This is a genomic window from Ensifer sp. GW823-FHT05D09 (assembly GCF_058795755.1).
This window is the reverse complement of the sequence record NZ_JBXAIA010000007.1, coordinates 171,270-227,312: the sequence shown is the minus strand read 5'-3', so window position 1 is coordinate 227,312 and position 56,043 is coordinate 171,270. Positions and strand designations below refer to the sequence as shown.

At 62.1% G+C, this 56,043-nt stretch carries 53 protein-coding genes (1 of these 53 cut by a window edge); 18 read left to right on the top strand and 35 right to left on the bottom strand.

The genetic code is table 11. The features are described from left to right. From AC1Q80_RS20595 to AC1Q80_RS20570, 6 genes are all read right to left on the bottom strand, one after another. Window positions 1-538 carry the 5' end (the start) of an alanine racemase gene (locus tag AC1Q80_RS20595; RefSeq protein WP_492361640.1) on the bottom strand. Its footprint begins 662 nt before the window's first position, so 538 of the gene's 1,200 nt are visible here — the first part of the coding sequence; its start codon is at window positions 536-538; its stop codon lies beyond the left edge, outside the window. 13 nt (window positions 539-551) lie between these two features. Continuing rightward, the gene (locus tag AC1Q80_RS20590; RefSeq protein WP_173421341.1) at window positions 552-1,529 is read right to left on the bottom strand and encodes an ABC transporter permease; all 978 of its coding nucleotides are present in this window, start codon (window positions 1,527-1,529) and stop codon (window positions 552-554) included. Between the two features lie 51 nt (window positions 1,530-1,580). Continuing rightward, entirely contained in the window at window positions 1,581-2,645 is a 1,065-nt protein-coding gene (locus AC1Q80_RS20585) for a substrate-binding domain-containing protein (protein WP_492361639.1), read from the bottom strand. Between the two features lie 65 nt (window positions 2,646-2,710). Continuing rightward, on the bottom strand, window positions 2,711-3,769 hold the full coding sequence (locus AC1Q80_RS20580; protein WP_492361638.1) for a substrate-binding domain-containing protein: 1,059 nt from the start codon (window positions 3,767-3,769) through the stop codon (window positions 2,711-2,713). A gap of 35 nt (window positions 3,770-3,804) precedes the next feature. Further along, the gene (locus tag AC1Q80_RS20575; RefSeq protein WP_492361637.1) at window positions 3,805-5,064 is read right to left on the bottom strand and encodes a M20 family metallopeptidase; all 1,260 of its coding nucleotides are present in this window, start codon (window positions 5,062-5,064) and stop codon (window positions 3,805-3,807) included. After that, window positions 5,061-6,275 carry an ROK family protein gene (locus AC1Q80_RS20570; RefSeq protein ID WP_173421339.1) on the bottom strand — a complete coding sequence of 405 codons (1,215 nt, stop codon included), beginning with the start codon at window positions 6,273-6,275 and terminating at the stop codon, window positions 5,061-5,063. Before AC1Q80_RS20570 ends, AC1Q80_RS20575 begins: the two co-directional genes overlap by 4 nt. A 334-nt stretch (window positions 6,276-6,609) precedes the next feature. Here AC1Q80_RS20570 and AC1Q80_RS20565 point away from each other — a divergent pair, with 334 nt between their 5' ends. Further along, a complete protein-coding gene (locus AC1Q80_RS20565) occupies window positions 6,610-7,461 on the top strand; it encodes an alpha/beta fold hydrolase (RefSeq protein ID WP_492361636.1) in 852 nt (283 codons plus the stop codon). A gap of 128 nt (window positions 7,462-7,589) precedes the next feature. Here the strand turns inward: AC1Q80_RS20565 and AC1Q80_RS20560 are convergent, their stop codons facing one another. The 4 genes from AC1Q80_RS20560 to AC1Q80_RS20545 form a co-directional block, all read right to left on the bottom strand. After that, complete coding sequence (locus AC1Q80_RS20560; protein WP_158556168.1) at window positions 7,590-7,763, bottom strand: hypothetical protein; 174 nt, start codon at window positions 7,761-7,763, stop codon at window positions 7,590-7,592. 114 nt (window positions 7,764-7,877) lie between these two features. Further along, window positions 7,878-9,143: a glycerate kinase type-2 family protein gene (locus AC1Q80_RS20555; RefSeq protein ID WP_492361728.1), complete on the bottom strand. Its 1,266-nt coding sequence runs from the start codon at window positions 9,141-9,143 to the stop codon at window positions 7,878-7,880. 194 nt (window positions 9,144-9,337) lie between these two features. After that, a complete protein-coding gene (locus AC1Q80_RS20550; RefSeq protein ID WP_492361635.1) occupies window positions 9,338-10,660 on the bottom strand; it encodes an MFS transporter in 1,323 nt (440 codons plus the stop codon). A gap of 147 nt (window positions 10,661-10,807) precedes the next feature. Continuing rightward, a complete protein-coding gene (locus tag AC1Q80_RS20545; protein ID WP_492361634.1) occupies window positions 10,808-11,734 on the bottom strand; it encodes a LysR family transcriptional regulator in 927 nt (308 codons plus the stop codon). Window positions 11,735-12,165: 431 nt separating this feature from the next. Between AC1Q80_RS20545 and AC1Q80_RS20540 the strand changes: the two genes are divergently transcribed. The 3 genes from AC1Q80_RS20540 to AC1Q80_RS20530 all read left to right on the top strand — a co-directional run bounded on the left by AC1Q80_RS20540 (window position 12,166) and on the right by AC1Q80_RS20530 (window position 15,467). After that, a complete protein-coding gene (locus AC1Q80_RS20540) occupies window positions 12,166-13,956 on the top strand; it encodes a methyl-accepting chemotaxis protein (RefSeq protein WP_492361633.1) in 1,791 nt (596 codons plus the stop codon). Between the two features lie 61 nt (window positions 13,957-14,017). After that, the gene (locus AC1Q80_RS20535; RefSeq protein WP_492361632.1) at window positions 14,018-14,977 is read left to right on the top strand and encodes an HD-GYP domain-containing protein; all 960 of its coding nucleotides are present in this window, start codon (window positions 14,018-14,020) and stop codon (window positions 14,975-14,977) included. A 103-nt stretch (window positions 14,978-15,080) separates the two neighbouring features. Continuing rightward, window positions 15,081-15,467, top strand: a complete 387-nt coding sequence (locus AC1Q80_RS20530) for a YciI family protein (protein ID WP_492361631.1) — start codon at window positions 15,081-15,083, stop codon at window positions 15,465-15,467. Window positions 15,468-15,538: 71 nt separating this feature from the next. On the opposite strand, the gene AC1Q80_RS20525 is transcribed toward AC1Q80_RS20530, so the two are convergent. Together AC1Q80_RS20525 and AC1Q80_RS20520 are read right to left on the bottom strand one after the other, a co-directional pair. After that, window positions 15,539-16,249 (bottom strand): YczE/YyaS/YitT family protein, encoded by a 711-nt coding sequence (locus tag AC1Q80_RS20525; RefSeq protein WP_492361630.1) that lies wholly within the window; start codon window positions 16,247-16,249, stop codon window positions 15,539-15,541. Between the two features lie 167 nt (window positions 16,250-16,416). Then, window positions 16,417-18,144, bottom strand: coding sequence for an amidohydrolase family protein (locus AC1Q80_RS20520; protein ID WP_492361629.1), 1,728 nt, complete (start codon window positions 18,142-18,144; stop codon window positions 16,417-16,419). A 192-nt stretch (window positions 18,145-18,336) separates the two neighbouring features. On the opposite strand from AC1Q80_RS20520, the gene AC1Q80_RS20515 reads away from it, so the two are divergent. Beyond that, window positions 18,337-19,239, top strand: a complete 903-nt coding sequence (locus AC1Q80_RS20515) for a LysR family transcriptional regulator (RefSeq protein ID WP_173421329.1) — start codon at window positions 18,337-18,339, stop codon at window positions 19,237-19,239. 21 nt (window positions 19,240-19,260) lie between these two features. On the opposite strand, the gene AC1Q80_RS20510 is transcribed toward AC1Q80_RS20515, so the two are convergent. The 4 genes from AC1Q80_RS20510 to AC1Q80_RS20495 all read right to left on the bottom strand — a co-directional run bounded on the left by AC1Q80_RS20510 (window position 19,261) and on the right by AC1Q80_RS20495 (window position 22,224). Further along, window positions 19,261-19,719 carry a MarR family winged helix-turn-helix transcriptional regulator gene (locus AC1Q80_RS20510; protein ID WP_492361628.1) on the bottom strand — a complete coding sequence of 153 codons (459 nt, stop codon included), beginning with the start codon at window positions 19,717-19,719 and terminating at the stop codon, window positions 19,261-19,263. Between the two features lie 20 nt (window positions 19,720-19,739). Next, window positions 19,740-20,882, bottom strand: a complete 1,143-nt coding sequence (locus AC1Q80_RS20505; protein WP_492361627.1) for an Acg family FMN-binding oxidoreductase — start codon at window positions 20,880-20,882, stop codon at window positions 19,740-19,742. A gap of 130 nt (window positions 20,883-21,012) precedes the next feature. Next, on the bottom strand, window positions 21,013-21,576 hold the full coding sequence (locus tag AC1Q80_RS20500) for a GNAT family N-acetyltransferase (RefSeq protein WP_492361626.1): 564 nt from the start codon (window positions 21,574-21,576) through the stop codon (window positions 21,013-21,015). Window positions 21,577-21,585: 9 nt separating this feature from the next. Then, complete coding sequence (locus AC1Q80_RS20495) at window positions 21,586-22,224, bottom strand: FMN-binding negative transcriptional regulator (protein WP_492361625.1); 639 nt, start codon at window positions 22,222-22,224, stop codon at window positions 21,586-21,588. Window positions 22,225-22,307: 83 nt separating this feature from the next. On the opposite strand from AC1Q80_RS20495, the gene pdxR reads away from it, so the two are divergent. After that, window positions 22,308-23,777: a MocR-like pyridoxine biosynthesis transcription factor PdxR gene (pdxR, locus tag AC1Q80_RS20490; protein WP_492361727.1), complete on the top strand. Its 1,470-nt coding sequence runs from the start codon at window positions 22,308-22,310 to the stop codon at window positions 23,775-23,777. A gap of 14 nt (window positions 23,778-23,791) precedes the next feature. On the opposite strand, the gene AC1Q80_RS20485 is transcribed toward pdxR, so the two are convergent. The 4 genes from AC1Q80_RS20485 to minC all read right to left on the bottom strand — a co-directional run bounded on the left by AC1Q80_RS20485 (window position 23,792) and on the right by minC (window position 26,822). Continuing rightward, on the bottom strand, window positions 23,792-24,892 hold the full coding sequence (locus AC1Q80_RS20485) for an NAD(P)/FAD-dependent oxidoreductase (RefSeq protein ID WP_492361624.1): 1,101 nt from the start codon (window positions 24,890-24,892) through the stop codon (window positions 23,792-23,794). 79 nt (window positions 24,893-24,971) lie between these two features. Continuing rightward, entirely contained in the window at window positions 24,972-25,235 is a 264-nt protein-coding gene (minE, locus tag AC1Q80_RS20480) for a cell division topological specificity factor MinE (RefSeq protein WP_077501524.1), read from the bottom strand. After that, window positions 25,232-26,047, bottom strand: coding sequence for a septum site-determining protein MinD (gene minD, locus AC1Q80_RS20475; RefSeq protein WP_492361623.1), 816 nt, complete (start codon window positions 26,045-26,047; stop codon window positions 25,232-25,234). Before minD ends, minE begins: the two co-directional genes overlap by 4 nt. 31 nt (window positions 26,048-26,078) lie before the next feature. Next, the gene (minC, locus tag AC1Q80_RS20470) at window positions 26,079-26,822 is read right to left on the bottom strand and encodes a septum site-determining protein MinC (RefSeq protein ID WP_492361726.1); all 744 of its coding nucleotides are present in this window, start codon (window positions 26,820-26,822) and stop codon (window positions 26,079-26,081) included. A gap of 353 nt (window positions 26,823-27,175) precedes the next feature. On the opposite strand from minC, the gene AC1Q80_RS20465 reads away from it, so the two are divergent. Together AC1Q80_RS20465 and AC1Q80_RS20460 are read left to right on the top strand one after the other, a co-directional pair. Next, complete coding sequence (locus AC1Q80_RS20465; RefSeq protein ID WP_173421321.1) at window positions 27,176-27,514, top strand: hypothetical protein; 339 nt, start codon at window positions 27,176-27,178, stop codon at window positions 27,512-27,514. Between the two features lie 575 nt (window positions 27,515-28,089). Next, entirely contained in the window at window positions 28,090-28,440 is a 351-nt protein-coding gene (locus AC1Q80_RS20460) for a hypothetical protein (protein WP_173421320.1), read from the top strand. Window positions 28,441-28,732: 292 nt separating this feature from the next. On the opposite strand, the gene AC1Q80_RS20455 is transcribed toward AC1Q80_RS20460, so the two are convergent. Next, complete coding sequence (locus tag AC1Q80_RS20455; protein ID WP_492361622.1) at window positions 28,733-29,449, bottom strand: SDR family NAD(P)-dependent oxidoreductase; 717 nt, start codon at window positions 29,447-29,449, stop codon at window positions 28,733-28,735. Between the two features lie 51 nt (window positions 29,450-29,500). Here AC1Q80_RS20455 and AC1Q80_RS20450 point away from each other — a divergent pair, with 51 nt between their 5' ends. Continuing rightward, a complete protein-coding gene (locus AC1Q80_RS20450) occupies window positions 29,501-30,112 on the top strand; it encodes a Crp/Fnr family transcriptional regulator (protein ID WP_492361621.1) in 612 nt (203 codons plus the stop codon). A gap of 72 nt (window positions 30,113-30,184) precedes the next feature. Further along, window positions 30,185-30,754 (top strand): class I SAM-dependent methyltransferase, encoded by a 570-nt coding sequence (locus tag AC1Q80_RS20445; RefSeq protein ID WP_492361620.1) that lies wholly within the window; start codon window positions 30,185-30,187, stop codon window positions 30,752-30,754. Window positions 30,755-30,797: 43 nt separating this feature from the next. Here AC1Q80_RS20445 and AC1Q80_RS20440 read toward each other — a convergent pair whose 3' ends face one another. The 5 genes from AC1Q80_RS20440 to cyoA are packed head-to-tail and all read right to left on the bottom strand — an operon-like array spanning window position 30,798 to window position 35,809. Next, on the bottom strand, window positions 30,798-31,538 hold the full coding sequence (locus AC1Q80_RS20440; protein WP_492361619.1) for an SURF1 family protein: 741 nt from the start codon (window positions 31,536-31,538) through the stop codon (window positions 30,798-30,800). A 22-nt stretch (window positions 31,539-31,560) separates the two neighbouring features. Then, window positions 31,561-31,968: a cytochrome o ubiquinol oxidase subunit IV gene (gene cyoD / locus AC1Q80_RS20435; protein ID WP_173421315.1), complete on the bottom strand. Its 408-nt coding sequence runs from the start codon at window positions 31,966-31,968 to the stop codon at window positions 31,561-31,563. Then, the gene (cyoC, locus tag AC1Q80_RS20430; RefSeq protein ID WP_173421314.1) at window positions 31,965-32,579 is read right to left on the bottom strand and encodes a cytochrome o ubiquinol oxidase subunit III; all 615 of its coding nucleotides are present in this window, start codon (window positions 32,577-32,579) and stop codon (window positions 31,965-31,967) included. Before cyoC ends, cyoD begins: the two co-directional genes overlap by 4 nt. Before the next feature lies 1 nt (window position 32,580). After that, the gene (gene cyoB / locus AC1Q80_RS20425) at window positions 32,581-34,584 is read right to left on the bottom strand and encodes a cytochrome o ubiquinol oxidase subunit I (RefSeq protein WP_492361618.1); all 2,004 of its coding nucleotides are present in this window, start codon (window positions 34,582-34,584) and stop codon (window positions 32,581-32,583) included. Window positions 34,585-34,615: 31 nt separating this feature from the next. Continuing rightward, window positions 34,616-35,809 (bottom strand): ubiquinol oxidase subunit II, encoded by a 1,194-nt coding sequence (gene cyoA / locus AC1Q80_RS20420; protein ID WP_492361617.1) that lies wholly within the window; start codon window positions 35,807-35,809, stop codon window positions 34,616-34,618. Between the two features lie 264 nt (window positions 35,810-36,073). Here cyoA and AC1Q80_RS20415 point away from each other — a divergent pair, with 264 nt between their 5' ends. The 6 genes from AC1Q80_RS20415 to AC1Q80_RS20390 all read left to right on the top strand — a co-directional run bounded on the left by AC1Q80_RS20415 (window position 36,074) and on the right by AC1Q80_RS20390 (window position 40,919). Next, window positions 36,074-37,396, top strand: a complete 1,323-nt coding sequence (locus tag AC1Q80_RS20415) for an MFS transporter (RefSeq protein ID WP_173421311.1) — start codon at window positions 36,074-36,076, stop codon at window positions 37,394-37,396. A 142-nt stretch (window positions 37,397-37,538) separates the two neighbouring features. Next, window positions 37,539-38,471 carry a LysR family transcriptional regulator gene (locus tag AC1Q80_RS20410; protein ID WP_173421310.1) on the top strand — a complete coding sequence of 311 codons (933 nt, stop codon included), beginning with the start codon at window positions 37,539-37,541 and terminating at the stop codon, window positions 38,469-38,471. A gap of 140 nt (window positions 38,472-38,611) precedes the next feature. Continuing rightward, on the top strand, window positions 38,612-39,325 hold the full coding sequence (locus tag AC1Q80_RS20405; RefSeq protein WP_492361616.1) for an SDR family NAD(P)-dependent oxidoreductase: 714 nt from the start codon (window positions 38,612-38,614) through the stop codon (window positions 39,323-39,325). Between the two features lie 75 nt (window positions 39,326-39,400). Then, complete coding sequence (locus AC1Q80_RS20400) at window positions 39,401-39,640, top strand: tautomerase family protein (protein WP_492361615.1); 240 nt, start codon at window positions 39,401-39,403, stop codon at window positions 39,638-39,640. A gap of 129 nt (window positions 39,641-39,769) precedes the next feature. Beyond that, window positions 39,770-40,483, top strand: a complete 714-nt coding sequence (locus AC1Q80_RS20395; RefSeq protein ID WP_492361614.1) for a DUF6065 family protein — start codon at window positions 39,770-39,772, stop codon at window positions 40,481-40,483. A gap of 142 nt (window positions 40,484-40,625) precedes the next feature. Beyond that, window positions 40,626-40,919 (top strand): hypothetical protein, encoded by a 294-nt coding sequence (locus tag AC1Q80_RS20390; protein ID WP_492361613.1) that lies wholly within the window; start codon window positions 40,626-40,628, stop codon window positions 40,917-40,919. Between the two features lie 114 nt (window positions 40,920-41,033). Here the strand turns inward: AC1Q80_RS20390 and AC1Q80_RS20385 are convergent, their stop codons facing one another. Then, the gene (locus AC1Q80_RS20385; RefSeq protein ID WP_492361612.1) at window positions 41,034-42,227 is read right to left on the bottom strand and encodes an MFS transporter; all 1,194 of its coding nucleotides are present in this window, start codon (window positions 42,225-42,227) and stop codon (window positions 41,034-41,036) included. A 132-nt stretch (window positions 42,228-42,359) separates the two neighbouring features. Between AC1Q80_RS20385 and AC1Q80_RS20380 the strand changes: the two genes are divergently transcribed. Beyond that, window positions 42,360-42,947 (top strand): TetR-like C-terminal domain-containing protein, encoded by a 588-nt coding sequence (locus AC1Q80_RS20380; RefSeq protein WP_492361611.1) that lies wholly within the window; start codon window positions 42,360-42,362, stop codon window positions 42,945-42,947. Here AC1Q80_RS20380 and AC1Q80_RS20375 read toward each other — a convergent pair whose 3' ends face one another. The 7 genes from AC1Q80_RS20375 to ilvD form a co-directional block, all read right to left on the bottom strand. Next, window positions 42,948-43,406: a ribosomal maturation YjgA family protein gene (locus AC1Q80_RS20375; RefSeq protein WP_492361610.1), complete on the bottom strand. Its 459-nt coding sequence runs from the start codon at window positions 43,404-43,406 to the stop codon at window positions 42,948-42,950. A gap of 79 nt (window positions 43,407-43,485) precedes the next feature. Continuing rightward, window positions 43,486-44,781 carry a hypothetical protein gene (locus tag AC1Q80_RS20370; protein WP_492361609.1) on the bottom strand — a complete coding sequence of 432 codons (1,296 nt, stop codon included), beginning with the start codon at window positions 44,779-44,781 and terminating at the stop codon, window positions 43,486-43,488. After that, window positions 44,774-45,532 carry an ABC transporter ATP-binding protein gene (locus AC1Q80_RS20365; RefSeq protein ID WP_492361608.1) on the bottom strand — a complete coding sequence of 253 codons (759 nt, stop codon included), beginning with the start codon at window positions 45,530-45,532 and terminating at the stop codon, window positions 44,774-44,776. Before AC1Q80_RS20365 ends, AC1Q80_RS20370 begins: the two co-directional genes overlap by 8 nt. Continuing rightward, window positions 45,525-46,595 (bottom strand): FecCD family ABC transporter permease, encoded by a 1,071-nt coding sequence (locus AC1Q80_RS20360; protein WP_492361607.1) that lies wholly within the window; start codon window positions 46,593-46,595, stop codon window positions 45,525-45,527. Before AC1Q80_RS20360 ends, AC1Q80_RS20365 begins: the two co-directional genes overlap by 8 nt. After that, window positions 46,576-47,643 carry an ABC transporter substrate-binding protein gene (locus tag AC1Q80_RS20355; protein ID WP_492361606.1) on the bottom strand — a complete coding sequence of 356 codons (1,068 nt, stop codon included), beginning with the start codon at window positions 47,641-47,643 and terminating at the stop codon, window positions 46,576-46,578. Before AC1Q80_RS20355 ends, AC1Q80_RS20360 begins: the two co-directional genes overlap by 20 nt. Before the next feature lie 386 nt (window positions 47,644-48,029). Beyond that, a complete protein-coding gene (locus AC1Q80_RS20350) occupies window positions 48,030-52,265 on the bottom strand; it encodes a cadherin-like beta sandwich domain-containing protein (protein ID WP_492361605.1) in 4,236 nt (1,411 codons plus the stop codon). A 488-nt stretch (window positions 52,266-52,753) separates the two neighbouring features. After that, complete coding sequence (gene ilvD, locus AC1Q80_RS20345) at window positions 52,754-54,427, bottom strand: dihydroxy-acid dehydratase (protein ID WP_492361604.1); 1,674 nt, start codon at window positions 54,425-54,427, stop codon at window positions 52,754-52,756. Window positions 54,428-54,537: 110 nt separating this feature from the next. Here ilvD and AC1Q80_RS20340 point away from each other — a divergent pair, with 110 nt between their 5' ends. Beyond that, entirely contained in the window at window positions 54,538-55,446 is a 909-nt protein-coding gene (locus AC1Q80_RS20340; RefSeq protein ID WP_173421298.1) for a LysR family transcriptional regulator, read from the top strand. Between the two features lie 60 nt (window positions 55,447-55,506). Here the strand turns inward: AC1Q80_RS20340 and AC1Q80_RS20335 are convergent, their stop codons facing one another. Next, on the bottom strand, window positions 55,507-55,992 hold the full coding sequence (locus AC1Q80_RS20335; protein ID WP_412728341.1) for an Lrp/AsnC family transcriptional regulator: 486 nt from the start codon (window positions 55,990-55,992) through the stop codon (window positions 55,507-55,509). Window positions 55,993-56,043 lie beyond the last annotated feature (51 nt).

Below are 56,043 nucleotides of genomic sequence, written 5' to 3'. Positions count from 1 at the left end.
GCCGGTCGGCAACGGCCGCGACCTCGCTGGCATCGTATCCGCCTTCGTGGCCGCGATAGAACGTATCGCCCTCGGCGCGAATGCGCGCGAGCAGGCCCTGCGTTCGCCCTGCCGCCTTCGCACCCGCCGACGCTTCTTCGGCCTTGGTGTCGTTGAAAACCGTCCAGTATTCAGGTTCGAAGCGCTTGGCGGCCGCTGCCGCTTCATGGCGCGCGACCTGCTGCAGATGGCCGAGGTGGGCAAGCTTCAGGCCGGCATTGTGGGTTGCCCGCGCGCAAGCCATATCCACCGCCACGGCGCGTTCGATGCCGCCGCGCTTGACCGCACGGCAGAAGGAGCTGGAGCGTCCGACCTGCTTCGTCATCGCGAAGGTCTTGAGGCCCAATCGAGCCGCTTCGTCACTGAGAACGCGGGCATTGCGTTCGACCGCGTCCAGGTCGAGCACGTAGGCGTTGGCAGGGATCTTACCCTGCTGATGCAGGGCCATTGCAGCCTCGATGAAGGCAGGGTTGCGGCGGCGCAAAACGTCGAGAAACATGGTGGATCTTCCTTCAGCGGGATTTTTCGCGCAGCGATACCGCGACCGCCGCAAGAATGATGAGACCACGAACGATCATCTGGTCGGAGACGGACAGGCCCATCAGGATCAGTCCATTGTTCAACATGCCCATCATCAGCGAGCCGACCAATGCCCCGATGATCGAGCCCTTGCCGCCATTGAGCAGCGTGCCGCCGACGATTACGGCTGCGATGACCGTCATGAGATCGGTCTCGCCGAGCGTGTATTTCGCCGCCTGCAGACGGCCGGCGTAGAGCAGACCGGCAAGGCCGGCGAGGCCGCCGCTGATCATCAACACGGTGAGCCGGATGCGCGGCACGCTGATGCCGGACACACCCGCTGCGCGGCTGTTGTCGCCGACGGCAAGCACATGCGCGCCGAAACGGGTTTCACGGTAGATCAGATGACCGACAGCGACGGCGATCGCCGTCCACCAGATCAGCGAGGGAATGCCGAGGAATGCACCCGAGCCGAAAAAGCCGGTGAAGGTGCCATTCGTGACCGGAATCGACCGAAGATCGGTCATCGACCTCGAGACGCCGGCGAAAAGACCAAGCGTCGCCAGGGTGACAAGAAACGAGGGCAGCTTCACGTAGGCGACCAGCGCGCCATTCAACAACCCGACCAGCAAACCGGCGCCGAGCCCAGCGAGCACGCCGGCGACCAGCCCGTAGTCGTTCATCGTCACGGCCGCGGCAAGCGCCGAGACCGCGACGGTCGAACCGATCGACAGGTCGATTTCTCCAGCAGACATGACGAAAACCAGGCCAATCGCCATGATTGTCGCCGGTGCGGTCTGCAGCACGATGTTCGACAGGTTGCGGACGGTCAGAAAGCCGCTGTCTTTCAAGACGATGGCGAAGAACAGGAAAATCGCCAGAAAGCCGAAATAGACGACGTATTGTTGCAGGTTTATGCGGTTGGCAAAGCCATTCGGCCTGCCTGACGCAGCGGTATTGGCACTGGGCATCCTATTTCCTCCAGAAGGCAGCAGGGAGACAGGCGCTCCCTGCGGCAGGCATCACTTCAACGCATCGGCGATGGTCGCGGGTACGTCCTTGTTGAGGGACCTCTTCCAACCGTCGGCAACGGTGTCCTTGGTCACGGCCAGCGAATCGACCACCAGGAACGGTTGCGACGGCTTGCCCACCAGAGAACCGGCAGCGGCGCGGGCGACTGTCACGCCAATAGTGTAGGCCTCGTCGGCGACGAGCGCGGCGACATTGCCGCCCTTGACCATGTCGAGAGCCGCGGGTTCATTGAGATCCAGGGTGACGATTTTCGTATGTGTGTTCCCGGCACCCCGCAGGCTCGACAGAACACTGAGCGCGGGCTCCGCCCAAGTGACGTAGATGCCGTCAAGATCCGGGTTCTGCGTGATCATGCCCTGCGCGATCTCCTCGCTGCGGGCCGGGTCAGCCATGCCGGCTTCGGCGACGATCTTCATCTCGGGATAGTCCTGCCCGATCGTCGCCTTGAACGCGCCATCGCGCTGATTGGTGACGTAGAAATCGGCGTCGTGATAGATGTAGCCGATCTTGCCCTTGTTGCCGAGCGCCTGGGCCATGGCAATCGCAGCCTTGTTGCCCATCTGGAACAGGTCGTCCGAGACGATCGTCACATAGTCCTTGCCATGCACGTAACCGGCCGGAGAGTTGTCGACAAAGGCGAGTTTGGTGCCGGCAGTGCGCGCAGGGTCGTAGACGACGGCTGCGGTTGCCGGATCCACGGGCAATGAGACGATGATCGAAGGTTTTTTTGCAAGAACCGTCTCGACATCAGCCTTCTGTCGGGCGGCATCGAAGCCCGCGTCGGTCTGCGCAACGACCTCGATGCCAAGACGCTTGAACTCGTCCTGCGCACCGTTGTTGACGGCGTTGGTGTATTCGCTCATCTCGTGCCAGACGAGCGCAGCCGTAAATTTTCCATCCCTGATCTGGGCTTCTTCCGCCGCGGTCAGTGACACGCTTGCAGCCGGTGTCGGCTTTTCACCGTGCGGACCAGTGGTGACGCCATCCGCGGCGTAGGCACTAGTCGTCGCCCACATCGTCGCTAGCAGGGCCAGCCTTGTAACTTCCTTACGCATCGATCTTCCTCCCTTAAGACAGATCCAGCGACCCCGGCGGCGGCAAGCGACGCCGGGGTCGAGAGTTATTTTGCAGCGTCGAGCACGGACTGCGGCGCATCGCGATTGAGCGACTGCTTCCAGCCGTCCGAGACGTTGTCCTTGGTGACGGTGAGAGCCGGAGCGACGACAAAGGCAGGCGTCGGCTGACCGAGCAGCGACTTCAACCCTGCGGCAGCCATGGCGCGGCCGAGTTCATAGGCCTTGTCGGCCACGAGCGCGGTTACGCTGCCGCCCTTGACCATGTCGAGCGCAACCGGTTCGGCCAGGTCAAGCGTGACGATCTTAGTCTTGGTATTGCCGTTGGCACGCAGCGCCGACAGGACACCGTCTGCAGGCTCTGCCCAGGTGACGTAGATACCGTCGAGATCCGGGTTCTGCAGCAGCATCGCGCTTGCGAGCTCCTCAGCCCGCGCCGGATCGGATATGCCTTGCTCGGCAACGATCTTGATATCGGGATAGTCCTTCTCGATCGTCGACTTGAAAGCCTGATCCCGCTGGTTCGTCACATAATAGCTCGCGTCATGAAAGATGTAGCCGACCTTGCCCTTGCCGCCGATCCCCTTGGCGAGCGCATCGGCCGCCTGTTTGCCCATCTGGAAAAGGTCGTCCGTGACGATCGAGGCATAGTCGGTTCCGTGGCTGTAACCGCTTGGCACGTTGGACAGGAAGACCAGCTTGGTGCCATCCTTGACGGCCTGGCGGAACGCTTCGGCTGACGTGACCGGATCGAGCGGCAGGGCGAGGATGACATTCGGCTTGGCAGCCAGCGCCGTTTCGATATCGCTGCGCTGACGGGCTGCGTCAAAGCCGGCGTCGGTGGTTACAGCCACCTCGACACCCGCGCGCGTGAACTCGTCTTTTGCGCCGGCTGAGACGGCATTGGTGAAATCGGACGATGTGTGCCACAGGAGCGCTGCCTTGTAGCCTTTGCCGGTCAATGCGGCGATGTCGGCGTCCGACAGCGTCACGTCCGCGCTCGGCGTCGCGGCTTCACCGGATGGCCCGACCGTCTGGGCATTGGACGGGCTGGCGGCGAACATCAGCCCTCCGGCAATCGCCGCCGCAATGATCTTGTTCAGCATGCTCTTTCTCCCTTTTCTCCTCTAGGGGTGGCAGTTCAAACGGTCACGCCGCAGTAGCGGGCGATGAACGCGGCAAACCCGACGACGCCGGCGAGGTATTCCTCCACCTCGACCCGCTCCTCGTACGTATGGCAATTGCGGATATCGCCCGGCGCGCAATAGACCGCCGGCACCCCGAGACGATTGACGAAGAACGGGGACTCCGACCAGAACGGCGCGCCCTCGATCACACCTCGCCCACTCAGTGCCTCGGCCATCGACGCCGACAGCAAACCGACCTCGGCACGGCCTTCATCGATCTCGGCCGCCGTCCCGCCGAGCGCGTGGTCGCGGCCCGCCGGATAGGCGAACTCGACCTTGATTTCCGGATCGGTGATTGCGGAACGGACGGCCGCTTCGATTTCGGCTGCGGCCGTATCCAGGGATTCGCCCGGCAGAAGCTTGCGGATCAGCGACAGCGTGCAGCGCTCGGGCACGGCGATATATCCGCCGCCGGCCAAACCGGTGATCAGCAGGAAACTGCGCCCGACAAGCTTGTGTTCGGCGCGGGCGGCGACCTCGTCGGAATGTTTCCACAAGGCGCTCATCGCCGCGTGGCTGGCGCGCAGCGCATCCTTGCCGAGTTCGGGCACGCCGAAATAGGCAGATTTGCCGGTGATGGTAATGTCGGCGATGAAAAAGCCGATCTGGGCCGGATAGACCGAGAGCCGTGTCGGCTCGACATAGACGACGAAATCGGGCCGGGCGATTGCGCCCGCCTCGATGCGCGAGACGAGATCCTTGATGCCCGCCGAGACGCCGGTATCGGGCTGACCACTCTCTTCATCGCCGATGAAGGCGAAGGCGACATCACCGCGGAGGTTTATCGATGCCTTGTCCAGCAACGAAAGCGCCGCAAGCGAGGCGGAGATGCCGGCCTTCAGGTCACCCGAGCCACGCCCCCAGACCGCGCCGTCGATGATCGGCGCAGCGAAAGGGTCTTCGCGTTCCGTGCCAGCCCAGTGCTCGCGCCATCCGTCGACATGCACCGTATCGGTATGGCCGACAAACAGCAGCCGAGGACCATCGCCCGCCCCCTTCCGTTCGCCCCATATGTTCGGCCGACCCGGCAGGAATTCCGCCGTCTCAAGGTTGTTAAGGCCAAGGGCCGACATTTTTTCGCGGAGATAGGCAACGAAATTGGCCTCGTTGCCGGTGATGCTCTGGCGCCCGATGGCGCCGCGGAAAAGCGCGATCGCCGCATCGCGATCCAGAGCCTCCGTCAAGCGGGTGATCAGGTCGTTCGGCACCGTCATCGTACAGCCTCCTGCAGCGCGGTCATGCTGGCCCGCGGCAATGAAATCCGGCCGTCCGGCGCATCGACGCCGAACAAGGTGTTGTGCAATTGACCAAGGCCGATGGCAGCAGCCCCAATGATGGCCGCGCGCGATCCGAGCTCCCCCGTCTCGACGTTGACGGGATAGGGGAAGCATTGCGGCAGAAACGCCTTGACCCGTTCGAGTATCTCCGGCCTGAGGCCGATCGAGCCGCCAAGAATGACTTTTTCCGGATTGGCAATCGCGGCGATCGCGCCGATACCCCGAACGAGGTAACGGGCCGTTTCATCCAGAACGGCGAGCGCCGCTTCGTCGCCATTCTGCGCATTCTCGAATATCGCCGGCACGCTGATGAGCCTGCCCGAGAGCGCGGCGTAGCGATCCGCCATGCCATGCGATGCGACGGCGCGCTCGAATGCGCCCGTTCGCAGCGACTCCGCCTCGAACGGGTCGGCACCAAGCGGAAGAAACCCAAGCTCGCCTGCCGCGTTGATGGCGCCGCGAACGAGTTGCCCGCCGACCATCAAGCCGCTACCGACGCCGGTGCCGAGGGCGACATAGGCCAGGTTGTCGATGCCCTGGCCCTGGCCGAGCCAGTTCTCGCCCAACACCGCCAGATTGACGTCATTCTCAAGCATGGCGTCGAAACCGAAGGCACGCTCGAAGGCCGCGACCACGTCCATCTTGTCGAAGCCGGCGATATTGGGGGCAAGCAGAACCCGCCCGGTCTGGGCATCCGGCGCCCCCGGCACGCCGACGACCGCAAGACGGATCTTGTTGCGAGCAATTCGCTGGCGTGAGGCCGCCTGAAAGGCGAGCTGTGCGATCTGGTCGACGATGAACTGGCCACCGCGCGGGTCCGTCGGCTCGGTATCTTCGGCAAAAATCTGGCAAGCCAGGTCGGTGATCGCCACCCTCACCTTCGTACCGCCGAGATCGACCGCGACAATGTAGGCGGCATCGTAGACCAGCTCGTACGTCACGGCCGTGCGCCCGACATGGCCACTGGTTCGGCCGGTCTCCTTGACCCACCCCTCCAGCTCGAGCGCGCGCACGATTTCCGAGATCGTCTGCTTGGACAGACCCGTCTGCTTGGCGATCGAGGCGCGGGATATCGGCCCACCCTGAACAATGGCCTCCATGACGGAGCGCTGAGAGAACTTTCTGGAAATACGAAGACTGTCGCTCACGGCATCCTCTTTAATTCGTTCTGTTACCGAACTTATTATCAGGTCGGACGTTTTGTCAAATGTTTTGCGCAGGTGTCAGCGCAAGCCGCATCATTTCTGTCGCGTCAATCCATGCACCGCGGGCCGAGGTGATGGCACGAATGTCCCGTTTTTATCCAATCTGTCTCTCGTGAAGAAAATTCGGACGCCTTAGTGTCTGCCCATGCCGACGGTCAGTGTCGCAAGGGAGACGAAGATGAAAAGCACGTTGGAGATCAGTAGGACCAGCAGACGTCAGTTCCTGCTCGTGGCAGCAGCCTTGGCCGCGACGGGCACAATTTCGAGGAGTAACGCCATGGCCGAAGTAAAATCAGAGAAGATCGTCAGCGCCAATGGCGTCACGATCGCCACGGAGGCCTTTGGCGATCCGGCGGCGCCGCCGGTGCTTTTGATCATGGGCGCGATGGCTTCGATGTTGTGGTGGCCGGATGCATTCTGCCGCAAGCTGGCGGCAAGCGGTCGCTACGTGATCCGCTACGACAACCGTGACACCGGGCTTTCGACAAAGTATGCCCCGGGCAATCCGCCGTATTCGATGGACGACATGGCGGGCGACGCGGTTGCCGTGCTCGACGCGTACGGCATCTCAGCCGCCAACATCGTCGGCATGTCGCTTGGCGGCATGATTGCCCAGATCGTGGCATTGTCGAACCCGGCGCGCGTGTCATCGCTGATGCTTGTCAGCACGACGCCGATTGGCCTCGGACTCGAGCTCCCGCCGATAAGTGCGGCCTACATGGAACACGCCGCCTCAGCCGAAAGCCTCGACTGGTCGGATCGGGCCCAGGTGATCGATTTCATGGCCAGGGATGCCCGTATAATCGCGAGCACCGCACACCCCCATGATGCGGACCGGATCCGTGCCTTCATCGGGCGGGACTACGACCGTTCGGGCGGGCTGCTCTCCGCCACCAACCATTTCATGCTTCAAGGCGGAGACAGCATCAAAGGCAAACTCAAATCGCTCGAAGTGCCGCTCCTGGTCATTCACGGCACCACCGACCCGATCTTTTCGGTCGAGCACGGGATGGCGATTGCCGACGCGGTGGCCGGCTCCGAATTTCTCCCGATCACCGGCGGCGGCCACGAACTCCATGGCGACGATTGGGGTATCATCCTTGCTGCCATCACACGGCACACGACGTAAGAGAGGCATGCCTGTCGTCATTTTCTTGGCAGCACGCAGGGTCGGACGGTTCGTGTGCTGCTCTCCCTCGCGCTCGTTCTGCGTAGCCAAAGGCAGGAAGCGAGCAATGCCGTTGCCGCCGGCAGCCTTCAGCGGCAACGGGTCCTGTTGCGGGCAATGTCGCGTCGGATTTCCTTCAGCGTGTGCCGCAACTCTGTGAGGGTGCCATCATCGCTCATGGCAGTGCTGGTGCACTCGAGAAGATCGAGCTTGAGCTCCAGCTCATCGTGCCGTTCGATCAGTCCGGCCAGAATTCGAGACATGCGCATGTCATACCCATCAAACGTCGACGCCGCCACGGCGAGCGCGGACGTCAGGATTGTTTCGCAGTCTGCGATACCGTTCCTGTGCGACAGTTTGTTGAAACGTCAGGCCTTTCACGCAAAGTCCTCTGCCTGAATGAGCACGGCACGGAAATCGTTGACGTTCGTCCTGGTCGGGCCGGTGACGATCAGATCGCCGAGCCGTTCGAAGAAGCTGTAGGCATCATTGTTGGCGAGATGTTCGGCAGCGTCGAGACCAAGCGCCTTTGCGCGCGTCAGTGTATCCGGCCGCAGGATCGCACCGGCATTGTCCTCCGATCCGTCAATACCATCGGTATCGCAAGCCAGCGCATGGATACCCGGGCAACCTTCCAGGCCCGCCGCCAGTGCCAGCAGGAACTCGACGTTGCGGCCGCCCCTGCCCTTGCCGCGCACGCTGACCGTCGTTTCTCCGCCCGACAGCAGCAAAGCGGGGCCGGCAATCGGCTGACCGAAATCGCGGACCTGCCGGGCAATCGCGGCATGGACTGCGCCGACATCGCGCGCCTCGCCTTCGATGCGGTTGCTGAGAATGAGCGGCGCGAGCCCAAGTTCCCGCGCCTTTGCCGCCGCCGCCTCCAGAGCGCGTTGGGCTGTCGCCACCACCGTAACCCGGTTCGCGGCATTCGGCGCTGTCAGCGGACGTACACTCGGAGCAGTCAGCGCGGTCCGCACAGACGGCGGCACGTCAATTCCATATCTGTCCAGAATGGTCAGAGCGTCGGCGGACGTGCTGGCATCGGGGATCGTCGGCCCCGACGCAACCACCGCCGGATCATCGCCCGGCACATCGGACAGCACCAGCGTCACGATCCGCGCAGGCCCGCACGCATCCGCCAGCCGTCCGCCCTTGATCGCCGACAGATGCCGGCGAACACAGTTCATCTCGGCGATCGGCACACCGTTCAGCAGGAGGGCGCGGTTGATCGCTCGTTTTTCGGCAAGCGTCACGCCTGGCCGTGGCATGGAAAGCAGGGAAGAGCCGCCGCCGGATATGAGACACAGGACCAGGTCGTCCGGCCCGAGCCCGCCGACACTCTCCAGGATGCGCCGCGCCGCATCGGCGCCCGCCTCGTCGGGAACCGGATGCCCGGCTTCCACGACCTCGATGTGCCGGCAGTCAGCGCCATGGCCGTAGCGCGTAACCACGAGGCCTTCGAGATCGCCGTGCCAATTGGCTTCCACCGCCTGGGCCATCCGTGCCGCCGCCTTGCCGGCGCCCACGACCACGGTGCGTCCGTTGCGCGGCGGGGCTGGAAGAAACGGCGGCACGACAAGCAGGGGATCGACCGCCGCCAGGGCGGCCGCGAAAACTGCGTTCAGGCACTTGTCGGGTGCCATGCGCGGCACCAATGCCGCCCGGCTTCTTGCGAACTGGATATGTGGTGCGGCTGTGCTCATCTGGCGTCTCCCACGGTTTTGCAGACGTTGATGGAATACCGGCGGCGTGTTTTACGAGCGCCGGATTTAGGGTTGGGACTGTCGGACCATACTCCCGGTCCGCCGTCGTCCGGCGCGACCTGGTCAGGACCGCATCAGCGTTGCATGGTCTTCGGAATGAAGGCGATGACGCAGACCGCGCCGATGCAGAGGCTCGCCGCCAGGGCGTACATTCCGGCATCGGTGCTGCCCGTGGCGTCGCGCACGGCACCGATCAGGTAGGGACTTGCGAAGCCGGCGAGGTTGCCGATGGAGTTGATGATCGCAATGCCGGCCGCGGCAGCCACTCCCCCGAGATAGCCGGTCGGCAGCGTCCAGAACAATGGCAGCGTGGTCAGAATGCCGAGCGTTGCCAGCGACAGGGCTGCAAGCGACAGCGGAATGCTGCTGATGACCAGCGTCGAAAGCAGCAGTCCGATCGCGCCGATCACTGCGCAGACGGCGATATGCCAGCGGCGCTCACCGGCCAGATCGGAATTGCGGCTGATCAGAACCATGCCGACGGCAGCGACCGCGTAGGGAATAGCGGTCAGGAAGCCGACTTCCATCACATCCTTGGCGCCGGCATTCTTGATCAGTTGCGGCAGCCAGAAGCTAATGCCGTAAAGGCCCATGATGCAGCAGAAATAGATGCCGGACAGCAGCCAGACCTTGCCGTTGCGGAAGACCGAGCCAAGCGTCATCGCCTGCTTCTTGCGATTGTCATTTGCAAGGTCGGCCTCGATCAGGGCCTTTTCCTCATCCGAGAGCCACTTTGCGCCACGCACGCTGTTGTCGAGATAAAACAGCACGAAGACGCCGAGCAGGACGCTCGGAATGCCTTCTAGCAGGAACATCCATTGCCAGCCCGCCCAACCGTTGACGCCGGCGAATTCCTGCATGATCCAGCCCGACAGCGGTCCGCCGATCACGCCGGCGAAGGCGATGCCGGTCATGAAGGTTGCAACGATGCGTGCCCGACGCTCGGCAGGGAACCAGTAGGTCAGATAGAGGATGACGCCCGGGAAAAGGCCCGCTTCGGCAACGCCGAGCAGGAAGCGCAGCACGTAGAACATCTCCGCCGACGTGACGAACATCATCGCGGCCGAGATAATACCCCAGGTCACCATGATCCGGGCGATCCAGGCCTTGGCGCCAACGCGAGAAAGAATGATGTTGCTCGGCACTTCGAAGACGAAGTAGCCGATGAAGAAGATGCCCGCGCCGATGCCGTAGACCGTGTCGCTGAGCGAGAGGTCGGACATCATCTGCAGCTTTGCAAAACCGACATTGACGCGATCAAGGTACGAGGCGACGTAGCAGATGAAAAGCAGAGGTACGAGGCGCCAGAACACCTTGCTGTATACGGCATTGGCCTTGGCGGCGCGGTCGGGCTGCAACGAACGCGCGTCCGCTGCGTAGGCAGTTCCTTCTTGCATGCTATCCTCCCAGATATAGGCCACGGCTCCCACCGTGGATGTCAATGAGCGAGGACTAACAGCGGCCCTTCGGCAGTTCCAATCGCATTTCGGAATTGCGGCAATTCCGAAACGGAATGAACCGGAACTCCTCATCTATCTATCTGATTATATTCCCTGTTTTTCAGCGCCAAGGCTTACCGACTGGTTAACACTTTCTTCAACCATGCTCTCGAGTACGTGGAGCATGGTGGCAATCGGCGCGTCTGTCTTGCGGTTTTCGAGGTAGATGAACGACAGGGGGCAGAGCGGAATTGCACCGTCCCACATCACCAGTTCTCCATTCTCGACATCGCCTCGCGACACCTCTTCCCGCATGAGACACAGTCCCACACCGCTCTTGACGAGGCTGATCATGGAGGATTCCTGATCGACCTCGATTGCGGCCGCGGGCGGCGCAACCCCGGCATCCGCAAACAGGTCGTGCAGGATACGATGCTGCGAACTCTGCGTGTTGGGTCCCACCCAGGGAAGCCCTGCCAGATCCTGAAGCGTCGCACCGTTCAGCTGCGGCACCCAACTCGGCGGAGCGATGACAACATAGACCACCTTGCGAAGCTCGAGCGCGCCCATGCCGGGCGCCTCGACCCGTCCAAGATAGTAGCCGGCATCCAGATCGCCTGCGGTCACCTGCTGCGCAATTTCACCGGAGATCCCGTGCTTGAGCTTCACCTCGATCATCGGGTGCCATTGCAGCATGCGGGCAAGAAACTCTCCGAGCCGCAGCGATTCCGGATCGACGATGGTCCCCAGCTTCACCGTTCCGGCGACCTCGCCTCTGAGCTGTGCCGCCTTGTTGGTCAGCGCCATGGCCGAGCTGAGGGTGACTTCGGCAAGGTGAAAGATCTCCTTGCCGCTTTTCGTCAGGAACACGCCTGCCGGTGTCCGCTCGAAGAGCGACAGCCCCAGTTCCTCTTCGAGCGCCTTGATATGCTTGGAAACGGCCGGCTGACTGACATGAAGCTGCTCGGAGGCGCGGGTCAGATGCTGGCAGCGCGCAACGGCAAGGAACGTTCTGAGCTGGTATATTTCCATGAGGGCCTACCTGGAACACGCGTGAGACGCTGGATCGATGGTCGCGGGATGGCCGTTGGCCGCCGCGCGGTCGCCATTGCTTTGAGTTCAGCTTTCGCCCGCCGAAATCAACTGCAACGAAAGCAGCCTTCGCGCGTCCGTTCAAGCCTGACTTTGCACGCGTTTGCGTGCATGGCAAGTCGATCACAACCCAGGATTTTCGACCGATAAAGAATCGGAGCGATCTTTCGATCGTCGTTTCTGGATTAACGCAGCGTTAATTTGTGAATGCAAAATATAGCCAGGCAAAATCTGGGGGTTACGCATGCGCATGATGCGCCGATGGCAATCCCGGTTGCGATGATGTGCGTTTAGCTGTGCGGCAGCTCTCTCTTCGAATGAGAGCTGGCGTCGTCACGGCTGCAGGTCGTACTCTACAAAGGACATTCAAGATGAAACGTTTTTCGGTTGCCTTCGGCTCCGAGGCCAAGGCCGTGCGCGATGCTATGTCTCGCTCCCAGGCGATTATCGAGTTCGACCTCACCGGCCGGATCCTGGATGCGAACGCCAACTTCTGCGCCGTCTTGGGCTATGAGCTTGGGGAGATCGTGGGGCAGCATCATCGGCTCTTTGTCGACCCAGTCGAAGCGGCATCGGCCGATTATCGCGCCTTCTGGGCAAAGCTTGCCCGCGGCGAATTCGACCGCCGGCAGTACAAGCGCCTCGGCAAAGGCGGCAAGGAGATCTGGATCGAAGCGTCGTACAATCCGGTCTTCAGAGCGGGCAAGCCCTACAAGGTTATCAAGCTTGCAACCGATATCACCGAATACAAGCGCAGGAGCGTGGAAGATGCCGGCAAGCTTGCCGCACTGTCGCGAGCGCAGGCTGTCATCGAATTCACGACATCAGGTGAAATCCTCACCGCCAACGAGAACTTCCTGGCGACACTCGGCTACACGCTTTGCGAAATCCAAGGCAGACACCATTCGATGTTCTGCGACCCGGCCCACACCACCAGCGAGGCTTATCGCCGCTTCTGGCAGAGGCTGGCCAGCGGCGAGTTCGTGACCGACGAATTCATGCGGCTCGGCAAGGGCGGCCGCAAGGTGTTCATCCAGGCGTCCTACAATCCGATTTTCGACGTGAACGGCAAGGTGTTCAAGGTGGTGAAGTTCGCAACCGACGTCACCGGTCGTGTCAGCAACGTGGAAGTACTTGCCCGTGCACTGCAATCCCTCTCCGATGGCGACCTGACGCAAACCCTGGATACGGAGTTCATCCCGACACTCGACAAGCTGCGGGTGGATTTCAACACAGCCGCTGCCAAGCTGAAGAACGCCATGCAGACCGTCGCCGACAATGCGAGCGCGATTGCAGCCGGCGCGCAGCAGGTTCGCACTGCCTGCGATGATCTGTCGAAACGCACGGAACAACAGGCGGCATCGGTCGAAGAAACGGCCGCGGCACTCGAAGAGATCACCACCACGGTTAGCGATTCCAGCCAGCGCGCGGAAGACGCTGGAGAGCTGGTGCGCAAGACCCGCGAGAACGCGGAACAGTCCGGCTCGGTGATGCGCAGCGCCGTCGAGGCGATGGGACGGATAGAGAACTCATCGGCAGAGATCTCCAACATTATCGGCGTCATCGACGAAATCGCATTCCAGACCAACCTGCTGGCGCTCAACGCCGGCGTGGAAGCCGCCCGCGCTGGCGATGCCGGCAAGGGTTTTGCCGTCGTGGCGCAGGAGGTGCGCGAACTCGCCCAGCGCTCGGCAAAGGCCGCGAAGGAAATCAAGGCTTTAATCACCGCATCCAACGGGCACGTGAAAAACGGCGCGACGCTTGTCGGGCAGACGGGAGCGGTGCTCGAAGAGATCGTCACCCAGGTCCTTGCGGTCAATGGCAATGTCGGAGCCATCGTCGACGCATCGAAGGAGCAGGCGACGGGATTGAAGGAGATCAATCAAGCCGTCAACGTCATGGATCAGGGCACGCAGCAGAACGCCGCCATGGTCGAGGCGTCTACCGCGGCCGCGCGTCATCTGTCGAGCGAAGCCGACGCCCTCTTCCAGCTCCTCAGCCAGTTCAATATCGGCGCGAACACGGCGCCCCCGGAAGCCGTCCGGGGGGGCGCAGCGACCTTGTCGAAACCTGCCTTGCCCCCTGCGCACAGTGCGGCTGCGAGAAGGACTGCGGCCGTCCGTGGCAACGTAGCACTTGCGAGCGACTGGGCAGAATTCTGATCATATCCGAGGTTCGCACCGGCCACCCGTTTCATGATTTGACGAGCAATTCAGGAGAGGTATGCACAAGCGAATACGAAGACATCAGGTCCGGCTCGGCATGTTCGTCGAGGAGCTTGAAGGTGGAACCACCGCAGCGGGTCCGCGGCGCGGCTTCCTGTTGAGCACGGAGCAGGAGGTTGATCGTGTTCGCGCCAGCAATGTTATCAGTGTTCTCATCGACGTGCAGAAGGGTTGCGACATTGCCGGCCGAACACGGGACGCGCCGCCTTTCGGCAATGCGGCCCTAGGCACGATAACCGCTGCCGAAAACAGAGCGGTTTCGCGAACGATCGATCAGACGAAACACCTGCTCGCGGGCGTGTTTACCGATGCCCGCATGGGCGGAACAGTTGCGCTCGGCCAAGCGGAAGAAGCCGTCGAGAAAATCGCTTCGGCCGTGGAGCACAACCCGATCGCCCTGATCGGCATCAGCCGCCTGAAGAAGAAGGACGAATACACCTTCCTGCATTCGATCGCCGTCAGCGGTTTGATGGTCCATTTTGGCCGCTGGCTGAAGCTCGACGAACGAGCTGTCCAGATCCTGGGGTTGAGCGGGTTGCTTCACGATATCGGCAAGCTGCTGCTGCCGAAGGGGCTGTTGAACAAGACCGAACGGCTCGACGATCAGGAGATCGCGCAAATTCGCACACACACCCGGCGCGGTTACGACCTGCTCAGCGCCAATGGCGACGTCCATGAGACGGTGCTGGATGTCTGTCTTCATCACCACGAACATGTCGACGGTGGCGGCTACCCCGACCGTCTTCGCGGCGATCAGCTCAGCATGCCCGTCCGGATTGCTGCCATTTGCGACGTCTATGACGCCATGACGACGCTTCGGCCCTACAAGCGTGCGTGGACGCCTGCCGAGACAGTTGAGATGATGTTTGGCTCGAGGGGCCATTTCGACCGTGAACTTCTCTGCGAATTCGTCGAAAGCCTTGAACCGTTCCTTCGGCTGAAACCTGCAGGCCCATAGTCTGCGCGCCGATCCGGCCATATAGTCGCGGCGAGGCTCATCCCGGACAGTATCTCACGGTTGTCTGGCGGAGCAGACGAAGGGCGCAGAAGGGAGCTGCTATATGTACTATGCCATCCTCGCCTATCACGAAGAGGGAGTGGTTGATTCCTGGTCGAAGGAAGAAGACGCCGCGTTGATGACCGACCTGCTCCAGGTCAACGATCGTCTCGTGCGCGAAAAATCCTTAGGCCCGGCAGCACGGCTTGGCCCCACGGAGCGCGCGGTGACGCTCAGAGGCAAAGGCGAAGGCATCGTCATCGATGGCCCCTTTGCCGAAACCAAGGAGCAGCTGCTCGGGTTTTACGTCGTCGACTTTCCAACGCTTGAGGCAGCCGTTGCAGCTGCCCGCGAGCTGCGCCGCGCCAACCCGACTGCGGTCTACGAAATCCGGCCGGTTTCGCTGTATCTTCCCGGTACGCCACTGGGATCAAGCGGGCAAAAATCGTAAGCTATAACTTACGGAAAGAGACAGGGCTCTCCGGCTTGGAGAGCCCTGTCTGCTGCGCCTGCGGGCCTATCCTACTTCGCGGCCGGCTCGAGCCTGTTCGATGAAGGAGCGGCTTTCCTCGACTGCATCTTCTTGTAGAGGAAGAAATAGAGCCTGATGTACTGGCCGACCAGGACTGCGTTCAGCACCGTGCCTTCGCGGATGAAGGGGATGTCGGCCAGGAAGGCGAGACCGATGCCGGCCGACACGACCAGCAGCGCGCAGTCATAGCCGGTCTTGATGTTGCCCCACTTCCAGCCCGTCCGCTTGCAGAGCGTGTTGACGAACATGTCCATCGGCATGAGCACCAGATTGGCACGGATCATCAGGAACAGGCCATAGGCCAGTGCCGCATCCGCGAACACCAGAAGGGCGACTTTCGCATAGTAGATGTCGAGCTTGACGAACTCGGTCATGCTCAAGTTGAAATCAAGGAATACCGCGAGCGCAAAGGCCGGAAGCAACGAGGCAAAGCTCTTCAGCTTGAAATCCGACGGCAGCACCAGATAGGTCAGTGTCAGCATGACCAGTTCGGTGATGAAATTGTAGGTGCCCTGGCTCAAGGGCGGATAGACCAGCGTCATTGTCCGCGTCAGGCTGCTCAGCGGTGACACGCCGATACCGGCCCGGATCGCCAGGCTGACCCCAAAGGTCAGCACGTAAATGCCCACCACATACATGATCCATCGCCGGGTCAGGCTGCCGGTATCGACGATTTCGGCCTCGTCCGTCTTCTGTGCCATTGCTCATTATCCTCCCAGATTATCCTGATGCCTTTTCGCTACCGCCATATCAACGGCTGCGGGCATGTCGCGTCATGATTTCGTGGATGCCACGGACTCCTCCCGGTCGATCCACGCCCCTCGTCGACAGGCGCCGCAGCGCCTGCCTCGTTTCTCTCCGTCGGCCGTCAGGCCATCAATCGGAACCTGTGCAGCGAGATGAACAGGCTCAGAAGCTTGTTCACGACCGGCTCGCCTTCATTGCGGTTGCCCATCTCCTCAAGGGCCGCATCGATGGCGCCGGCAGCAGCAGTCAGTTCGGACACGCTCATGTTCGCCATCACGCCATAGATCTCGAGCGGCATGACGGCCTTCTCGACCCTATCCTCCGTGACGATGCAGGCTCCGGCATAGGTGTCGACCCGCTTGAGGCAATGGCACATTTCCGCGCTGTCCTTGCCGACGACGACGAAGTATGGCTTTGGCGCCGGCCAGAAGGTGGCAACCGCGCCGCGATCCACGTGGACGCCCTTGAACAGGCCGTTGACGACATGGCGCTTGCCATCGGCATAACGCTGGACCACCGACAGCCGGCTCAGTGTCGCGCCCTCATACTCGGCAACGACCTTGCCGTCCCTTAGCGGCACCCAGACCTCCTGGTAGAACTTTGCGTGTCCGCGACCGTAGACGTCGAAAAGGTAGACCTTGGCCTGGCTTCCGTCTTGCGAGACTTCCAGAGGCACGATGTCGAGCTGATCCGGCGTCAGGTCGTCAAGCCCGGGCACACCCTGCTTGCACATGCCGGAATAATCGATGTCGGCGTTCTTCAGCAGCTTGCGATCCCTGGCGACCAACTCGCCATCCTTGAAGACGTAGAGCGGGTTGATCTGTGACAGGCTGTCGGTCAAGACGATGTCGGCAAACCGGCCGGGGGTGAGCGAGCCGATCTGGTCTTCCATGTGGAACGATCGGGCGGTGTTGTAGGTCGCCATCTTGATCGCATGGATCGGGTTCAATCCCATCTCGGCGCAGAGCGAAATGATCCAGTCCATGTGCCCCATGGTCAGCAAGCGCTCGACGGAGATGTTGTCGGTGCACAGCATGAAGTTTTCGGTCGGCCACTTGCGGGCGACGATGGCCCGCAGCAGGGTCTTGATCACCTCGCTGCTGCCGACGCCAAACTTGATGTGCGTCGGGAAGCCGTAGCGAATGCTCTTTTCGATGTCCTTCTCGTTCCAGACGTCGTGATTGTTCGACACGCCGATCGCCGGCAGATAGTTCAGCACCATGTCGGAAAGCGCTGTCACGCCCCAGTGGCCGTTCATGAAGCCGCCCTTGGCGCGCACCCAGGCCGCCTTGCGGAAATCGTCGTCATCGCCGGAGCTGTAGGTGAAGTGCTCGAATTCGCCGAGGCCGATGACCGGCTCCATCTGCAAAACCGCCTCGGTGACGGAGGCCGATGTCTTCTTGCCCGGTGCAAAGGCATAGAGCCGATAGGGCAGCTTGTCGTAGTCCTTGAACAGGCTTTCGGCTGCCGTAGCACCCTCGTCGCCCGCCGCACTCAGGAGATCGAGGCATTCGGCATAGATCGTCGTCGTGCCGCAGGGAACCATCGCCTCGGCCAGTGCCGTCGGATGCGCCAGCTGGGACTCGAAATGGATGTGCGCGTCGATCAGGCCGGGGATCGCGTAGAGCCCCTTGCCGTCGAAAACATCCTTCACCTTCAGGATGGTCTCATCGGGATTGAGCGCAACGATGCGCTTGTCATAGACGAGGATGGATCCCTGATAGACGGTTTCGCCGTGAACATCGAGGATGTTGAGGTTCTTCAGAAGAAGGTCTGCCTCCTTCTTTCCGTTCAGGATATCAAAGATGGCGCGCACTTTGTCGTAGTGCACGGCTTCGGTTTTGTTCACGCGTCTTTCCTCCACTTGCAAGTCTCGTCGGCATGGCAGAGCCAGGTGTTCAAGCCCTGCTGGGGCAGCGCTCGTGCCGATCTCTCCTCGTTGTCGAAGGCCATAAGAAGTTATTGCACCGCTTCCGAAAAGCAGTATTTTCTGCGCGCAGCGTACTCTTTTCGAGATCGCTTGAATTGGAGGAGACCGGGCATGTTGCACTCGCGCGTGCTGCGCTACATCGACGAAGTCGCCCGCTCGGGTTCCATCCGCGCCGCCGGCGAGCGGCTGAACGTGGCCGCGTCGGCAATCAACAAACATGTGCTGCAACTGGAGGAGATGATCGGCGAGCCGCTGTTTGAAAGGCTGCCAAGAGGGTTGCGGCTGACGCCGGCCGGCGAAATTCTCGTCGCGCATGTGCGCCGGACGATCAAGGAGTACAGCCAGGTCGAGGCCGAGATCCGCGACCTGAAGGCGCTCCAGAGCGGCGAGGTGATCATCGCCACCATGAACGGCCTTGCCGGCGGCATCGTGCCCAAGGCGGCCGCCAACTTCTGCGCCCGCCATCCACGCCTGAAGATCTCGATCCGGGTGATGTTCATTCATGACATCGTCCAGGCTGTTGTCGACGGCGAGGCCGACCTCGGCCTCGCCTTCAACCTGCCGCCCACGCCGCAACTCGAAACGCTGTGGAAGATGGACACCCGGCTCGGCGCCGTGGTCTCGCCCGAACATCCGCTCGTCGGGCTCGACTCGCTGCCGCTCGCCCACTGCGAACCCTATCCGCTGATTTTTGCCGACAAGTCGATGCTGATCCACGGCATCGTCGCCGATGCCTTCGCCAATGCCGGGCTGACCGTCGAGCCGGCGTTCCTGACCAACTCGATCGAAGCGATGAAATGCCTTGCCGCCGCCGGCGACGGCATCGCCTTTCTCAGCAAGTTCGACATTGCCGAGGAACAACGCAATGGCGTGCTCACCTATCTGCAGATCCGCGACCGTACCTTTGGAAAGAACGTGCTTTCCCTTGTCCAGCGCGAAAAGCGCAGCCACGGCCTTGCCACATCGATGTTTGCCGAGGAAATCATGCGGGCGTTGCGGGCGACGACGGAGTGACGGGCTGCCGGGCCGGCGCTGTCAATCGCCGCCTGGGCGATTGGTTCGCTCGGCGTCGAGGATCTTGCGGACCCGCTGCAATGTGGGAAGGCTTGATTCCAGCTCGGCGCGATCGAACAGCGATGCGACGGTTGCCATCGCGGCGGTTACCTCGCCGATCGCTTCCAGGCGGAACGCCCTCCCGGCTGGCGTCAGAAAAACCTTCTTTGAACGGCCATCCCTGGGGTTCGAGCTGATCTGCACCAGCTCACGTTTCTCCAGCACCGACAAGGTGTGCGTCATCGTGGCCTTCGTCACCTGCATGGCATTGGCGATCGCCAAGGGCGTACTGCCGTCGCCCACGCGGTAGAGGTGGTTCAGCGTCGCAAAGTGCGAACTGTGCAGCCCATCGGGAAGGTGGCGATTGAGGAATGCCTGGGACAGCTGGCTGACGATGCCGATTTCATTGAAGAACGTAAAGATAAGGGTGTCGTCGTCCAAGGCCTGTGCTCCAGCCGCGTTCAGATGATCTTGGCATCCAGCGGCCATCTCGGGCTGGGCTCAACCGGAGCAGCATAGCCGAGCCGGCCCAGCATTTGAACGGTCCCGCCTTCGGGCGACAGCATTTTGTGCGCCTGCCGGTAATACCAGCCCATCTCAGGGAATTCCTGCAGCGCCTGGCTGAGCGGCTGCAGGCCAGTTCCAAGGGCCGTGGCGGTCAGATTGATCCGGACCCAATCGCGGCCGGCGGCAATCTGCTCGGTGCGGCTGTTGCCCGGTGTCGTCAGCCAGACATGCGCCATGGCTGTGTCGGTGTTGGCGAGCAGTGCCGCCCGTCCTTGCGCAAAAGCCGTGGACGTCGTGTCGAGCGCCTGCTCGCGGCTCAGTTGCCCGATTGCCGCGAGGCCATCGAAAAGCGGACCGCCGAGGTCGATGCCATCCGGATTGGCCTCGATTTCGGCCTTGCCGATCCTCAGGAGATCGACGCTTTCCCTGTAGGTTCGCTGCGTGTTGATCTCCAGTTCCAGGGCCACATGGGTCATCTCCCGCAGGGTCGCCACCACGGCCGGATCGTTGCTGGATCCCGCCAGCGCACCATGGCGGACGGACGCACCAAGGGCGCCAAGCACCTCCCCTGGCACGGCTTTGGTCAAATCGAACGGCTCCTTCAGCGACCGACGCCGCAAAATCTGTGCGAAGAGGGGATCTGCGCCGATCGCCGTATCCCGCTCGAAGCGGATGACGGCGACCGGACGGGCGTCGAGCACCTGCGCGTCGCTCCCTTCAGGAAAGAGGGAAACGTCCAGCCTGTAATTCTCCGTGGAGGCGGCAATGGCCATCTGTTCGATGAAGCAACCGAGCCCGATGGTGATCTGACGGTTATACGGGTCTGTCTCGGGCAGCAGGCGGGTCGTGTCGACATAGAGCGTCACCAGATCCTTGCCCCCGAGATCGACGAGCCACGGTTGCCGGTTGTGTGGATTGGGCGCCAGGATCGCGTAGGATAGCGCCCGGCGCCGCGGCTCCTGGTCGGGCATTCCAGCCACCGTCCACGGCGCCAACGCGCGATCGGGCCTGCGGGTCAGCAGGAATGCCGTGGATGCGCCGGCAGCCGCCAGGACGACACCACCACCCAACACGGCCGAAAACTGTCTTCGCTTCATGATCCACCCCATTTAGTTTGACATCAAACCAAATAGTACGACATCGAACTAAAGTCAATCGGAACAGCCGTTGAAGAGAAGCCTTCACATGTTTGGGACGAGAGGAAGCCAGACCACCGTCAGGAGCGGATCAGATGCCGCCGGCCTTTGCCGCAACGACCCGGTCCCAATCATCCTGTTTCAGGCGGAAACACATCCACGGCGATGGCGTACCCGACAGGTCCAAGGTCGCGTCGTAGACATGTTCCGCACCGAGCTTTGCCGTCGCCTTTTGCGAGCGAATGTTTGTCGGCGCGATATGAAACCAGACGTCGCGATAGGCGAGAAAGGCATGGCCGAGCATCAGCCGTTTCATTTCGAAATTGATGCCACCACCCCAATAGGCGTTGTTGAGGAAGGTGAAGCCGATCGAGATGCTGTCCGGCATATCGGGGGCGACGTAGTAGCGCGAGCATCCGATGATATCGCCGGACTGCCGGTCGATGGCCACAAGCGTCGCTCCGCTTGCCAGCAACGTGGCGAAGTAGGGTTCGAATTTTTCCCGTTTGTAGCGATCCGTTGCCGGATGTCCTGCCCACACCGCAGGATCACTTGCGGCCGAATACAGCCCCTCGAGATCGTTTGGCCCGAGCGGCCGGAGATGAATGGCCGCACCACGCAGTGTCGGCTGCGGATTGAAATCAGGTCTGAACATGCATCTGTCTCACGATGAGGATGGTGGAACGGGGATCATCCCCGCAATAGCGCGGTCAAAATCGCGATGGCTTTCCGCAAGGCCGTTCCTGACGCCCACCCGGTCCGCTTCTGAACGGTTCTGGCTGAGCTTGCGCTTGCCGGTCAGGTGCGTGATCGGCATTCGGATCCCGACGATGCCACGCAATTGCGCGGCGATGAATGCCGGCGGGGCATCGCTGACGGCCCATGGGTTTGCTGCTCCCCCCTCATGAAGGTCTGTCAGCCGCGTGACGACATCGAGCAGCCGGGCCGGATCATCAAAGAACTCCACCGGGCCTTTTGCCTGGACGGCGGTGTAGTTCCAGGTCGGAACGACCTTTCCATGTTCGGCTTTGGCGGCATACCAAGCCGGCGTGATGTAGGCGTCGGGGCCCATGAAGACGGCAAGACCGTCGCCTATGACCGGTTTCTGCCATTGCGGGTTCGGGCGGGCGAGATGGGCGTACAGCGTGCCACCGTCGCCCTCTCCGGCGTCGAGAAGCATCGGCAGCGGTGTCGCCACAGGGCCTTCAGCCGTCGCGGTGATCAAGGTGGCGATGCGGCATGCCCGCATCATCGCGTGGATTTCACTGGTGTCGTCGACCACAAAAGCTGGCGGCGTGTACATCGAACTCTCCTTGAACTCGGCAGAGCATCGGCGTTAACTGGCACAAGATAAACATCCAGTTTCGGAGATTTTCATTGGGCCAGTTGGATGATGGGAGACCAAGACGCACGGGAGCCGCCCGCCGCATCTACCTCGATCTGCGCGATCAGATCGGCGCTGGCGTTTACGCCCCCGGCGACCGGCTGCCATCAAGCCGGACGCTCGCGGACGAACTGGGCGTGTCGCGCACAACGGTCACGGCAGCGTTCGACCAACTCGCCTCCGAAGGCTACGTGACCAGCCGCCAGGGTTCAGCATCCGTCGTCTCCGACATGACCAGGCCCGGAACGTTGCGTGGGAGACAAGTTGACCATCGTTTGCCGTTGCCACTATCCGACTATGCCGCCCGTCTGATGGAACTTCCGATCCACTATCCGACGCGGCAGACGGGGCTGGAGTTCGATTTTCGCTACGGCGATATTGCCTCCGCCGACTTTCCGACGCTCCTGTGGCGACGGGCGATGAATGCCGCGCTGCTTCGCCGCCGCGACAGCCTTTCCTACGAACATCCGGCCGGCTCCGCCGCCCTGAGACAGCAGCTCCAGGGTTACCTCTGGCGGGGGCGCGGCATTCGCTGCGACGTCGACCAGATCATCGTCGTGTCGGGTTCGCAGCAAGCGCTCGACCTCTGCGCACGCGTTCTCGTCAATATCGGCGATCGCGTCATCCTGGAGGACCCGTGCTATGCGATGGCACGCAACGTCATGGCCGCCGCTGGTGCCGACATCGTTGCCGTATCCTGCGACAATTCCGGGCTCCTCGTCGAAGAATTGCCACATCAGGAAAAATCGGCTCTCGCCTTCGTGACGCCGAGCCACCAGTTCCCGCTGGGCGGCGTCCTGCCCCAGAGCCGGCGGGATGCGCTGCTGCAATGGGCCTATTCGGTTGGAGCCTATATCGTCGAGGACGACTACGACGGCGAGTACCGCTACGACGTGAAGCCGATACCGCCCTTGTTTCAATCGGATCAGGATCGGGTCATCTATATCGGCACGGTCTCCAAGACGCTCTCACCGACCCTCCGGCTCGGTTATCTCGTCATTCCCAGGCCACTGATCAACGTGTTCACACGATGCAAGCAGCTTGCCGACCGCCATAGCGCGAGCCTTGAGCAGGAGGCGCTCGCGATCCTTTTGGACACCGGGTCATACGAGCGACATGTCCGCAAGATGCGCCGGTCCAATGCCGAACGCCGCGCCGCCCTGATCGCGGCGCTGACATCATGCTTCGGTGAAAAGATCGACATCGTCGGCACATCGGCAGGGCTGCATGTCGTGGCCTGGTTCCGCAACATCGGTGCGCGGCATGAGGCGCGGCTGATCGAACTCGCCAGAGCCGCGGGGATCGGCATCTACCCCGTGTCGCCGCTCTATCTCGAGCGCAAACCCGTCGTCGCCGGTCTGGTGCTCGGCTATGCCGCGCTGACACCGGAAGAACTGCGCCAAGGAGCCGAAAAACTGGCATCGGCCATCGACAGTTTTGCGGCACGCGCGCGCGACGAAAACAAGGGGTGAACGGAGCAACGACGCTAGGTTTCCGCCACAAGCCTCGCGAGCGCCAGAGATGCGGTGAGGCCAGGCGATTCGATGCCGAAGAGGTTGATCAGACCGGGCACCCCGTGCACGCTTGGCCCTTGCACGACGAAATCCTGGCTTGCCACTTCGGGCGGCACGATCTTCGGCCGGATACCGGAATAGGCCGGCACCAGTGCGCCGTCCTTCAGATCGGGGAAATAGCGGCGGACACCGGCATAGAACGACGTGGCCTTCGCCGGATCGACGTCATAGTTCAACGTGTCGATCCACTCGATATCGGGTCCGAAGCGGGCCTGACCGGCCATATCGAGCGTCAGATGAATGCCGAGACCGCCCTTAACCGGCACAGGGTAGATCAACCGCGAGAACGGCGCCTTGCCGACATGCGAGAAATAATCGCCCTTGGCATAATATTCCCTCGGCACGAGTGCTGGAGGCATCCCCTCGATCAACCGCGCCAGCTTCGGTGCGGCGAGACCCGCGGCGTTGACGAACAGGCGGCACGCCAGGCTCACCGGCTCGGCACCGCCGACATCCACGACAACACCGCCATTGGTAACCCGGCCACGCTCGACGGGGCTGTTGAGTGCCAAAACCGCGCCGGCATTCTCGGCGTCGCCGAGCAGCGCCATCATGTAGGCGTGGCTGTCGATGATGCCGGTCGACGGCGACAGCAATGCGCCTGTCGTGGCGAGCGCAGGCTCGAGACTGCGGGCGTCCGCAGCCGAGATCTGGCGCAGATCCGTCACGCCGTTTTCTGTCGCCCGGGCGGCGATAGTAGGCAAATGCAGCAGTTCGGCAGCCGAGGTCGCGACGATCAGCTTGCCGCACTGCCGGTGACCAATGCCGCGTTCGCGGCAATAATCATAAAGGAGAATTCTGCCTTCGACACACAGTCGCGCCATCAGGCTGCCGGGCGGGTAATAGATGCCGGCGTGGATGACCTCGCTGTTGCGCGACGATGTCCCGCTGCCGATGCGATCGGCCGCTTCGACGAGGATCACCTCGCGGCCGGCTTGCGCCAGCGCACGCGCGACGGCGAGGCCGATGACCCCGGCGCCCGCAACGATGCACTCCACTTGCTCGACCGACATGGCAGACCCCGATACCGGCGCGCATCACGGATGACGCGCGCCGCAAGGACGATGCAGTAGCACGGAACCGGCAGAAGGGTCAGGCCGCCCGAGCGCTCGCCGCAAGCGGGATCTCGATGTCGACTTCCAGCGTCGTCACGTGCTCGCCGCGGTCCATCTTGACGGTGACCTTGTCGTCGTCGATCTGGACGTGCTTGGAGATGACCGCAAGGATCTCTTCCCTGAGGATCGCAACGAGATCCGATTGGCCGACCGAGGCGCGCTCATGCGCCAGCAGCACCTGCAGCCGCTCGCGCGCCGTCGGCGCCGAGGTCTGCTTTTTGAAGAAACGGAAAATGCTCATGCTGCCCTCCGTCCGAAGATCTTACCGAACAGACCGCGTTTTTCACCCGGGATGGTCATCGGCACGGTTTCGCCGGCAAGCCGGCGGGACGCGTCGAGATAGGCGAGCGCCGGGGCGGATTTGCTGTCGGCGAGCGTCACCGGAGCGCCGATGTTGGATGCCCTGAGCACGTCCATGCTCTCGGGAACGATGCCGAGAAGCGGGATCGACAGGATTTCCAGCACATCTTCGACCTTCAGCATGTCGCCACGCTCGGCGCGCAGCGCGTCATAGCGGGTGAGCAGCAGGTGCTTTTCGACCCGTTCGCCGCGTTCGGCCTTCTCGGTCTTGGCGTCGAGCAGGCCGATGATCCGGTCGGAGTCGCGAACCGAGGAGACTTCCGGATTGGTGACGATCACCGCCATGTCGGCATGGCGCATGGCAAGCGTCGCGCCGCGCTCGATGCCGGCGGGGCTGTCACAGATGATCCAGTCGAAATGCTTCTTCAGGTCATTGATTACACGCTCGACGCCTTCCGGCGTCAGGCTGTCCTTGTCGCGGGTCTGCGATGCCGGCAGCAGGAACAGCGTGTCGAGGCGCTTGTCGCGGATCAACGCCTGCGGCAGCTTAGCGTCGCCCTGAATGACGTTGACCATGTCGTAGACGACCCGGCGCTCGGCACCCATGACGAGGTCGAGATTGCGCAGGCCGACATCGAAATCGACGACGACGGTCTTCTCGTTGCGCTGCGCGAGCGCCGCGCCGAGAGCAGCCGTCGACGTCGTCTTGCCGACGCCGCCTTTGCCCGATGTAACAACAACTACTTTCGCCATCTTCCGCTCCTGTTTCCTGGCCGGCACCGGCTCAGTTAAGTCTCTCTGCCATGATCGAATCGTCTTCGAGCCAAAGCTGCACCGACTGTCCGCGAAGCTCGGCGGCCATGTCGTCGGCGGTCTTGTAGACGCCGTCGATCGCCAGCAACTCCGCTTCCAGGCGGCGGCAGAAGATGCGTGCCGAGGTGTTGCCCACCGAACCCGCAAGCGCCCGTCCGCGCAGCGCGCCGTAAATATGGATCGAACCACCGGCGATGATTTCCGCGCCTGACGCGACCGAGCCGATCACGGTAACGTCGCCCTCGGGAAAGATCACCGACTGGCCGGAACGCACCGGCTCGCGCACGATGATCGAGGCGGTGGCCCGCGCCGCCGGCGTTTCCTGTCCGATGACGGTCACTTGCTCGTGCGCCTTCGTCTCTCCGGCGATCAGTTCGCCCGCCGCGGCCTCGAATTCTGGCGCCGGCCGGCCGCCGCGCATCGACGGTGGCATGCCCGGCTCGAACAGCGACGGACGGCCGCCCTCGATCCCGAGAACGCGGACGTTGCGCGTGGCAAGTTCGTCGAGCAGGCCCTTCAACTGCGGCCGGTCGATCTCCAGGTCGACGATGTCGAGTACGACGGGTCGGCCAAGGAAAAACCCGGCCGAGCGGGCGGCCAGATCGTCGAGCCGCGTCAGCCACTGATCGAGCGGCAGCTCGGGCGACAGCGCCAGGCTCAGGAACGAGCGGCCCTTGATACGGATCGAACGAGCGTCTGTTAGCACTTTGATCATCTTCGTTAATTTTTCGTTGACGGGATCTAGGCGACGGATGGTTAACAAAAGGTTAACGACGACCTGTCGCTTCTCGCAGGCGAGCTCGGAGAAAGCTCGGCGATGCGTTCTCTGGCCGTGCCCGACGCCGCTCGCGCACGCTGTGAAATCCCGTTCCGATCGCCCTTTGAACACGAAGGAGCCCTGCGACGACGGCCAGTCGGTGCCTGCAATTTTTTCTGGCTTCGAGGGCTCACTAGTGCCCACTTGCACGCCACAGCAGCCCAGATCCTCGGGAACCGAACGCAACCCCTTGACGTTGAGCGGTGCGGCGGAGGTCGTCGCATCTCGCAAACGGAAGGTGATTCCCTCAGATGGCGCCCAAACACTTCATCGTCGCATTGATACTGTCACTCCCATGCGCTGCTGCGGCACGCGCCCAGACACCCGAGGACCCCGCGGTCACTGCCTGCAAATCGACCGGTCTTGTCGCGCTTCAGGAACATTCCGCCGACATTACGGGGCTGGTCCTGGACCCGGAAAGCCTCGCAATCACCGCCGCCGACACGAAGGTCGAAGACGTGTCGGTCAAGACGGTGATCCTCGGAGAGGCCTATATCGAGCGCAACGGCACGGCCGGCAAGGCAGATCGGTTCGTGTGCCTGCTTGGCGAGAAGGGAAAGGTCCTCTTGACGTTCTTCACGGCGAAGTGACCGTCCACCTCCGGCGGGCATTCACAAGACCCAACCGGCCCGGGGTGGCCTGGCGATCGTAACCGGCTTTGCCAACGGCACCACGTCGCGAAAGTTCAGTTCCTGGGCCGGGTCACCGTTGCGGAGCGGTCTTGCGGCGGAGAACCCGGCGGCCGCCGACGAACTCGCCGGCATCTCAGGCCGCTCCGGTCAGAATGGCGGCAGGTCGTCGGCGCCCACCACGCGAGCCGAATGGGCAAAGCGTTCCATCGATGATGGGCGTCGTGATCCGTCATTACTTCGCCTTGTCGGCCACCGATCGGTGCATGAAGAATTTGTAATTATATTCCAGTGACTTGCGCCACCAAAATGTCACGATTGGCCACCATTTTTCAGTCATCGGAACGGCACAATCCAGCACTGATTGCTGGAGAGCCCACTGTCCCGACCTTCGAAACAACCCGGCATCTTCAGTGTGGGCGAAAACGCCCGCAAACGACCGGTGGCGACCAATGAGACCCGTTTGACGACGGCTCGCAGGGGTTCACCTCGGCCTGGCGCACATGCGGGATGCTGCACAACCAAGGAGAATGATCATGAACCGCATCGCAAAGCTCTCCCTTATCGCAGCGCTTTCCGCCATGACCTTTGGCGGCATCTCCTACGCGGCAAGCACGACCATGAACTGGCCGGCAGAAATCGAACAGACGGTGCACAGCTTCAAGGGCGACAACTTCACGGTGGTCAATATCGACACCTTGGACAAGTTGAGCGAGACCAGAACCTGGATCGACCAGGCAACGCCCGCCCAGCTGGCCGCCCTGCACAAGGCGGTCGACGGCAACAAGGATCTTGTCGCCAAGCTCAAGACCCAGAATGTCGAACTCAACAACATCGTCGGGGCTGAACAGGCAGCCGACGGCAGCCTGACCCTGTACCTCAAGTAAGACCGAAGGCACACGGCGCCATCGCTCTTCCTGTCAAGAACGATGGCGCCTGTTGCCGTTGACCCGTCACCGGTGGACCAGATGCGCGCTTCCGGCGTGCACCCGGACTGTTTGACGAAACGACATCGGATTTCGAACCGGCCAAATGGAAGAGGGCGCCAACGGACATGGTTTGGCGGCCGAGCCGTCCGTGACGTTCTGGACCGGTCGGAGCCTGATGCCTGGCTTGCATGTCGAGCGAGCCCGTGGCCGCTGGCATCGGCATCTTCGACAGGCCTGCTCAAATCACAAATCAGAGCTTTCTGATGATCGCGGCAGCGACAGGCGGAGCGATGACTTGCAACAGCTTCAACAGTTTTGCCTTGCCGACATGAACCCGCGACCTGCCGGGCTCCAGAGCGCGTACGATTGCCGCGGCGGCCGCGTTGGCGGTGATTTTGCCGCGGCCGCGCCCAGCGGTCATGGGCGTCTCGACCAACGGCAACACCACATCCACCACTCTGACGGAGGTCTGCTGGTATTGCACCCGAAGAGCATCCGAAAACATGCGCAAGCCCGCCTTCGTGGCGCTGTAGACTGCCGAAGTCGCCTTTGGATAGCACGCAAGAGCAGAGCCGATATTGACGATCACGAACGGGCGCGCAGGCGTGTTCGGCAAAAGCAGCCGCGATAGGATGATGGGCGCGACAAGATTGGTCTCGACTTCGGCGACGATCTCGTCGATGCCGTAGTGTGGCTCATCGAGCCTGACATTGTGTTGGATGGCCGCGTTGTTGATGAGACCGTCGATGACATCTGCTTCCGCCAATTCGGCACCAAAGGCGGCAACGGCCGCCTTGTCTCGGATATCCAGCACTCGCACCTCGATCCTTGGATCACGGTGCGCCAGGCCTCTCAGTCGCTCCCTGTCGCGGCCGAGCGCAACGACGCTGTGGCCTTTGGCGGCCAGGTGCAGGGCAATTTCCAGACCTATTCCGGAACTTGCCCCAGTGACGACATATCGTGCCATGTTATCTATTCCCGTTGATTGAACAATCGAGCCTGGAGCAAGAGGAAGCGGATGGCATTAACCGAGGTTAAGCACGCGAAAGGGGCGGCGATTTCACTGTTCGAGCGCATTGCGGGGCAACCGCTTGCGAATACGGAGCGCCTGGCCGAGGCAATTCATGTTCGCCCGGTGAAGCCCGGAGAGACGATTTTCGGCCAGGACGAGCCGCATCCCTACATTTATGTAATCGAGACCGGCCTGGTTAAGCTCACCTACCTTCGCGCCGACGGCGAGGAATGGATCAAATCCTTCGCTACCGAAGGGCGGTTCTTCGCAAGTCTTTCGGCCTTGCTGCCGATGGGGCGCGCCACCTTTTCCGCGGTCGCCATCGAAACCTGTCGTCTGGAGAGAATTCCGTTCGCGACGCTGCAAGCGCTGGTCGACATCGATCTCGGTTGGTCGCGAATGCTGCGCAACGCCCTGATGATCCTTGCCGAACGCAAGGAGCGTCGCGAGCGCCAGTTCCTGACGCTCGATCCGGAGGAACGCTACCGGTCGCTGATCGCCGAGGAACCGGATCTGGTCTTGCGCGCACCCCAGAAGGACCTTGCAGGCTATCTCGGCATCACGCCGGTCGGCCTCAGCCGCATCGCCAAGCGCGTTCGCGAGGAAGCGGATACCTGACTTAACCCGGGTTAATGCTTGCGGCGCTGCAAGGCGCAATACCTGCTCCCGTTCAACAACGGGAGCCACACCTTGACCAATACCGCATCGGACACCCTGCTCTTCCTGCGCTCATGGCTGACAAAGCCGTTGGAAGTCGCCGCTATCGCTCCTTCGAGCACGCGATTGGCCGCAGCCATGACCACCGAAATCGGCCAGTACACCGGTGATGTCCTGGAGCTTGGCCCAGGCACCGGCATCTTCACGCGCGCACTTCTGCAAAATGGTGTCCGACAGAACCAGTTGGTTCTGGTGGAACGAAATCCGGCCTTTGCCGCGTTGCTGCGGGGCCGTTTTCCAGAGGCAACACTGATCGAGGGTGATGCGCAGCACTTGCGGTTGCCGAAAACACGCAAGATCGGCGCCGCCATCAGCGGCCTGCCGCTGCTCTCCATGCCGAGACAAGCGGTTCGCGATATCCTTGAGGCGGTCTTTCGGCACCTTGCCGATGACGGTTGCCTCTTCCAGTTCACTTACGGACCGCGTTGCCCCGTGCCGGCAGCGCTGCTCGAAATACTTCGCCTCGAGGCGTCGTTCCTGCGCTGGGTGCCGCTCAATCTCCCGCCGGCGAGCGTCTACCGGCTGTCGCGCCGTCGGGCATGACAGGGCGATCAGACCAGCGCTCGAGCGCTCGAGCGCTCGAAGCTCACCTGCGCACGCGATGGACGACCACGATACCCGCGGCGCTCATCACGGCGAGCACGAACCAGGTCGCCGCGTAGACGAGGTGGCTGTTGCGAAAGCTGACCACGGTCAAGCCGCCGACCGGCAGGCCGCCGGGATTGGGCGTGGCGTCTGCATCGATGAAATAGGGCGCGACATCCACCAGGTCCTGCGCTCTGGCAATCGCATCGACATCGCGCGAATACCATCGGCTGGCGGCCGGGTCGTTGGCGCGCAGGAAACCGCCGTCCGGCTCTGTCATGCGAAGAAGGCCGGTGACCCGGCCAGCCCCAGGCAATTGGCTTTCCGGGCGTGCGGCAGCATCGCGTCGATCCGCTGGCACAAAACCACGGTTGATCAGGATGGTCGTGTGGTCGTCAACGACCATGGGCGTGATGACCCAGAAACCGGCGCCCCGTTCGGTGACAGCCTGGACCAGGACTTCCTTGTCATGCGCGAAAAGGCCCGTCGCAGTGACGCGACGATATTCGTCCTTGTCCGCGCTGATGCCGGGCCATTCCGATTGGGGTGGAGCCGGCACCGGTTCGGCATGCACCCGGGCGTCTACGCGCGCGATCAGGTCGAGCTTCCAGAAAAGCCGCTTCACCTGCCAGGTGCCGAGAGTGACGAAAGCCGCCATCAGCACCGACAAGGCGACAGTCAGAACGAGACGGGAGCGGGAGGGCTCTGCCCCCCGCCTTGTCTCTGCCGAACGGTCGTCCATCGCCGTACCCGTCAACGGGCCGTCACGGCATGTTCTTCATCATCTCGTGGGTCATCGGCATCATGTTGACGTTGAGGTGATGCATGACCCAGAGCGAACCGGCGAGCGCGATACCGACGATGATGAGGGTGAAGATCAGCGCCATCATCGTCCAGCCGCCTTCCGAGCGCTGGTTCATGTGCAGGAAGAAGATCATGTGCACGACGATCTGGATGGCGCCGAGACCCATGACGACGACGGCCGTCGCCATCTTGCTGTCGAGCGCGCCGCTCATGACCAGCGCGAAGGGAATGGCCGTCAGGACGACGGAGAGGGCGAAGCCGACCATGTAGCTTCGCAGCGACCCATGGCCCGCTTCATGGCCGTGGCTGTGGCCGTGATGGGCCTCATGAGCATCTTCGTGCGCAAGGCTGTGGGGCTGTGAGCTCATCCGATGACTCCGATCAGATAGACGAAGGAGAAGACGCCGATCCAGATGACGTCGAGGAAGTGCCAGAACATCGACAGACACATCAGCCGGCGGCGGTTCTCCGGTATCAGTCCGTGCATCCTGACCTGCACCATCATCGTCACGATCCAGATAATGCCGAAGGTGACGTGCAGGCCGTGGGTGCCGACGAGCGTGAAGAACGACGACAGGAAGGCGCTGCGCGTCGGGCCGGCGCCCTCCTGGATCAGGTGGTAGAATTCATAGAGTTCGAGGCTAAGGAAGGCGAGGCCGAACACGGCAGTGACGCCGAGCCAGAAGATCGTCTCCATCTTGGCGTTGCGCTCCATCTGGAGCATGGCAAAACCGTAGGTGATCGACGAGAGCAACAGCATCGCCGTGTTGATGGCGACGAGCGACAGGTCGAACAGATCGGCAGGTGACGGGCCGGCCGCATAGTTTCGCCCAAGCACGCCATGGGTGGCAAACAGCACGGCGAAGATGAGGCAGTCGCTCATCAGGTAGATCCAGAAGCCCAGCATGGTGCTGCCTTCGGGATGGTGCTCTTCCTCAAGGTAGAACTGCGGCGCTTCGGTTTGGGTGGCGTTCGTCATCTCAGCTGCGCTCCGCCAGAAGTTCGGACCGGGCGTCCTCGGTTGCCGTCACGGTCTCGGCTGGGATGTAGAAATCCCGGTTGTAGGTGAACGTATGGCCGATCGCCACGACCAGGATGGCAACGAACGACACGACCACCAGCCACCACATGTACCAGATCAGCGCGAAGGCGAGCACGACGCTGATACCGGCGAGGATGACGCCCGTGCCGGTATTCTTCGGCATATGGATCGGCTTGAAGCCGCCGAGCGGGCGTTCGTAGCCGCGGTTCTTCATGTCGTACCAGCTGTCATGGTCGTGCACGACCGGGGTGAAAGCGAAGTTGTAGTCCGGCGGCGGCGACGAGGTCGACCATTCCAGCGTGCGGGCATTCCAAGGATCGCCCGTGGTGTCGCGCAGCTGGTCGCGCCTCAGATAGCTGACGACGAGCTGGACGACGAACGAGGCGATGCCGAGCGCGATCAGCACCGCACCGAAGGCGGCGATGATGAACCAGATCTGCAGCGAGGGATCCTCGAACTGGCTGACGCGGCGGGTGACGCCCATCAGGCCGAGCACGTAGAGCGGCATGAAGGCGAAGAAGAAGCCGATCTGCCAGAACCAGAAGCTCATCTTGCCCCAGAACGGATCGAGCTTGTAGCCGAAGGCCTTCGGCCACCAGTAGACGAGGCCCGCCATCAGGCCGAACACGACGCCGCCGATGATGACGTTGTGGAAGTGGGCAATCAGGAACAGCGAGTTGTGCAGCACGAAATCGGCCGGCGGGATCGCCAGCATCACCCCGGTCATGCCGCCGATGACGAAGGTGACCATGAAGCCGACGGTCCACAGCATCGGCACTTCGTAGCGGATGCGGCCGCGATACATGGTGAAGAGCCAGTTGAACATCTTCGCGCCCGTCGGGATCGAGATGATCATCGTGGTGATGCCGAAAAAGGCGTTGACCGACGCACCCGACCCCATGGTGAAGAAGTGGTGCAGCCAGACGAGATAGGACAGGATCATGATCACGCAGGTGGCGTAGACCATCGAGGCGTAGCCGAAGAGGCGCTTGCCGCAGAAGGTTGCGACCACTTCGGAGAAGATCCCGAAGGCCGGCAGGATGAGGATGTAGACTTCCGGATGGCCCCAGATCCAGATGAGGTTCACATACATCATCGGGTTGCCACCAAGGTCATTGGTGAAGAAGTTCGTGCCGGCGTAGCGGTCGAGCGACAAGAGCGCCAGCGTCGCCGTCAGGATCGGGAAGGTGGCGACGATCAGGATGTTGGTGCAGAGCGACGTCCAGGTGAAGACCGGCATCTTCATCAGCGTCATGCCCGGCGCGCGCAGCTTGACGATGGTCGCGATCAGGTTGATGCCCGACAGCGTCGTTCCGACCCCTGCCACCTGCAGGCCCCAGATATAATAGTCGACCCCGACGCCCGGACTGTAATCGGCGCCCGACAGCGGCGGATAGGCGAGCCATCCTGTGCGCGCGAACTCGCCGACGAACAGCGACATCATGATGATCACCGCCCCGGCCGTGGTCATCCAGAACGAGAAATTGTTGAGGAACGGGAAGGAAACGTCGCGCGCGCCGATCTGCAGCGGAACCACGTAGTTCATCAGGCCGGTGACGAAAGGCATGGCCATGAAGAAGATCATGATTACGCCGTGGGCGGTGAAGATCTGATCGTAGTGATGCGGATTGAGATAGCCCTCGTTGCCGTTGAAGGCGATCGCCTGCTGCAGGCGCATCATGATCGCATCGGCAAAGCCGCGCATCAGCATGACCAGCGCCAGGATCACGTACATGATGCCGATCTTCTTGTGATCGACCGACGTGAACCATTCGTGCCAGAGATAGCCCCAGAGCTTGTATTTGCTGATCAGCGCCAGGACGGCGATGCCGCCGATCGCAACGGCGATGAAGGTCGCGACCAGGATCGGCTCGTGATAGGGGATCGCCTCCCAGGTGAGCCGCCCGAAGATGAATTGTGTGAGGTTGGTGCTACCGAACATAGGGCTATCCAAATTCTCTTGAAATGCGGCTTCAGGGCTGAGTGGTGGTGCCGGAATTGTTCAACTGTGCCGGCGCCGGACCGTCCTGGCTCTCGGCGGGCGGCTTCTGATCGCCGTGCATGTTATGCATGTCGTGGTTCATCGACTGCGGTTCCTTGTCGATGCCTTCGGCCGGCTCTTCGCTCTTCGACGGATTGCCCGTTGCCGGGAAAGTCGCGCCGGGTGCCGCTTCGCCGGCATGGCCCGTCTCACCCGCATGACGGTTATCGTGCTCGAGCTTGGCGCGGTTCTCGTGACTTTCGACGCCGCCGCCGCCCATCATGTCGATGTGCATCATGTCCCTCATGCACATCTGGCCGGGGCGCACGCACATGTTCAGCACAGCTTCAAAAAGCCCATCCTCGACGCTGGAAAAGTAGCGGACCGGTTCCCTGGTGCTCGGCTTCTCAAGCTTCAGGTAGGTGTCGCGGTTGAGCATCGTGCCGTTGCTCTTGACCCTTGCGATCCACCGATCGAAGCCGGCCTGGTCGAGCCCATGGAACTTGAAACGCATGTGCGAAAACCCGTCGCCGCTGTAGTTCGACGACAGCCCTTCATACTCGCCCTTCTTGTTGATGACGGCGTGCAGCCGGGTCTGCATGCCGGGCATCGTGTAGATCATGCCGGCGAGCGCCGGCACGTAGAACGAGTTCATCACCGAGGAGGCGGTGAGCTTGAAATTGATCGGCACGTCGACGGGTGCCGCCATCTCGTTGACGGTGGCGATGCCGTAATCCGGATAGAAGAACAGCCATTTCCAGTCGAGCGCCACCACCTCGACGGTCAGAGGCTTGATGTCGGCAGGCACCGGCCTGTCGGCGTCGATCCGGTCGAGCGGCCTGTAGGGGTCGAGCTTGTGGGTGCTGATCCAGGTGATGGCCCCGAGCGCGATGATGATTGCCAGCGGCGCGGACCAGATGACGACTTCGAGCCCGGTCGAGTGATGCCATTCCGGATCGTATTTTGCAGCCGTGTTGGACTGGCGGTAGCGCCAGGCGAAGAACAGCGTCAGGAAAAGCACCGGCACGATGATGATGAGCATGAGGATCGTCGAAACGACGATCAGATCTCTCTGCTGTGCTGCGATATCGCCGGAGGGCGACATCACGACCATGTCGCACCCGGCAAGGACCAGGGTCGATAGAAGAACGGCCGATCGTCCGGCGAGCTTCAATGGAGTGGGCATTTCGGGCTCCATTTGCGTTTTGTCTATTCGGCACTAGTCGCGTATCGGGCTCGGCGGAATGAGGTTGTTCGTCGCACTGCAGCATTCTGTCGCATCGCAGCAGAATAGACAGCGACGTCCGCAAATGCCCAATCTAGTGCATCCTCGCCGGCTGACCATTGGGAAGATGCCGGTGAGTCCACGTTTTTTTTCGCCGCTTCCTTGATCTCGGGCGTTGATTGATCAACATTTCGACGAGGCGGCACAAATCGCCGGGAGGAATTCATGAGCTCGGTCGTCAATCCTACGTCTTCAGGCCTTGAGCGGGACGCCCGTCGCATCCATGACGACAAGCCCTTGTCACCGGGCAGCATCGCCATCGGCGTTGTCATTGGCCGCATGTCGGAGTTCTTCGACTTCTTCGTCTACGGCCTCGGCTCGATCCTGGTTTTTCCAAAGCTCATCTTCCCGTTTGCGCCCAATCCGGTCGCGGCCACATTGTTGTCGTTCGCGATCTTTCCGCTGGCCTTCATCGCGCGCCCTGTCGGCTCGCTGGTTTTCATGTGGATCGACCGCAACTACGGCCGCGGCACCAAGCTGACGATTGCCCTGGTGATCCTTGGCGGCTCGACCGCATCGATCGCCTTCCTGCCGGGCTTTGAGACCATAGGCTTCTGGGCGGTGGCGCTGCTGGCGCTGTTCAGATTGGGCCAGGGTTTTGCGCTCGGCGGCGCTTGGGATGGGCTGGCGTCGCTGCTCAACCTCAACGCGCCCCCGAACCACCGCGGCTGGTATGCAATGATCCCGCAGCTTGGCGCGCCCATCGGCTTTGCGCTCGCCAGCATCATCTTCTGCTATTTCGTCGCCAATCTCTCCGAGGAGGACTTCCTTTCTTGGGGCTGGCGCTATCCCTTCTTCGTGGCATTTGCGATCAACGTCGTGGCGCTGTTTGCGCGCCTGCGTATCGTCGGCAGCAAGGAGTTCGGCGCGGCGATGGACGCGCAGGAGCTGCAGGCCCGCCCGGTATTCGAAATGCTGAGCAAACATGCGGTCGACGTGGTACTCGGCGCTTTCGTGCCGCTCGCCAGCTTTGCGATGTTCCATCTGGTGACGATCTTTCCGCTCAGCTGGGTCATCCTCAATGGCGGACAGTCGGCGGCCCGGTTTCTCATGGTCCAGGTGGCAGGTGCCGCCGTCGGCGTCGTCGGCATCGTGGTGTCGGGTCTGATCGCCGACCGGATCGGCCGCCGCAACGAGCTGATGCTCGGCGCGACGCTGATCGCGATCTTCAGTTTCTCCGCCCCCTTCCTGCTTGACGCCGGTGGGGCTGGACAGGATGCCTATATCCTGATCGGCTTTGCCGTTCTCGGCCTGACCTTCGGCCAGGCCTCCGGTGCCGTGTCCTCGCGCTTCACCCAGTACTACCGTTACACGGGGGCAGCGCTCACCTCGGATCTGGCCTGGCTCGTCGGTGCGGCGTTCGCGCCGCTGGTGGCGCTTGGGCTTGCAACCAGCTTCGGCATCGTCTTCATCGGCGGTTATCTGATCTCCGGCGCGATCTGCACGCTGGTGGCACTGAGCCTCACGAAAGCGCTCGACCAGAATTAACGGCTTCGCGGCTTCAGAGAGCTTTCTCCCGCATCCTCAGCGGCAGCGACGATCGCTCGCCGTTGCTGCGCAGGCCTTTACTCCGGCCGCTCGCCGGGGGAATAGTTGCCCTTTAGCAGCTATTACTCCGGAGATCGGCAGAATGGACCGCATCGACGCCATGAAGGTCTTCGTCACCGCAATCGACGAGGGCAGCCTCGCCGGTGCCGCAAGGCGGCTGAACCGCTCACCGACGGCGGTCAGCCGGGCATTGGGATTCCTCGAGGCGCATGTCGGCGTCGAGCTCTTGCATCGCACGACGCGCAGCCTGAAGCTGAGTGAAGCCGGCGAACGCTATGCGGCTGCGTGCCGGCGCGTGCTCACCGATCTCGAGGAGGCAGACCTGCTTGCCGGCGGCGAACGCTCGGCACCGCGCGGCACGTTGACGATCTCGGCGCCACCGATCGTCAGCGAGGAGGTGTTGCGCCCGATCGTCGATCGTTTCCTCGATCTCTACCCGGATGTCTCGGTCCGGCTCCTTTTGCTCGATCGCTTCGTCAACCTCGTCGACGAGGGCATCGATATTGCGCTGCGCATCGGCCGACTGGCCGATTCATCTGATATCGCCACCCGCCTCGGCGGTGATGTCAGGCGCGTCGTCGTCGCGTCACCCGATTATCTCGCCAATCACCCTCCGATCGAGGAGCCGGCGGATCTCGCCAACCATCGCATCGTCGCCTTCAGCAACTTCGGTCTTGAAAGCTGGACCTTTACGCCGGCGAAGGGCTCGACCATCCCTCGAACGGTTCACCTGCAACCACGTTGCATCGTCAACAGCGTGCGCGCCGCGGCCGATTCGGCCGCGGATGGCAAAGGGCTGACAAGGCTCTATTCCTACCATGTCGCCGAGCACATGCGGAACGGCCGGCTGAAGATCGTGCTGGCTGATGCCGAGCACCCACCCTTGCCCGTCCATCTGCTGGCGCCACCAGGCCGCATGTCCGTTCCGAAAGTGCGCGCCTTCGTCGATTTTGCCGCTCCGACCCTGCGCGCGGAATTTGCGCGCCTGGCCCGCGAGGCCGGAACGCTTGGTTGATTGTACCGATTTTCGCACGGATGTCCGCCAACTGGCGATTATTCTGCCGGATCGAGAATGGATCTAAAACAGCTGCACCAACGCCGAGGGCGTAGGGCGATCGCCAATGGCGGTCGCTGCAACTGAAAAGGATCGAGATCATGTGCCAGGAGCAGAAAGTCGTCATCATCACCGGCGCATCGCAAGGCATAGGCGCTGCGTTGGTGCAAGCCTATCGCAGCCGTAACTATCGCGTCGTCGCCACGTCCCGGTCGATCGGGGAGAGCGGTGACCCCGAGGTCGCAACCGTCCAGGGCGACATTGCCAAGCCGGAAACGGCAGATCGGATCGTGGCCGTGGCTCTGGAGCGCTTCGGCCGCATCGATTCGCTGGTGAACAATGCCGGCGTCTTCCTGTCGAAGCCGTTTACCGAGTTCACCCTGGCGGACTACGAACACAACCTGGCTGTGAATGTCGCCGGCTTCTTCCACATCACACAGCGTGCCGCCGCCGAAATGCTGAAACAAGGCTCAGGCCACATCGTCAGCATCACCACGAGCCTCGTCGATCAGCCGATCGCCGGCCTGCCGGCGGCGCTTGCCTCTTTGACCAAGGGCGGACTGAACGCCGTGACCCAGTCGCTCGCCATGGAGTTTTCAAAAGCCGGAGTACGCGTCAACGCCGTCTCGCCGGGGATCATCAAGACCCCGATGCATGCGCCCGAGACCCACGCCGCACTGGCGACACTGCATCCGGTCGGCCGGATGGGCGAGATCGACGATATCGTCGATGCGGTGCTCTATCTGGAGGCGGCCAATTTCGTCACCGGCGAAATTCTCCACGTCGACGGAGGCCAGCACGCCGGACGCTGGTGACCCCGTCGATCCTGGCTCGGCCGCTGGTCGAGCCAGTCATTTTAGACTTTCCACCTTAACGCAAAGGAGACTGCCATGCCTATCGTCACCGTCCAGGTCACCCGCGAAGGAACGTCCGCCGATCGCACTTCGGTATCACCGGAAGAAAAGGCGGCCATCATCAGCGGTGTCAGCGAAGTGCTGCTCAATGTGCTCAACAAGCCGCTTGATTCCACCTATGTGATCATCGAGGAGGTCGAACTCGATAATTGGGGCTGGGGCGGCGTTCCGGCCGCGCAGTACCGAGCTCAACGCGCCGCGAAGGCGAATTCCTGACGTCCGGCACCGGATTCCTCGGGACTCTCCGAAAAGCGCCGAGGGCGGCAACGGCGCCGGCGTTTTTCGAGGCTATGGAATAAACGCCGGCAGCATCCGTTCTTCCGTCCACTCGAACGGAGAACGGACATGTTGCACTTCTGGAAGAAAGACCCGTCAAACATCCAATTCCTCTGCGATCCGCAGGACCTCGGAGTAATCGCGCCACCGCTGGCAGCAAAGAACAACCTGCCCGACTGGTATCGCAAGCTTCCGGCGGTCGACCCTGAGCATCTTTCCGCCAGGGACAATGGTCTTACCATCAAGCGCTGCATGCCCTTCCTCGACGCCATGACAACAGGGTGGATCCTGCCTCTGGCAGCCACGGTGCGCCTCGAAATCCGCGACGACGGGCAGAATGTCGAGGCCGGCTGGGAATTCGATCGGGCGATGGTCAGCAATCATGGTGCCCATCAGGTAGCCGGCAATCCGAAGGCGCCGAGCCCGCCCTGCAAGTTTCACAATTACTGGTCCATCCGCACGCCGCTCGGTTGGAGTTGCTTGTTCGTGCCGCCGCTCAACCGGCCGCCCCAGCCGTTCGAGTGCGTGGCCGGCGTCGTCGATACCGACACCTACAGCGCCAATATCCACTTCCCGTTCTTCGCGACGGCAGCGGATGGCGTGCATGTGATCGAGAAGGGCACGCCATTGGTTCAAGTCATTCCTTTTCGTCGGGACGATGCCGCAATCCGGGCGGAGATCCGGGCGGAAACGGGCGAAGAGGCTGCAAGCCGGGACGTGGTCTACCGCAACACGATCGCAAGCTCCGGCTGGTATCGAAAGATCGCGCGCGCCGCGCGCTGATTTGCTGCCGACAACAGGAAGCGGGGACCGGTTGCCCGGTCCCCGCTTTGTCTTGTTTGTCGTGCGACCTCAGCGCGTATGCCACACCTTGCCCGGGCGATAGGAACGGTCCGAGCCATTCGACGAGGAATTGGAAGAGCTGTTGGAGGACGAGTTCGAACTGGAGTTCGAACTCGAATTGGATGAACTGTTCGACGAAGAATTGGAGCTTGAATTCGACGAACTGTTCGATGACGAGTTGCTCGACGAATTGGAGGAACTGTTGCCGGCAACCATGATGGAGCCGTCGTTATGGCCACCCGCCTGCCTGTGGACGGATTGCGCCGGCACTGTGCTTTGTTTTGCCTGTGCCTGCGCACCGGCAAAGGCGGCAACGCCGGCGACGAGGGCGGCGCTCAGTTTCCAGTGGTTTTTCATGCCCGTAACTCCTTGTTGAGAACGAACCGGCATTTCCGGTCCGAAGGAATAACGGGCGTCACGAGACCTTATTCCACCGGGAACAGCTTTCTCCGCTCGAACGTCGACGAGGCGCAACGGCGACGATCGGTGATCACGCCGGCAACACACCTGCCCGGCGCTCCCGGCTTGCCAGCAGCCCTCCGACCGCAGTCACGATGATGACGGCCGCGTAGGTGTCGGTCGTCGCCTGGTAGCCGAGCTCCTTTGCCAGAAAGCCTGCTGCCATTGCCGGCAGGCTGAAGGCGAGATAGCTTTGGATGTAGAAGGCGGACAGCAGCCCGGCCCGTTCATCAGCCTTGGCGAGCGGCATGATCGACCCCATGATGCCGAGAAAGCTGGTGCCGAAGCCGGCGCCGGTCAAAAGCGTGCCGACGATCATCACCGGAACGTTGGCAAGGTGCGTGCCGGCAACCACGACCAGCATGCCCAAGGTCGTTGCCGCGACGCCGAAGGTTACGTTGGCCCGGGCACCGCGTGCGCGACGCAGGAAAACGCTGACGGCACCGGCTGCCATCAACGCCGCGACGACGGCTCCGCCCGTCAGCGGCGCACGGCTTCCGGTCACGGATGCGACAAGCGACGGCATCAGCGAGAGATAGAAGCCGCCAAGCGCCCAGTTGGCGATGTTGATCGGGGTCGCCTGCGCCAGCGGCCGCTTGATCTGAGGCGGTATGGCGATCGTCGGCCTGAGTGAAGACAGGGCGCCCGGCCATTTGCCGCCGGTCTCCGGCGTCAGCCATATCACTGCTGCCAGCACGACAAAGCCGATCAAGAGCAGCCCATAAACGAGATGCAGCGGAAATGGCCCGTATTGAATGAGCGCACTGGTTCCCAAGGCGCCGACGGCCATGCCGATCAGCGGCGCCAGCGAATTGACGAGCTGGCCCTTCACGCGATCGACGTCGACCAGCGCTGCGCCGATCGATGCGCCGGCGATGCCAGTCGCAAGTCCCTGAACGATGCGCGCTGCGATCAGCCAGGACGGTGCATCGGCAACGACGAAGAGCGCCATCGCCACGATTTCGAGCAGCAGCGCACCAAAGATCACCGGTTTCCGGCCGAGATGATCCGATATCGAGCCGGCCACCAGCAGCGCGGACAGAAGCGCAAAGGCATAGACCGCGAAGATCCCGGTCATCATCACAGGCGAGGCAGCAAAGCTCTCCTGATAGATGCGGTAAAGCGGCGTGGGTGCCGCCGATGCGCCGAAGAATGTGGCAAGCGTGACTGCGTGGAAGGCGATGGGATTGGCGCCAGCCCGACTGGATTTGGTAGAGGAGACCATCTATATCATCCTTAACGCTAAATCATTGCGTTTACGCGATGTAAGGGCGAAACGTCACAAAAGCAAATAATTTGCGTTTATGAAGCAGTGAAAGTTTCTGATCCATGCGCAACGGGGAAGGACACGTTGAAAATGGCAGGCAGGGAAGGTCCACGCCCGGGCGGGCGCAGCGCCAGAGTGCAGGCATCGGTGCACGCAGCCGTGCAAGCGCTGATGACAAGGATGGAGCGCGCCGCAATCACCATTCCGGCGATCGCGGCGGAGGCGGGCGTGACGCCCTCGACCATCTATCGCCGGTGGGGCGACATCCAGGAATTGCTGGCCGATGTCGCGGTCGAACGCCTGAAGCCCGACATGGTACCGATCGATACCGGAAATGGCGGCAACGACCTTCTGGCCTGGGCGGAACAATATGCCGAGGAAATGTCGTCAAAGCCGGGGCGCGAGATGATACGCGATGTGTTGGCGTCCCAGGATGGCAGCGGCGCCTATCAGTGTTGCAACTTCACCAGGCAGCAGATTGAGGTGATTACCGCGCGAGCGCAGCTTCGTGGCGAAGGGTTTCCGGACGTCGACTCAATCATGGACCGCGTCGTCTCGCCGATCATGTACCGAATCCTCTTTGGCGAGGCGCCAGATGCGGCACATGTTGCACGTTTGGTTGCGGGCGCAATGGAACTGGTTTCGCCAGCTCGCGCTTCGGTCGACGAGCCCGCCTGATCAGAGTTTGGTGGCCACGATCGAGCGGCGCTGCCAAAAACGGCCGCGCGTCGCCAGCCCGAGCACGATGACGGCACCCAGCCCATAGGCGAAGACATCCCACCAGTCCGGGGTAGCGCCGACGACGATCCGCAGGATCGGATTGGAAATGCGAAGGCCAAACGTAGCCGCCAGATATTGGGCAAGCTCGATCGCCGCGCCCAGCAGGAAGGCGACACCGGCAAGCAGTGACGGTCGCGTCTGCAGCACCGATGCGAGCATGCAGTAAACCCACATCACCGCCAGGACATCCCCGGAAAAGCCGCGAACCCACCCCGAGCCGGCACCATGCGTCGCAAGCAGGACGAGGACGGCGAATAGCAGGACGGAAAACAAGGATGCGGTGCGGTCGAAGCGAAATTGCATGGCAAGCGATGTAACGGGACACAACCAGCCTGTCGAGCGGCGAAACAGCGCCATAACGCCATCGCACGCAGCAAGCCCGCCGCCTCACGCCGCCCAAGGTCGAAAGTCGGAATAGGACCTAAGCCCACGCCCGCTAGAACAGCAGTTCGCCGACGGAGAGCTTTCTGAGCGCGACGGCGATGTTGGCGACGAGCGCCTCCTTGTTCGGACCATGGTCCGGATAGCGGGTCATGTTGTCGCCGTTATGCATGAAGACGTAACCGCCGCGCCCGGTTTGCGTCGGGTATTGCCAGATCCAGTCGGCCGGCTGCGGATCGCTCTCGGGCCCGACATCGGTCAGCCAGATCGCTCCGGGCGGCGGATCGGTCCAGCCGCGCGCATACTGGCCGAAAATGCCCTGCCAGCCATCGAAACCGTCTCCAAGGTCGGAGAAGATCCCGAAGCGGTCGTTGCGCACCCGAACCTTGATGTTGCTGAACGGTCGCGGCGAAACCGCGTGGAACGGCGCCATGAACGGCAGCCACGGCTGGCATGGTTCCGCGCAAATGACCAGGTTTCCACCGCTCTCGAGAAAGGCGATGAGATCGTCGGACCGGCTTTTCAGGAAGAACTCGTCGTGGCTGCTGGGGATGTAAAGCGTGTCCGTCTTGCCCAGCAGTTCGGGCCCGAGCTCGTAAAGCGGAGCGAACAGCGGCTCAAAGCCCGCCTGTTTCAGGCCAGCCTCGATCCATTCGGGATGCCATTCCGACGGGACGTGCGAGCATTGCAGATAGGTGAAACGGTTTCTCTGTGGTCGTTCGATCCCGAGTTCCCGGTTCAGCCAGGGATAGAAAGACTGCAGGAAGCGTGTCGTCGCCGGCATGAAGCGCTGGCCGTTGTGCGAGTGCGGGTCGAGCGTTGCCAGCAGCAGCCGTCCGCCGCCCGAAATCGACGGAAAGTCGAGGAACAGGCTGCCGCCGCCCTCGTCGATCTCGAGGATCGAGCGCCCGCCCTCGGGCACGTTATAGGAGCCGCCCCAATGCCAGCTCATATGCGAAAGCGGCAGGCTTTCGGTGATCGGGTGATGCGGCGCGGAGAGACTGACTTCCAGCCTTTCGCCCTTGGTCCACCACAGCCAATCACGGCAGTTGCCGGGCGTCCATTCCAGGCCGGGGATATCGAGCCAGGCGGCGTGGCCTTGCAGGCAGACGACGAGAAAACCGCCGCCATGCATGTAGGCGTTCAGTTGCCGGGCATGCGCCATCGGTACTGCCGCGTCCATCGCATCCGGCATGATCACCGCCGCATAGGCCGACAGGTCGACCTTGGGCAAGTCGTGGATATAGATGAGATCGTCGAGGTAGTGGCGGAAATCCTGGAAGCTGCGCAGCTGCCAGCTGTTGCCCCAGTGGATATAGGCGATGCCTTTGCCACGTCTCGTCTCAGCCATCGAAATTGGCTCCATCATGCCGGAACACCGGCGCATAGGTGTGTTTGGATAACCCGTCGAAATCCGCCCGCGCGATCGGCAGGTCGTAAAGGGCGCTCAGGTTTTCGGCGCTGAGCGCGTCCGCGGTCGGGCCGCAGACATAGCTGTTACCGCTGGTCATCAACAGCACGTCGCTGGCAATTTCGACAGCGTGCTGCGGCATGTGGGTGGAAAAGACGATCGTCATGTCGTGCGTCTCCCTGAGGTGCTCGAGCAGCCCCAGAACCTTGTCCTGGTTCTTGTAGTCGAGGGCCGCGCAGGGCTCGTCGAGCACCAGCAGCTCGCATTCCGATGCGAGCGCCTGGGCAATCATGACCAGCTGACGCTGGCCGCCGCTCAAGGAATTGAACACCTGCGGTTCGAAATGTTCGATACCGAGCATGTGGAAGTAGTGCCGGACGATCTCATAATCCCTTTTGCCGGGCGCACCGAACAGGCCGAGATGGCGGGCTCTTCCCATCAGCGCAATATCGAGCGCGGAATAGGCAAACGGCACTTCAAACAGCTGCGGCACGAAGCCCACCTGTCCGCCGATCGACAATCGGCCGGATCTGGGCTTGATGAGGCCAATCAGCGTGTTGATCAGCGTCGTCTTGCCGACGCCATTGGCGCCGAGAACGGCGAGCGTCCGCCCGCGCGCAAGCCGCAGGCTGTAGTTCCTGAGGATGGTCTTGCCACCTCGTTCGACGGTCAGTTCGCTCGCCTCAATCACTGGACCAGCCTCCCTTTGCATGCAGGCGCCGCAGGATCACCGCGAAGACTGGCACGCCGATCAGCGCGGTAATGATGCCGAGCGGGATTTCTGCCGTCGTCACCGTGCGCGCGAGATTGTCGACCATCAGCAGATAGATCGCGCCCATAACGCCAGAGACGGGCAGCAGCCGTTGATGATCGGCGCCGACCAGAGCGCGGGCAACGTGGGGAATGACGAGGCCGACCCAGCCGATGATGCCCGAGGTTGCGACCACCCCCGCCGAAATCAGCGCCGAAGCCAAAAGGATGATCCACTGCACCAGCACGACCTTGGTGCCGAGCGCGCGCGCCTTCTCCTCGCCGAGCGACATGATGTTGATCTGGAAGCGCAAGAGGTAGATCGCGACGGCGGAAGGAACGACGGCGGCTGCGACCAGCAGAACATCGAGGTAGTTGCTCGACGCGATGCTGCCCATCAGCCAATAGGTGATGGCCGGCAGTTTCTGAAAGGGATCCGCGAGCAGCTTGGCGATGGAAATTGCCGCCGAAAAGAACGCCGATATGACCACGCCGGCCAGAACCAGCGTCAGCATGCTTGTGCGCCCACGAACGGTCGCCAGCAGCTTGACCAGAAAGACGCTGCCGACACCGAAGAGAAATGCCATGCCCAGCAGCAGGTAGCCCTGTAAGCCGATAAGGATTGCCAGCGTCCCGCCGAAACCGGCACCGGACGTGACGCCGATGATGCCGGGATCGACCAGCGGATTGCGGAACAGTCCCTGCAGTGCTGCGCCCGAAACCGCAAGCCCGAAGCCGACGATAACGGCCGCCATGATGCGCGGCAGGCGAACCTGCTCGACGACGACTTCCTGCACCGGATCCCAATAGGGCGTGACCAGCGGGTGGATGTTGTCGATCAGGATGTAGGCGACATCGCGCACCGACAGGTCGTAGCGCCCGATCGTTATCGAATAGAGGACGACTGCGACCAGCAGCGCAATCAGCGCCGGGAGGACGGAAACCGAAGCCAGTTTCCGGCCGACCCAGCCCGTTGATGGTGCCTCAGTCGAAGAGTTCGGCATATTGGGTCGCCGGCGCGTTGCGCTCGGATTCGAGGATCGACTTCACCTGCTCGTCCGAAAGGGCGGCGCCGTAAATCAGCTTGTAGGTATCGCCGATCTGCTTCTTGAAATCAGGCGCGAAATCGGCACCATGGGCAATCGCTGCCAGCCATTCCGACGTCAGGAAGATTTCCGGTGCATCGGGCGTGCGGGCGAAGACCGGCTGCTTGTAGACGCGCCTGTCCTTGACCGCCTTGAGGCTCGCCAGCACCGGATTGTCGAAGAAATCCTTGGGATTGAGGTCGTCGGCATAGGCCGGGATGATGATGATATCCGGGTTCCAGACGAGCAACTGCTCGAAATCGACCGTGCGCCACCATTCGCCGGTGCCGTCGGCCGCCGGGTTGGTAACGCCGCTCAGCGACAGGTCCTGCGAGCCGTTGGCGATGACCTGGATCTGGTCGGCCACCTTGTCGATGTGCAGCACGGAAGGAAGCTTGGCCTTGTCGAGCTTGGCGACCTTGCCGTCGAGCTCCTTCAGGATATCCGACTGCGCCTTCAGGATCGCCTGGGCGCGGTCGTTGCGGCCGGTCATGTAGCCGGTCAAGCTGACATAGTCGAGCCGGTCCTGCTCCGAGCAGCACTGCCAGCCGACGACGGTGAGCCCCACGCGCTCCAGCGGCTCGATCAGCTTTTCGTCATGGGTCCACTGGATCACCGCGTCCGGCTTCTGGGCGAGGATCGCCTCGACATTCGGCACGAAGCCGTCCTGAGCGGCACCGGCGTTGATCTTCGCCATCTCCGGCAGCATGTCGGCGTAGATGCCCTTGGTGAAATAGCGCACCAGGCTATCCTTGTTCATGCCGGCGATATTGTCCGCCTTTGCATCGACGGCGCGATAGATGATCGGTGCGGAGCGGACGATGGTGACGACCCGTTCCGGGGGCTTGGCAAACGTGATCGTCTTTCCTCTGTGATCGACAAACGCGCTTTCTGCCTGCGATGTCGCCGGCAGAAAGAGCGACAACGACACGACCAATGCGGAGAAGGCCTTGAGACGGCTGGACATGGATCACTCCCTTGACTGGCCCGCCGGCGGGCGGGTGACCCGAGCGCCGACGACCCTGTGGCAATTTCATGAGTTTGCTAGTCAAGTTAAAGCTGTGTGTCCAGTGCAAATTGAGGGTATGAAGGCCTCTTTCGAACGGCGTTGCACGCGTTGGGCGCAAGCAGATCCAGTTGATCAATGCGCGATTGAACAGTCGCCGCACGCACCTTGACGATGGGCGATCGAGGAGCGCCGGATTTCGGAATCGCCGAACATTCCTCCATACCCTCGATCAATCAAACAGCCGCTGCCTTGACGACAGCGGCTGAAAAAAATCGGCCGATCAAACCCCGCGGTGACGGGCTGTGCAGGAGCTCCTTGGTGCGCTCTTCTGAACGCTCGGCGCTCTAGAACCGACCACCGACCCCGACGCGGGCGCCGACATAGGCTTCGCCATCCCCTTCGACGGTGGCGCGCAGCATTGCGTCGATGACCCAGGCCTCGTTTGCCTGCAGCGACACGCCCGCCAGCACCGAGCCGAACATGCCGCTGCCATCGAGACCGGAATAGCCGGCCGCGGCACCGACCCGCGGCTTGAGCGTCACGTCGTTCTCCATCGTAAACTGTCGCTCGATCTCCGCCCCAAGGCTCACCCGGAACTGTTCGAGGGCAAACCCCTCCAGACCAAGCTCACCGCCGGCGTCATTCCGGACACCGTAGTCATCGACATCCTCATTCAGATAGACGGCGCGCAGCTTGGGCGTGAGGATCGTATCCTCATCCAGGTCCCATTGGCCGGTAATGGAGCTGTCCCACAGCCAGCGACTGCTATCGAAAGAGCCATCGAAGAAGGCCGTGTCGATGTCGTTGTCGGAGCCGCCATAGAGAAGGCTGGTATTGAAGAAGATGCCCTGTATGAGCTCGAGCGAGGTATATGGGCCGGCGAGCCAACCGGTACCGCGGATCTCGGCGTCGTCCTTCGTCGGATCGGTCATATGATCGATATGGAACGAGAAGCCGATCAACGCCTTTTCGTTGAGGAGATAATCCACGCCCGCCGAAAACAGGCCGAAGCCGCCCCAGCGATCGTCATTCTGTTCGCGGTTGTGGAGCATCATCGTGGCATCGAGCCAGACGTTCAGCGGCGAGACTTCGCCGCCCTCGATGCCATCTGCCGCATTTCTCGCCGCTTCGAGCTGCGCCAGGCTGGTGGCAAAACTCATGCCGACCCCATCCCTCGAAGGCGACACGCGCATTGTCACCGGATCGGTTGCGCTCAGCATCCGGCGCCGATCGAGCAACCCAGGCACCTGGATGCTCGACGCCAGCAGATTCTGCCGGGCCTGAACAAAGCCGCGCACGAGGCTATCGATCTCGCCGACGACAGCATCCGCATCGAAACTTAAATTGTAAGTGATCACGCCGACATTGGAGGCGCCGGCGGCGGCCGTCAGCTGGTACGCGATCTTGACCTGGCCCGAAAAAGCGGGGTCCGGTGTAAACTTGAGGTAATAGCCGACGGGCGCGAATGCACCGACCTGGGCGAGCTCACCCTCGATGATCTCCGCCTTGCCGGCGTTGGCCGGCGTCACGGTCAGGACCTGGGCATCGCTGAACGGTCCGCCCGTCGCACCGCCGTTCAGATAGACGTTTGGTGGTGATGAGCCAGCGGGAACGTTGACGGTCTGGTCGGGGGCACTGACCTCGCGAGCTACGACCTTCAGCGTATAGGCGGCGCTCGCAGAGCTGCCGGCGGCATCCGTGACGGAAAGCGTGAAGCTGTAGTCCGTGACTTCGGCATCTTCGCTGAGCGGCCCGGTCAATTCGCCTGTCGAAACGTTGAGGACCATGCCCTTGGGCAGGGTGCCGCCACTGACGGCATACAGCAGTGCGCCGTTGCCGCCGGTCGCCGATATCGGCTGGGCATATTTTTCACCGGCCATGGCCTGCGGAAGGGCCCCCGCCGCCGGCGTGAATGTGAATGTGGCGGCAGGTGCTGCCCGGGTGACCATGATCGTATAGGTGTTCACGGAGCCATCCTCAGCCGTCACGGCCGTGGTCACCGTGTTCGAACCGACGGCGAGCGAAATCGGGCCGGAGGCCGCACCAGACGCGACCGCCACCCCGTTGACGGTGACTGTCGCCACCGCATCGCTGACGACAGGTGTCACCGTCAGCGACGTCGTCGCATTGGAAACCGAAGCGGTGTAGGACGTAGAGCCCGCCGAAAACGCCGGCGACAGCGAGCCGCTGCTCAACGACAGGCCCGAGAGGCTGGCATCGCTCGAAGCCGAAAGGGCACGGGTCACGATAACCGTGTAGCTCGTCTGCGTCGTGCCATCCTCAGCGGTGACCACCGTCGTCACCGTGTTGGAACCGACCGAAAGCGCGATCGCTCCGGAAGCGGCACCCGAAGCGACGGCCACGCCGTTGACCGTTACCGTTGCCGTTGCGTCGCTTGTCTGCGGCGTCACCGCCAGCGACGTCGTGGAGTTGGAAACCGAAGCCGTGTAGGACGTCGTGCCGGATGCGAAAGCCGGCGACAGCGTGCCGTTGCTCAGGCTCAAGCCCGACAGCTCGGAGTTCGTCGAAGCCGCACGGGTGACCGTCAGCGTATAGCTCGTCTGCGTCGTGCCATCCTGAGCCGTCACCACCGTCGTGATGACATTGCTGCCGACTGAAAGCGTGACCGAGGCCGATGCCGCACCCGACGCCACGGAAACCCCGTTGACGGTGATGGACGCTGTCGGATCGCTTGCGACCGGCGTCAGCGTCAAGGAGGCAGCGGCATTGGGCACTGAGGCCGTGTAGGCCAATGTGCCCGTCGCAAACGCCGGCGACAGCGTACCGCTGCTGAGCGACAGGCCGGACAGGGCTGCATTGGTCGACGGCGCGCGCGTCACTGTCACCGTGTAGGTGTTCGTCGTGCCGTCCTCTGCCGTCACGACGGTCGTCAGGGCATTCGCTCCGACCGCAAGCGTGACCGAACCGGAGGCGGCGCCTGACGGTACCGTCACGCCGTTGACCGTGATCGTTGCGGTCGTATCGCTGACCGTTGGCGTGACCGTCAGCGACGTTGTCGTATTCAAAACGGAAGCCGTATAGCTGGTCGTGCCGGAAGCAAACGCCGGCGACAGCGTGCCTGCAGACAGCGAAAGGCCGGACAGGTCGGCATTCGACGATGCGGCACGGGTCACGGTCACCGTGTAGGTGTTCACTGTCGTACCATCCTGCGCGGTAACGACCGTCGTCACGACATTGTCGCCGACGGCAAGCGCGACCGGGCCGGAGGCAGCACCCGAAGCGACAGCCACGCCATTGACAGTGATCGTCGCCGTCGTGTCGCTTGCCCCCGGTGTCAGCGTCAGCGACGTCGTCGCATTGGGCACCGAGGACGTGTAGGTCGTCGTGCCGGAAGCAAAGGCAGGAGAGAGCGTACCAGCGCTCAGGCTGAGGCTCGACAGATCCGCATTCGCTGACGCCGCGCGCGCGATCGTGACCGTGTAGGTCTTCGTCGTGCCATCCTGAGCGGTGACCACAGTCGTCACGACGTTGTTGCCAACTGCAAGCGTGATTGGCCCGGAGGCCGAACCGGAAGCGACCACGGCGCCGTTGACGGTAACCGTTGCCGTCGTGTCGCTGACCGTGGGCGTCACCGTCAACGATGCCGTCGCATTGCCGACCGAGGAGGTGTAGGCGGTCGTCGCGGAAGCGAAGGCGGGAGAGAGCGTACCGGCGCTCGTGCTCAGGTCGGACAGGTCGGAATTGGAAGAGGCCGCCCGGGTCACCGTCACGGTATAGGCCTTGGTCGTGCCATCGTGGGCGGTGACGACGGTCGTTACGACATTGTCGCCCACGGCAAGCGCGATCAATCCGGAAGGGGCTCCTGATGTAACCGACGTGCCGTTGACTGTGACCGCGGCATTCGCATCGCTGTTCGTCGGGGTCAGAGTCAGTGACGTCGTCGCATTCGGCACCGAGGCCGTATAGGCGGTTGTGCCAGAGGCAAACGACGGGGACAGCGTGCCTGCGCTTAAGCTCAGGGCAAACAGGTCGGCATTCGCCGAACGCGCGCGGGTCACCGTCACGGTATAGGTCTTCGTCGTCGTGCCGTCTTCGGCCGTCACGACCGTGGTTAGCGTGTTAGGGCCGACGTCAAGCTGGATCGAGCCGGAGGCGTCCCCTGACGTAACCGCCACGCCGTTGACCGTGATCGTGGCCCCGGCGTCCGTGACCTTGGGTGTCACTTTCATCGACGCCGTCGTGTTGGGAACAGAGGCCGTATAGGTCATCTCGCCCGACGTAAAAGCCGGATCCAGCGCGCCGGCGCTCAGCGCGAGGCTTTGCAAGGTCGCATCCGTGGAGGGCGGCGAAAAGCAGCTGACCGTGGCAACCACCGTGCCGCTGCTGATATTGCTCCAGGCATAGACGATATGATTGCCGGTCTTAGTCACGGTATAGGTGCCGGTCAGATCAAGCTCGGCGCCCGACCGGCCATGCTCTTGCAGGATTACTCCGTAATCAAGGTCTACATACTCAGTATAAAGCGCAAACCCGGACCCGTTGTCCGGGCTATTGGCCCCGTTCAGGTTTCCCGACGTCGTTGCGTGATACGAAATCACTTCGCCGACGTTCAACGCCAACCCCCTATCCCACAATTCGTCGCTATTTGAAAACGTCTGCCCCGCACCCCAGGTGGAATTGATCGCCGTGCAACCCGCCGATGGAGCCGCCATCGCCACCTGTGGCACCCCTAACGCAACGACAAACAGAGCAAACAACGCCCACAGAACAGAAACAAAACGCGACAAGATCTTACCCCTCCCGCATGAATCACCAGCGGGCTTCCCGGCGCACAACTAGCAATTGGGCAGGAGCGGGCCAACCCCCATTTCAAATATACGTAAAGTCGCATTTTCCTATCGTTAACCGCCTTTTAACGAATAGGGACTGCTGCCCCGCGCGCCGTCGGCTGGGCAAAAAATGCCTGGTGCTTGGAGTTGGCGGCAAAGCAGCGCCAGGTCTTGCCTGGGAGCATCGGCCTAAATGACCGATGCCGCTTCACACAGTGGAGACAACAGCATTGAGCCTGCGCAAACCCGGCGTCGGATGGCGGCGGTTTGCGATAGCTTCACCCGGTCACCGCCCCCTCGTTGGCCGGTCGGGCCAGGGCTGCAAACTTTGCCAGTACGCCGCGTTTGTAGCGTGGCTCCGGTTGCCGCCACAGGGCGCGTCGTCTTGCCAGTTCTTCCGGCTCGACATCGATTTGCAGCAGTTGCTGATGGGCGTCGATGACGATGCGGTCGCCCTCTTCCACCAGCGCGATCGTACCGCCCTCGAAAGCTTCCGGCGTGACGTGGCCGACGACCATGCCCCAAGTGCCGCCCGAAAAGCGGCCGTCGGTGATGAGCCCGACGCTGTCGCCGAGCCCCCTGCCGATGATGGCCGAGGTCGGCGCGAGCATTTCGGGCATTCCGGGTCCGCCCTTCGGCCCGAGGTAACGAAGCACGAGAATATCGCCCGGCCTGATGCGGTCCGACAGGATGGCGTCCATCGCCGATTGTTCGTCCTCGAAGACGCGCGCAGGACCGCTCATGACAGGGCTCTTCAAGCCGCTGATCTTGGCAACGGCACCGCCTTCGGCCAGGTTTCCCTTCAGCACCGCCAGGTGGCCCTCGCGGTAGATCGGTCTTTCGTAAGGCCGGATAACCTCCTGGTCCGACCGTGGCTGGTCCGGAACGGCCGCAAGCTCTTCACCGATCGTCCTGCCCGTGATCGTCAGACAGTCGCCATGCAGAAGACCCGCATTCAGAAGGATCTTCAACACCTGCGGCACGCCGCCCGCCCGATGCAGATCGATGGCCATGTACCGGCCAGACGGCTTGAGGTCGCAAAGGACCGGAACGTTGCGGCGAACGCGCTCGAAGTCGTCGAGCGTCCACTCGACCTCCGCCGCATGGGCGATGGCAAGGTAGTGCAGCACCGCATTGGTCGATCCACCCGTCGCCATGATCAGGGCGACGGCATTTTCGATCGACTTGCGTGTCACGATGTCCCGGGGCTTGATGCCCTTCTTGACCGCTTCGACCAGGACATGGGCCGATTGAGCGGCGCTGTCCAACTTCTCCTGATCGGGGTTGGCCATGTTGGAGGAATAGAGCAGCGACATTCCGAGCGCCTCGAAGGACGAACTCATGGTATTGGCGGTGTACATGCCGCCGCAGGAGCCGGTCGACGGACAGGCATTGCGTTCGATGCCCTCGAAATCCTCTTCGCTCATCTTGCCCGCCATGAAGGCGCCGACGGCTTCGAAGGCGGAGACGACGGAAAGGCTCTGCCCCTTCCAGTGACCGGGCTTGATCGTGCCGCCGTACACGTAGATCGCCGGAGCATTGGCCCGAAGGATGCCGATCATGCCGCCCGGCATGTTCTTGTCGCAGCCGCCGAGCACAAGCACGCCATCCATCCACTGTCCTTGCACTGAAGTTTCGACGCAGTCGGCAATGACTTCGCGCGAGACAAGCGAATATTTCATCCCTTCGGTGCCCATCGACATGCCGTCGGAGATCGTCGGCGTTCCAAAGACCTGCGGATTGGCGCCCGCAGCCTTGATGGCAGCCACCGCGGCGTCGGCCAGCGGTTGCAGCCCGGCATTGCAGGGCGTGATCGTCGAATGACCGTTGGCAATGCCGATCATCGGCTTGGAAAAGTCGGCCTTCTCGTAGCCCAGCGCATAATACATCGCTCGGTTGGGGGACCGTGCGACGCCTTGCGTGATGTGTTTCGATCGCTCGTTGTAGGCCATGGCATGCTCCCTCATTTGGTTCGAGGTGGAGTTTACTGGCGTTCATGAAGCTTGTGAAATATACTTTTCACGCCGGAATAAGTCGTAGAACATATCAATCGGATCACATCATGGATTTGAGACAGCTTCGCCAGTTCGTCGCCGTCGCCGAAGAGCTGCATTTCGGCCGTGCGGCCTCTCGCCTCAACATGACCCAGCCGCCGCTCAGCCAATCGATCCAGGCCTTGGAGAAGGAACTGAACGTGCAGCTCTTCAAGCGCACCAAGCGGAGCGTGGAGCTGACATCTGTCGGCAGGCAATGGCTCGCCCACGTCCGCCAGGTACTGGACGGCGCGAACAGTCTTGCCGGCACCGCAAGGAGGCTGTCGCGCGGCGAGATCGGGGTTCTGCGTCTGTCCTTCGTCAGCACGGCCGACTACAGCGTGCTGCCCGACATGGTCAGCCGCTATCGCGCGGCCTATCCGCACGTGGAATTGACGATGCGCGAAGCGACCAGCGATATCCAGATAGAGGCGTTGCTCGACGAGGAGATCGATGTCGGCCTGATCATCGCGCCCAGCCGGGCGTCCCTCCATCCGACCCTTTCCTACCGGCCGCTCTTGCGCGAACCGCTGGTCGCCGCGGTGCCAACGGCCTGGATCGAGCAGGGACGAAAGGGCTTTGCCGCAAGCAGTCTGGAGCCGGCCGATTTCTTCAAGGCACCCTTCATCGTCTTCCCGCGGCGGGCGGCACCGGCCTTTCATGACATCGTCTCGGGATACTTCGCCGAGCACGGAATGGCATTCTCGACCCACCAGGAAGCCATCCAGATGCAGACGATCGTCGGTCTGGTCGCATCCGGGCTTGGTGTCGCTCTGGTCCCCCAAACCATGACCAATCTTCAGCGGCGCGGCGCAACCTATTTGCCCCTGGCAGGCCGCGTGCCGGAGGTCGAGACCGGCCTTGCTTGGCGCAGTGCAGACCAGAATCCGGCCCTCGACACGTTCCTTGCCGCGGCGGTGGCGGCCGATAGCGATTGAGAATGCGGCTTCTGCCGATCGGGCTGAAGCGCAACGGCTTCTCTGGAATGTCGCGGAACGCTACCGCACGAGACCGCGCAGGTCCGGCATGCGATTGCTGATGATGGTTTCCATCGAGAAGAAGCCGGTGACGGTCATCAGGTCGAAATCGGTGATGAGTTTCTGATAGAAGGCGTCATAGCCGGCCATTCCGCGTGTCACCACCTTGATCAGATAATCCCAGTCGCCGCCGATCCGGTAGAGGTCCGTTACCTCGGGCAGCCGCTCGACATGCGTGCGGAAACTGTCGGCCCATTCCTTGGAATGGTGGCGGGTGCGGATCATCACGAACACCGTGAGGTCGAAGCCGAGCGCTGCAACGTCGATCGCTGCGTGAGTGCCAAGCACAAGTCCGCTGGCGTTCAGCCGCTGCAGGCGCCGCCAGCACGCGTTCTGCGAAAGGCCGACTCGGTCGGCCAAATCACGCTGCGAGATCGTGCCGTCCTTTTGCAGACAGGACAGAATCCGCATATCAATATCGTCAATCTTTTCCATTTTACCGATCATATGACCCGAATTCGACTCGTTCCAGCATAAGAATGATGAGGTTTGCATGCA

Excerpts from the sequence above, each read along its gene's own strand:
- AC1Q80_RS20500 (WP_492361626.1), bottom strand. The coding sequence starts at position 21,576 with ATGTTCAGACCTGATTTCAATCCGCAGCCGACACTGCGTGGTGCGGCC.
- AC1Q80_RS20355 (WP_492361606.1), bottom strand. The coding sequence starts at position 47,643 with ATGTCCAGCCGTCTCAAGGCCTTCTCCGCATTGGTCGTGTCGTTGTCG.
- AC1Q80_RS20415 (WP_173421311.1), top strand. The coding sequence starts at position 36,074 with ATGAGCTCGGTCGTCAATCCTACGTCTTCAGGCCTTGAGCGGGACGCC.
- AC1Q80_RS20495 (WP_492361625.1), bottom strand. The coding sequence starts at position 22,224 with ATGTACACGCCGCCAGCTTTTGTGGTCGACGACACCAGTGAAATCCAC.
- AC1Q80_RS20385 (WP_492361612.1), bottom strand. The coding sequence starts at position 42,227 with ATGGTCTCCTCTACCAAATCCAGTCGGGCTGGCGCCAATCCCATCGCC.
- AC1Q80_RS20525 (WP_492361630.1), bottom strand. The coding sequence starts at position 16,249 with ATGGCACAGAAGACGGACGAGGCCGAAATCGTCGATACCGGCAGCCTG.
- cyoD (WP_173421315.1), bottom strand. The coding sequence starts at position 31,968 with ATGAGCTCACAGCCCCACAGCCTTGCGCACGAAGATGCTCATGAGGCC.
- minD (WP_492361623.1), bottom strand. The coding sequence starts at position 26,047 with ATGGCGAAAGTAGTTGTTGTTACATCGGGCAAAGGCGGCGTCGGCAAG.
- AC1Q80_RS20400 (WP_492361615.1), top strand. The coding sequence starts at position 39,401 with ATGCCTATCGTCACCGTCCAGGTCACCCGCGAAGGAACGTCCGCCGAT.
- AC1Q80_RS20540 (WP_492361633.1), top strand. The coding sequence starts at position 12,166 with ATGAAACGTTTTTCGGTTGCCTTCGGCTCCGAGGCCAAGGCCGTGCGC.
- AC1Q80_RS20505 (WP_492361627.1), bottom strand. The coding sequence starts at position 20,882 with ATGAAGCGAAGACAGTTTTCGGCCGTGTTGGGTGGTGGTGTCGTCCTG.
- AC1Q80_RS20455 (WP_492361622.1), bottom strand. The coding sequence starts at position 29,449 with ATGGCACGATATGTCGTCACTGGGGCAAGTTCCGGAATAGGTCTGGAA.
- AC1Q80_RS20375 (WP_492361610.1), bottom strand. The coding sequence starts at position 43,406 with ATGGCGCTGTTTCGCCGCTCGACAGGCTGGTTGTGTCCCGTTACATCG.
- AC1Q80_RS20335 (WP_412728341.1), bottom strand. The coding sequence starts at position 55,992 with ATGATCGGTAAAATGGAAAAGATTGACGATATTGATATGCGGATTCTG.
- cyoC (WP_173421314.1), bottom strand. The coding sequence starts at position 32,579 with ATGACGAACGCCACCCAAACCGAAGCGCCGCAGTTCTACCTTGAGGAA.
- AC1Q80_RS20555 (WP_492361728.1), bottom strand. The coding sequence starts at position 9,143 with ATGGCACCCGACAAGTGCCTGAACGCAGTTTTCGCGGCCGCCCTGGCG.
- AC1Q80_RS20410 (WP_173421310.1), top strand. The coding sequence starts at position 37,539 with ATGGACCGCATCGACGCCATGAAGGTCTTCGTCACCGCAATCGACGAG.
- cyoB (WP_492361618.1), bottom strand. The coding sequence starts at position 34,584 with ATGTTCGGTAGCACCAACCTCACACAATTCATCTTCGGGCGGCTCACC.
- AC1Q80_RS20380 (WP_492361611.1), top strand. The coding sequence starts at position 42,360 with ATGGCAGGCAGGGAAGGTCCACGCCCGGGCGGGCGCAGCGCCAGAGTG.
- AC1Q80_RS20340 (WP_173421298.1), top strand. The coding sequence starts at position 54,538 with ATGGATTTGAGACAGCTTCGCCAGTTCGTCGCCGTCGCCGAAGAGCTG.
- AC1Q80_RS20370 (WP_492361609.1), bottom strand. The coding sequence starts at position 44,781 with ATGGCTGAGACGAGACGTGGCAAAGGCATCGCCTATATCCACTGGGGC.
- AC1Q80_RS20395 (WP_492361614.1), top strand. The coding sequence starts at position 39,770 with ATGTTGCACTTCTGGAAGAAAGACCCGTCAAACATCCAATTCCTCTGC.
- AC1Q80_RS20550 (WP_492361635.1), bottom strand. The coding sequence starts at position 10,660 with ATGCAAGAAGGAACTGCCTACGCAGCGGACGCGCGTTCGTTGCAGCCC.
- AC1Q80_RS20530 (WP_492361631.1), top strand. The coding sequence starts at position 15,081 with ATGTACTATGCCATCCTCGCCTATCACGAAGAGGGAGTGGTTGATTCC.
- AC1Q80_RS20560 (WP_158556168.1), bottom strand. The coding sequence starts at position 7,763 with ATGTCTCGAATTCTGGCCGGACTGATCGAACGGCACGATGAGCTGGAG.
- AC1Q80_RS20405 (WP_492361616.1), top strand. The coding sequence starts at position 38,612 with ATGTGCCAGGAGCAGAAAGTCGTCATCATCACCGGCGCATCGCAAGGC.
- cyoA (WP_492361617.1), bottom strand. The coding sequence starts at position 35,809 with ATGCCCACTCCATTGAAGCTCGCCGGACGATCGGCCGTTCTTCTATCG.
- AC1Q80_RS20565 (WP_492361636.1), top strand. The coding sequence starts at position 6,610 with ATGGCCGAAGTAAAATCAGAGAAGATCGTCAGCGCCAATGGCGTCACG.
- AC1Q80_RS20575 (WP_492361637.1), bottom strand. The coding sequence starts at position 5,064 with ATGACGGTGCCGAACGACCTGATCACCCGCTTGACGGAGGCTCTGGAT.
- AC1Q80_RS20465 (WP_173421321.1), top strand. The coding sequence starts at position 27,176 with ATGGCGCCCAAACACTTCATCGTCGCATTGATACTGTCACTCCCATGC.
- AC1Q80_RS20460 (WP_173421320.1), top strand. The coding sequence starts at position 28,090 with ATGAACCGCATCGCAAAGCTCTCCCTTATCGCAGCGCTTTCCGCCATG.
- AC1Q80_RS20485 (WP_492361624.1), bottom strand. The coding sequence starts at position 24,892 with ATGTCGGTCGAGCAAGTGGAGTGCATCGTTGCGGGCGCCGGGGTCATC.
- AC1Q80_RS20360 (WP_492361607.1), bottom strand. The coding sequence starts at position 46,595 with ATGCCGAACTCTTCGACTGAGGCACCATCAACGGGCTGGGTCGGCCGG.
- AC1Q80_RS20450 (WP_492361621.1), top strand. The coding sequence starts at position 29,501 with ATGGCATTAACCGAGGTTAAGCACGCGAAAGGGGCGGCGATTTCACTG.
- AC1Q80_RS20515 (WP_173421329.1), top strand. The coding sequence starts at position 18,337 with ATGTTGCACTCGCGCGTGCTGCGCTACATCGACGAAGTCGCCCGCTCG.
- minC (WP_492361726.1), bottom strand. The coding sequence starts at position 26,822 with ATGATCAAAGTGCTAACAGACGCTCGTTCGATCCGTATCAAGGGCCGC.
- minE (WP_077501524.1), bottom strand. The coding sequence starts at position 25,235 with ATGAGCATTTTCCGTTTCTTCAAAAAGCAGACCTCGGCGCCGACGGCG.
- ilvD (WP_492361604.1), bottom strand. The coding sequence starts at position 54,427 with ATGGCCTACAACGAGCGATCGAAACACATCACGCAAGGCGTCGCACGG.
- AC1Q80_RS20535 (WP_492361632.1), top strand. The coding sequence starts at position 14,018 with ATGCACAAGCGAATACGAAGACATCAGGTCCGGCTCGGCATGTTCGTC.
- AC1Q80_RS20580 (WP_492361638.1), bottom strand. The coding sequence starts at position 3,769 with ATGCTGAACAAGATCATTGCGGCGGCGATTGCCGGAGGGCTGATGTTC.
- AC1Q80_RS20585 (WP_492361639.1), bottom strand. The coding sequence starts at position 2,645 with ATGCGTAAGGAAGTTACAAGGCTGGCCCTGCTAGCGACGATGTGGGCG.
- AC1Q80_RS20440 (WP_492361619.1), bottom strand. The coding sequence starts at position 31,538 with ATGGACGACCGTTCGGCAGAGACAAGGCGGGGGGCAGAGCCCTCCCGC.
- AC1Q80_RS20590 (WP_173421341.1), bottom strand. The coding sequence starts at position 1,529 with ATGCCCAGTGCCAATACCGCTGCGTCAGGCAGGCCGAATGGCTTTGCC.
- AC1Q80_RS20545 (WP_492361634.1), bottom strand. The coding sequence starts at position 11,734 with ATGGAAATATACCAGCTCAGAACGTTCCTTGCCGTTGCGCGCTGCCAG.